Genomic DNA, 55,490 nt, shown 5'->3' with positions numbered 1-55,490 from the left:
ACGATCCCCCTCCCCCGCGAGTCGGCTCAGGCCACCGCCCGCACCGCCCGGCCCGCCCGCGCGGCCACGGCGGTGCCCTCGGCGGCGAGCACCGGCATCGCCGAGCTGCTGCGCGGGCCGGTCCGGCCCGCCCGCGTGCTCATGAGCCTGCCGGCCGCCGTGTACGTCCACGTCCCGAACGACCGCGGCGGCGACGTCGTCGGCGTGATGACCAGCGACGCCGCGCGCCTGCCGCTGGGCTGCGTGCTGTTCCGGCCGAGCAACGGCCGCCCGCTCGTCGCACTGCCCGCCGGGGCGCCGGCCGAGGTCGGCGGCGGCCGGATCGTCGTCGGCGACCTCGCCGTCAGCGCCGCCGCGTGGTGGAACCCGCGCCCGAAGCTGCCGAGCCTGCGCCCCGCGCTGCTCCCGGAGGGCGTGCGCCAGCTGCGCAACGCGCTCTACGGCGAGGGCGTCCCGCACAGCGCGTTCACCCTGCCCGGCCTGCCCGTCGGGCCCGGCGGGCCGCTCGCCGCCCTCCGGGGCGCGGTCCGGCGTGCCGACCTCGACGCGGCGCTGCGCACGGCCACCCGCCTGATCGGCCTCGGCCCCGGCCTCACCCCCGCCGGCGACGACGTCATGGCCGGCACGATCGCCGGCCTGGTGCTGCTGGGTCACCCGTCGGCGGAGCGCTTCGCCGCGGGCGTCTACGCCCTGGCGGCCGGGCGGACGACGGAGCTGTCCCGGGCCCTCCTGCGGCACGCCGCGTCCGGTCGGGTCAGCGCCGAGTACGCCGCGGTGCTCTACGGCCTGGTGGGCGAGCGCCCGCTGGCGCCGGCGATGGCGGGGCTGCTCGCCACCGGTGCCACCAGCGGCCGCGCGCTGGCCCTGGGCCTGTCGACCGCGATCGACCTCGTGGAGCGGACCGCCCGCCCCCGCTGACCGTCAGTCGAGGTCGAAGGCCAGCAACGGGCCGAGGGCGTCCCACTGGGCGATCCGGCAGCCGTCGGACCGCGACAGCTCGAGGTCGACCGGTTCGCCGTCCCAGCGGCCGATCACCCGTGCCGTCTCCGGCCCGCCGTACTGCTCCGTGCAGACCGCGTCGGCGACGAGCGGCGCGAACGGGTCCCGCATGCCGCTCAGGTGCTCGCAGGCCGCGCCCGCGTCGGGATGGCTGCCCTCGGGGGTGTCACGGCAGCTGAGCGTCCACTCCTGGACCGGCGAGCCGTCGCCCGGGTCGAGGGTGACCTGCAGGTCGTCGTCGGCCTGCGCGATGTCGCCGGCCGCCGTCGAGTCGGCCGGGTCGCCGCCGGCCGCGTCGTCCCCGGGGCCCGTGGCGCAGGCCGACAGGACGGCGACGGAGGCCAGCGCGAGCACGACCGAGCGGCGCACGGTGCCCCTCCTCAGATGCGCGAAGCGTGGATGCTCGTGACCAGGATGGCGCGGGCGCCGAGCTCCCACAGCTCGTCCATCACCCGGTTGGTCTCGGCCTTGGCGACCATGGCGCGGACCGCCGACCAGCCGGGCGTCTGCAGCGGGCTGACCGTCGGCCCCTCGATCCCGGGCGTGACGGCGGTGGCCCGCTCGAGGATGTCGTTGGGGCAGTCGTAGTCGAGCATCACGTACTGGCGGGCCACCAGGACCCCGCGCAGCCGGCGGCGGAGCTGGGCGACGGCCGGGATCTCCTCGGCGCCCTCCCGGCGGACCAGGATCGCCTCGCTGGCGAGGACCGGCTCCCCGATGATCTGCAGCCCGGCGGCCCGCAGCGTCGTCCCCGTCTCCACGACGTCGCAGACGGCGTCCGCGACGCCGAGACGGCAGGCGGTCTCCACCGCGCCGTCGAGCTTCACGACGTCGGCCTTGATCCCCGACTCCTCGAGGTAGCGCTGGAGCAGCACCGGGTACGCGGTGGCGATCCGCTTGCCGGCCAGCTGGTCGATCGCCTCGATGCCCGACTCCACCGGGGCGGCGAAGCGGAAGGAGGACCGGCCGAAGCCCAGCGGCATGACCTCGACGGCGGCGGCGCCCTCGCCGTCGGCGGGCGCGGTCTCGAGCAGCATGTCGCGGCCGGTGATGCCGACGTCGAGCGTGCCGGCCGCGACGTAGACCGCGATGTCGCGAGGGCGCAGGTAGAAGAACTCGGTGTCGTTGTCCGGGTCGTAGACCGCGAGGTCCTTGGTGCTGCGCCGCTGCCGGTAGCCGCTCTCGGCGAGCATCTCGGCCGCGGGCTCGCTCAGGACACCCTTGTTGGGCACGGCGATGCGCAGCACTCGAGGTCTCCTCGGACGTGAGATGACAGGGCGGCCCTCGAGCAGGGACCCGCGGCGCGCGGAGCGTGTCGTGGGGGGCTCGAGGGCCCTTTTTTCAGAGGTGAGCGTAGACGTCCTCGAGCGTCAGACCCCGGGTCAGCATGAGGACCTGCACCCGATAGAGGAGCTGGCTGATCTCCTCCGCCGTCCGCTCGTTGGTCTCGTGCTCGGCGGCCATCCACGACTCGGACGCCTCCTCGACGACCTTCTTGCCCGCGGCGTGCACGCCGTCGCGGACCGCCTGGACCGTCCCCGACGCCGGGTCGGCGGCCGCCACCTTCGCCTGCAGCTCGGCGAACAGCTCGTCGAAGGTCTTCACAGCGCTCCGTCCCGCATGACCCCGGTCGGCGACGCGCTGAAACCGGTCGCGCGTGCCGGCGTGCGGAGCCCGCGCAGCGTCAGCGCGGTGGCGAGCGCGGCGATGGCGGCCTCCCAGCCCTTGTCCTCGGCGGAGCCGGGCAGCCCCGCCCGGTCGCGCGCCTGCTCCTCGGTGTCGCAGGTGAGCACCCCGTTGCCGACCGGCTTGCCGGCGTCCAGGGCGACCCGGGTGAGCCCCGCGGTCACCGCGTCGCAGACGTACTCGAAGTGCGGTGTCCCGCCCCGGACGACCACCCCGAGGGCGACGACGGCGTCGTGCCGCTCGGTCAGCGCCTGGGCGACCACCGGCAGCTCGACCGCACCGGGTGCCCGCACGACGGTGGGGTCGGCGATGCCGCTGGCCTTCGCCGCCTCGACGGCGCGGGCGAGCAGCTGGTCGGTGATCTCGGCGTGCCAGGTGGTGGCCACGATGCCGAGGGTCAGCCCCGCGGCGTCGACCGGCTCGACGACGGGCGCTCCGCTGCCGCTCACGAGGGCTGCTCGTCGACGCGCAGGGGCACGCCGGCCGGGATCGGGTCGGCGGACACCGGCTCGGCGCGGGTGTCCGCCGGACCGGCCTCGGTCTCGGGTTCGATGATGTCGAGCAGGTGGCCCATCCGGTCGCGCTTGGTGCGCAGGTAGGACAGGTTCTCGGCGGTGACCGTGCTGGGCAGCGGCACGCGGCCGAGGACGCGCAGCCCGTAGCCCTCCAGCCCGGCCCGCTTGGCCGGGTTGTTGGTCAGCAGCCGCATCGTGTGCACGCCGAGGTCGACGAGGATCTGCGCGCCGGTGCCGTAGTCGCGGGCGTCGGCGGGCAGGCCGAGGTCGAGGTTGGCGTCGACGGTGTCCACGCCGAGGTCCTGCAGCTGGTAGGCCTGCAGCTTGTGCAGCAGGCCGATCCCGCGGCCCTCGTGCCCGCGGATGTAGAGCACGATGCCGCGCCCCTCCTGGGCGACGGCCGCCAGGGCGGCCTGCAGCTGGGGGCCGCAGTCGCAGCGCAGCGAGCCGAAGACGTCGCCGGTGAGGCACTCGGAGTGCACCCGGACGAGGACGTCCTCGCCGTCGCCGATGTCGCCGTAGACGAAGGCGACGTGCTCGCGCTCGTCGTAGGAGCTGCGGTAGCCGACGGCGGTGAACACGCCGGGGGCCAGCGGGACGGTGGCCTCGGCGACCCGCTCGACCAGCTTGTCGAAGCGCTTCCGGTAGGCGATCAGGTCGGCGATCGAGACCATGACCAGGTCGTGCCCGTCGGCGAAGACGCGCAGTTCCTCGCCGCGGGCCATGCCGGTGGGGTCCTTCTCGCTCACGATCTCGCACAGCACGCCCGAGGGGCGCAGCCCGGCGAGGACGGCTAGGTCGACGGCCGCCTCGGTGTGGCCGGGCCGGCGCAGCACACCGCCGTCCTTGGCGCGCAGCGGCACGATGTGACCGGGCCGGCTCAGGTCCTGCGCCGTGGTGTCGGCGGCGGCGAGCGTCCGGATGGTGGTCGCCCGGTCGGCGGCGGAGATGCCGGTCGTGACGCCCTCGCGGGCGTCGACGGTGACCGTGTAGGCGGTGCCGTGGCGGTCCTGGTTGACCCGGAACATCGGCGGGAGGTCGAGCCGGTCGGCGTCCTCCTCGGTGACGGCCACGCAGATGTAGCCCGAGGTGTACCGGACCATGAACGCGACGAGCTCCGGGGTGGCGAGCTCGGAGGCGAAGATCAGGTCGCCCTCGTTCTCGCGGTCCTCGTCGTCGATGACGACGACGGGACGGCCGCTCTTGATCGCGGCGATCGCGGTCTCGATGGTGTCGAGCCGACCGAGGGGGCCGCTCATCGCGCGCCTCCCAGGAGTCGCTCCACGTACTTGGCGATCACGTCGACCTCCAGGTTGACGGGCTCCCCCGGGGCGCGGGTGCCCAGCGTGGTCTCGCGGAGGGTGGTGGGGATGAGGCTGACCTCGAACCAGGGCTCGGGGACGTCGGCCGCGCTGACCGCGCTCACGGTGAGCGAGACGCCGTCCACGGCGATCGAGCCCTTCTCGACGACGTAGCGGGCCAGCTCCGGGGGCAGGGCGATGCGCACGACCTCCCAGTGCTCCCCCGGCGTGCGGCCCAGGATGCGGCCGACGCCGTCGACGTGGCCCTGCATCATGTGGCCGCCCAGGCGGGTGTGGGCGGTGACGGCCCGCTCGAGGTTCACCGGCTGGCCGGCGAGAGCGGCGCCGAGGCTGCTGCGCGTGAGCGTCTCGGCCATGACGTCGGTGCTCCAGACGTCCCCGTCGACGCCGGTCACGGTCAGGCACACCCCGTTGACGGCGATGGAGTCGCCGAGCTTCACGTCCTCGAGCACCCGGGCGGCCCGGATGCGGAGCACTGCCGCGTCCGACTGCTCCTCGCGGACGACGACGGTGCCCACCTCTTCGACGATCCCGGTGAACACCTCAGCTCCTCCCGTCCGCGGCCTGCCGGTCACCAGTGTGCCGGGTCGGGCGCAGCCTGACCTCCACGTCCCCGCCCAAGCGGGTGACGTCGACGACCGTGAGTTCCAGCGCATCGCCGATCCCGCGAATTCCCAGGTCGCTGACCAGGGCAGCCCCGTCACCGAGGAGCTTGGGTGCGAGATGGATCACCATCTCGTCCACGACCCCCGCGCGGAGGAACGCGGCGGCCAGCGTGGGCCCGCCCTCGAGCAGCACCCGGCGCACGTCGCGGCCGTACAGCTCGGCCAGCAGCTCGTCCGGCGAGCCCGCCTTGCTGACGAAGGTCGCGGCTGCCGCGTCGAAGACCCGGGCGGTCTGGGGAACCCGTCCGCGGCGGTCGACGACGACGCGCAACGGCTGCCGGTCGACGTTCCGCCCGTCGGCGTCGCGCACGGTGAGCTGCGGGTCGTCGGCCAGCGCGGTCCCCGAGCCGACGACGACGGCGTCGCACCCGGCCCGGAGCCGGTGGACCGCGGCGCGGGCCTCCTCGCCGGTGATCCAGCGGCTGCTCCCGTCGGCCGCGGCGACCCGGCCGTCGAGGGTGGCGGCGACCTTCCACACCACGAACGGCCGCTGCTCCCGGACGGCGGTCAGCCACCCGGCCAGGGCGCCGGCCTCGGCGGCCTCGCGCTCGACGCCGACCTCCACCTCGATGCCCGCGGCCCGCAGCCGGTCGGCCCCGCCGCCGGCCAGCTCGGTGGGCTCGGGGACGGCGACGACGACCCGCGCCACCCCGGCCTCGATCAACGCGTCGGCGCAGGGTCCGGTGCGGCCGGTGTGCGCGCACGGCTCGAGGGTGACGACGGCGGTCCCGCCGACCGCCCGCGGCCCGGCCTGCGCCAGGGCGGCGATCTCGGCGTGGGGTCCGCCGGGCGGAGCGGTGGCGCCCTCCCCCACCGGTGCGCCGTCCGCGTCGAGGATCACGGCACCGACGGCCGGGTTGGGGCTCGTGGTGCCGAGGACGGACGCGCCCAGCTCCCGCGCGCGCCCCATCGCTGCGCGCTCGGCGTCGCTGACGGTCACCCGCGCATCGCCGCGGCGGCCTGCTGGCGCAGGGCGGCGATCGCCTTGGCGGGGTCGTCGGCGCCGTAGACGGCGGAGCCGGCCACGAACATGTCCACGCCGGCCTCGGCCGCCTGCTCGATGGTGTCGGCGTTGATGCCACCGTCGATCTCGACGAGCAACGTCAGTTCGCCGGCGTCCACGAGCCGCCGCGCCGTCCGGACCTTGGCCAGGACGTCGGCGATGAACGACTGGCCGCCGAAGCCCGGCTCGACGCTCATGACCAGCAGGGTGTCGAAGTCGCGGAGGACGTCGAGGTGGTCCTCGAGCGGCGTGCCCGGCTTGATGGCCAGGCCGGCGAGCGCTCCGGCGGCGCGGATGTCGCGGGCCACCGCGCGGGGGTCGTCGGTCGCCTCTGCGTGGATGGTCACGTTGCGCGCACCGGCCTCGGCGTAGCCGGGAGCCCAGCGCTCGGGGTTCTCGATCATCAGGTGGCAGTCCAGCGGCACCGGGCTCACCTTCTGGAGCGCCGCCATCACCGGGAGGCCGAACGTCAGGTTCGGCACGAAGTGCGCGTCCATCACGTCGAAGTGCAGCCAGTCCGCGTCGGCGACCCGCTGCGCCTCCTCCCCGAGGCGCGCGAAGTCCGCCGACAGGAGGCTGGGCGCGATCAACGGTTCCCGGGGCACGTCCGCCGAGTCTAGGTGCGCCGGGGACGAGCGCTTTCGCCCGTGCGGTGGACGCCGCGGAACCGGGCGGAGCCCTAACCTGCCGGCGTGGACGACGTGCGCGCCGACCTGCGCGAGGACCAGGGCTGGGAACCGGCCGACTGGGCCCCGCTGCTGCGCCGGCGCCGGCGGCTCGAGGAGCTGCTCGCCGCCGGCCTGGTCCTCTGGGTGGTCGCCGCGCCCGTGATCCGCGTGGTGGTCTACGAGCAGCCGCCGTTCCGCTGGGTCTGGTGGCCGTGGCTGTTCGTGACCGTGGTGTACGTGGGCGAGGTGGTGAGGTGCAGCGTCACCGACCGCGGCCGTGGCGAGTGGGAGCAGAAGACCAGGCGATCGGTGCGGTTGCGCCACGCGCTGCGCCACCACGTGAGCATCGGGCCGGACGAACGCGATCGGGTCGGCGAGCACGCTTACCGCACCGCGTTCTGGTCGTGGGCCACCTACCTGGGCCTGACCGCGGTGGCTGTTCTCGCGGTGACCGAGGGTGCGACCGACGGCCTGCCCTGGATCGCTGCGGCGATGCTCGGTTCCGCCGGCGCGGGCGTCCTGGTCTGGACGGTAGTGCGGCACGGCCGCGCCCGCCGCTGGCTCGCCGACCCCCTTCCCAGAGAGGACTGACGTGGACCTGAGCGAGGGTGTGGCCGTCCGGCTGGCCGCGATCTGCCTGACCGACGACGGACGGCTGCGGGAGTTCGACATATGGGACACCGCCGCCCGCGGCGCCCTCCTCGTCGACCTGACCCGTGCCGGCCGGCTCGCCGACGAGCACGACAGCATCTCCACCGACCTCACCCCCACCGGTTTCCCCCCCGCCGACCGGCTGCTGGCGGCGATCGAGGTGGAGCCAGAGCGCCCGCTGGCCTGGTGGCTCGACCACGGCGGCGTCCGCATGGAGGACGTGGCCGACGCCGCGGTCACGGCCGGCCGCTGGGCCGTGCGGCGCACGCTGCTGGGCCGCCGGTACGAAGACCTGCACCCCCTGGACACCGACGAACCCACCGAGGGGTGGCGTCCGGACGAGGGGCTCCAGCCCGAGGCCGCGGCGGTCACCGCCCTGGCCACCGCGTGCGGCGCTTGGGGACGCCGTCCGGAGGAGGTGGCGGAGGAGGACCTGGCCGCCACGGGCGCGCTGCGCTGGATCTGCGAGACGGTCACCGGCCACCTGCACGAGGCGCAGCGCCGGAACCTCCGCGCTGCGGGCGCCGCCGACGGCACGGGTTCGCCGTACTACTGAGGCGTGTCCGTCGCGCGCCACCGGGTAGGGCCCCGCCCATGTCTCCCGACGACGCCCCCGCCCGCTACGACGGCCTCGACCGCATGCCCATAGCCGGCACCTGGCGGCCCGGCAGCTCCAAACGCACCGCGACCGACACCGATCCCTACACCGGCGAGACCCTCACCGAGCTCCGCCTGGCCGACGCCGACGACCTCGACCAGGCGTACACGGCGGCCCGCGAGGCGCAGCGGGACTGGGCCGGGCGGCTGCCCGGCGAACGCGCTGCGGTCATGCGGAAGGCCGCCGACGTCATGGACGCCCGCAAGGACGAGATCGTCGACTGGCTGATCCGCGAGACCGGGTGCGCGGCGCCGGTGGCCGACTTCCAGTTCGCCATCACCCAGCGCGACTTCCACGAGGCGGCGTCCTACCCCTACCGCGTCGAGGGACGGATCCTCCCCGCCGACATCGAGGGCAAGGAGAGCCGCGTCTACAAGCGGCCGGTGGGCGTGGTCGCCGTCATCAGCCCGTGGAACGTCCCGATGCACCTGTCGAACCGCTCCGTTGCGCCGGCCCTCGCGGTCGGCAACGGCGTCGTCCTCAAGCCGGCCGGTGACACCCCGGTCACCGGTGGCCTGCTGCTGGCCAAGGTCCTCGAGGAGGCCGGGCTGCCCGACGGGCTCCTCTCGGTCGTGATCGGGTCGGGCAGCGAGATCGGTGACGCGATCGTCTCCCACCCGGTCCCCCGCGTCGTCTCGTTCACCGGGTCCACCCCGGTCGGCAAGGGCATCGCCGAGAAGGCCGGGCTGAAGAAGCTGTCCCTCGAGCTGGGCGGCAACGGCCCGCTGGTCGTCCTCGACGACGCCGACCTCGACTACGCCGTCGACGCGGCCGTGTGGGGCAAGTTCTTCCACCAGGGCCAGGTCTGCATGATCACGAACCGGGTGGTCGTCGACGCCTCCGTGCACGACGAGTTCGTCGACCGGTTCGTCGCCAAGGTGGGGCGACTGGGGACCGGCGACCCGCGCGACCCGGGGACGGTGATCGGGCCGATCATCAACGCCAAGCAGCTCGAGGGCATCCAGGACAAGGTGGCCCGGGCCAAGGACGACGGTGCGCGACAGCTCCTCGGCGGCGACCCGTCCGGCCCGATCGGCTCCGTCCTGCCGGCGCACGTCCTGCTGGGCACCAACGACGTCACCACCGCGCGCGAGGAGGTCTTCGGTCCGGTGGCCACGATCATCCGGGCGCGCGACGAGGACGACGCCCTGCGGATCGCCAACGACACCGAGTACGGCCTCTCCAGCGCCGTCTTCACCGAGGACACCGAGCGCGGCGTGCGGTTCGCGCTGCGCGTGGAGGCCGGGATGACCCACGTCAACGACTCCCCGCTCAACGACGAGAACAACACCGCGTTCGGCGGCGAGAAGGAGTCGGGACTGGGCCGGTTCGGCGGCGAGTGGGCGATCGACGAGTTCACCACCGACCACTGGGTCAGCGTCCAGCACACCAAGCGGCAGTTCCCCTTCTGAGCTCAGCCGTCGTCGAACTCCTCGCGGTAGCCCTCGTTCAGCAGCCGCTCCACCCGCTCGAGCCCGAGGGGCAGCTCCAGCCGCCGCAGGGTGACCGAGACGCGGATGCTCCCGATCGTCGCGGCATCGGGTGACGCCGGGCGGCCGAGCGGAGGCAGGGGTGCCGGTCGCACGGGGATCGCCCACATCCGCAGCGGTGGCCGGACCGGCGGGATCAGCGGGCCGCCGGGCGGCCGGCCCGGCGGCCGCGGTTCGGGCTGGGGCGGCTCCGGCGGCGCCTCGGTAGCCACGATGCGCAGGTCCATCTGGACGTCGGCGGCGTCGATGGCGAGCGACGGGAGGCTCACGATGCTGAGCAGGGGCAGCGAGGCGGTGACCCGGCGGGTGACCAGCTCGTCGCCCTCGCCCACCTCGGTGCGCTCGAAAGCGAAGCTGAAGGTGCGCGCCCGCAGCGGCGCGCCGTCGTCGTCCTCGGGCGGCTCGAAGCCGACCCGCTCGATGAACTCGGCCAGCTGGCTCGACAGCAGCCCCTGCGCCTTGACCAGCGACCCGAGGGTCGACCCGAGGTAGTCCTCGATCAGCCGCGCGGTCCCACTGACCGGTTCGGCCACGGCCTCCCCCTCAGTCCGGGACGACGACGGGCTCGCCGCCGACGTCGACCATGGCCTTGGGCACGTCCCGGAAGGTCAGGGACGCGCGCTGGATCTGCTCCGGCGGAACCCCCGACAGCGAGTCCGCGTCCAGCCGGATGAAGACCCGTTGCGTGGGCCGGCTCTTCTGCGCCGCGTCCTGCAGCAGCTTGTGCAGCTCCTGCGCGTCGCGGATGACCGCGGTGAGCTGCTCCCTGGCCGGACCGCTCGCCGACGCCCGCAGGGCGGCGAGGTCGGCGCGGGACAGCCGGACGAGCTCGGGCACCGGCTCGTCGCGCAGCGACTCCGGGTCGTCGCGGGCGCGGTCGTAGAGGTCGCGCAGCCGGGCGTGCTGCTCGACGAACTGCTCCAGCCGCGCCCCGACGTCGGCGGGGGCCCCGCGCAGGAGCGAGGCCATCTCCCGCTCCCCGATGGCGACGACCGGCCGTCGGGGCAGCTCCAGACGGGGCGGGCCCACCTCCTCCACCGAGTCGACCACGTACGGGACGTCGAAGCGGGCCTCGGCCAGGGAGAAGGCGGGCACGGGCAGCGAGCGCAGGCGTTCGTCGGCCGCGTAGGCCGCGGACAGCTCGGCCGTGGCCGCGTCCAGGGCGCGGCGGGCGGCGACCAGCGAGGACGCCAGCGCCGACACCGCGTCTCCGAACTCGACGCTCACGCGGGCTCTTCCACGCCGTCGTCGATCGCCGTCTGCAGGATCGTCAGGACGCGGTCCAGGCCGGCGGGGATCTCGTCCTGCACGGCGTAGACGTGCACCTTCAGCGTCGAGGACCTGTTGACCTGGTCGGAGGACTTGGTGTTGCGCGTGTAGCTGGCCTTGACGGTGAACTTCACGCCCCAGAAGCCGCCCGATGCCTCGGCGCTGATCCCGAAGGTCGAGTCGGTGGTGTTCAGGGTGCTGCTGCTGACCTGGGCCTCGAAGTCGACGGTCGCCTCCTTGACGCGGATGAACGGCACCGGGACGACGGTCAGCAGCGGGACGGTGAGCGCGACGGTCTCCGTGGTGAGCACGTCGCTGGGGCCGTTGTCGTCCTCGCGGGCGGGCACCCGGCGCTGGAACGAGAAGTCCACCGTCCGCGCGGTCTGCGCCCCGCCGCCGCCGGGAGCCGGGTTCAGCCCCACCTGCTGGATGAAGTCGACGGTGCTGGACGCCGCCAGCGCCTGCGCCTTGACCACCGCCTGCAGGGGGCCGCCGATGATCTGCTCCATGGGCAGGGCCATCTCCTGCCCGATGTTGATCGGCATGACGGTGCTCCTTCGCGCTCGGGGTCAGGACCTCTTCTTCGCCGTCCGCTGTGCGGGTGCTGGTGGGGTGGACGAGGGCCGCCGGCGCGACGGGGCGCGGGCAGCGGTGGGTGCGGGCATGGTCGCCAGCAGCCGGGCGGCGCCGAGGAGGGGCTCCAGGAGGTCGAGCGCACGCTGGGCGGCTCGGGACAGCTCCGCCCAGCGCTCGTCCGCCGGCGTACCGGCGAGCACCTGCGCGGTCCGCTGCTGGACCAGGAGCGCGCTGAGCTTGGCGTACTCGGTGCCGGCCTCGGCGTAGCGCGCCGACTCCAGACCGGTGACGACCGACGTCCACACCTCGGTGGCCGCCGTCAGCGCGTCGGGAGGGGGCGCCGCCTTGTCGCGGCGCGGGCGACCGACCGCGCGCGACGACCGGCCGGTGCTCGCCATCGTGCCTCCCCCACGAGCCTGCCGGCGAGTATGGGGACCGCCGTGGGACGCGGACAAGGCGCTCCGCCACGGCGGAGCGGACGGCCTCGTTCCGGTCAGTCCCGGTCGGGCAGGGCGATCCACTCGGCCCAGGACAGGTCGCGGCCGACGTACCGGGGTCGCCGCAGCGGCCACTCCCCCGCCAGCCACGCGGGCACGAACGCGTCGAGCGCCTGCTCGACCTCGCTGCCCACCAGCCGGTCGACCACCCACCAGGACACCTCGGCGTCGGCGTCCCCGGCCTTGTCCGGCGGGTCGATGTAGACGCAGCCGAGCAGCTCGGTCCCGGCCTCGTCGAGGAGGGCGTAGTTGAAGCTCTCGTGCGCCTCGATCTCGCGCTCGTGGCGGGCGAGGTCGTCCCGGTCCTCCTCGGGCGTCATCGTCGCGGGCGGCCAGCCCCACGCCTCGCCGTAGATCGCCCACAGCCGCTCGCGCGAGCCCATGACCGCCGGGAAGTCGATGTCCACGTCATCGGCGCGGATGGGCCGCAGGTGCTGCCCGGTCGGCAGCTCGGCCCGGAGCGGGTGCGCGAAGTCCCCGGGGAGCCAGCTCACGTCAGCGCACCCTACGGAGCAGGGCCATGAACATCGCGTCGGTGCCGTGCCGGTGCGGCCACAGCTGCCCGTAGCTCCCGCGCGCGAGGTCGGGCACCTCCGGGAACAGCGGCGCCACGGGCAGCACCTCGACGTCCTCTCGCGCCGCGGCGATGTCCACGACGCCCGCCGTCTCCTCGGTGTGCGGTGAGCAGGTCACGTAGGCGACCACCCCGCCGGGCCGGACCGACGCCAGCGCGCTCGCCAGGAGCTCCAGCTGCAGCTCGACGAGCGGGACGACGTCCTCCTCCGTGCGGCGCCAGCGCACCTCGGGGCGGCGGCGCAGGGCCCCCAGGCCCGTGCAGGGGGCGTCGAGCAGCACGCGGTCGAACGAGCCGGCGGCCCAGGGTGGCTCGCGGCCGTCCGCAGCAAGCACCTCGACGTCGGGTTCGCCGGCCAGCGCCTTGCGCACGAGCTCGGCGCGGTGCGGCGCCCGGTCGGCGGCGGTCAGCCGGACGCCCTCGGGCCTGACCGCGGCCAGCAGCCCGGCCTTGCCGCCCGGTCCGGCGCACATGTCCAGCCAGGCCTCGTCGCGGCCCTCGAGCGGTGCGCGGGCGAGCAGCAGACCGGCCAGCTGGCTGCCCTCGTCCTGCACCGCGGCCACGCCTGACCGCACCGACGCGAGCTTGCCGGGATCACCACCACCGGGAAGGCGCACCGCGAACGGCGACCACGGCCCCGGCTCGCCGCCCGACTCCTCCACCAGCGCGGCGCGGTCGGTGCGCCGCGCGACGAGGTGGACCTCGGGTGCGGCGTCGTCGGCGCGCAGGGCCGGCTCCAGCTCGTCGTCCCCGCCCAGCGCGTCCCGCCAGGCGTCGACGATCCAGCGCGGGTGGTTGGTGGCCAGGGCCAGCCGCTGCTCCGCGTTCCCGCCGAGGGCCGCGAGCCACTGCTCGCGGTCCCCGCCCGCGGCGACCTTGCGCAGGACCGCGTTGACGAGCCCGGCGGCGCCCGGGCCCACGATCGCGCGGGTCAGGTCGACGGTGGTGTCGACGGCGGCGTGCGACGGCACCCGCAGGTCGATCAGCTGGTGGGTGCCCAGCCGGAGCAGGTCGAGCACCCGCGGGTCCAGCTCGGCGAGCGGGCGCGACACCAGGCCGGCCAGGATCGCGTCGAGGGTGCCCTGGGCGCGCAGGGTGCCGTAGGCCAGCTGGGTGGCGAAGGCGGCGTCGCGCGCGTCGAGCTCGGGACGTTCCCGCAGCAGCTGGGGCAGCAGCAGGTTGGCGAAGGCGCCGCGCGACGAGACGCCGTCCAGGACGTCGTAGGCGGTGAGCCGGGCGCCGTCCAGCCGGGGGCGCCGGGTGGCGGGGTGTCGGCGGCCGGCAGGTCGGGGGCTCACGCGCCCACCCGCTCCCCCGGCTCGAAGCGGGCGCCCCGCGCCCAGTCGGTGGCGGGGAACATCCGCTTCCCGGCCGGCTGGACGTCCCCGAGCCGGACGGCGCCCCGCCCGGTGCCGACCAGGACGCCCGACGTGCCGGCGGAGACCTCGCCGGGCTCGAGCCCGAGCGAGGTGGGGAGCGGCTCGACCGGGCCGAGGCGGAGGCGGTCGCCGCGCCACGTCGTCCAGGCGCCGGGCGCCGGGGTGACCCCGCGGACCCGCCGGTCGACCACGTGCGCCGGCAGCGACCAGTCGACCCGCGCGTCGGCCGGCTCCACCTTCGGCGCGAGGCTCACGCCCTCGGCCGGCTGCGGCTCCGCGACCAGCGTTCCGCCGGCGATGCCGTCGAGCGTGGCCACCAGCAGTCCGGCCCCGCTGACCGCGAGCCGGCCCAGCAGGTCACCCGCGGTGTCCCTCGGCCCGATGGCCTCGGTGACCGTGCCGAAGACGGGCCCGGTGTCGAGCCCGGCCTCCAGGCGGAAGGTCGACGCCCCGGTGATCTCGTCGCCGGCCATGATCGCGTGCTGCACGGGGGCGGCGCCGCGCCAGGCGGGCAGCAGCGAGAAGTGCAGGTTGACCCAGCCGTGGGCGGGCAGGTCCAGCGCCGCCTGCGGGACGAGCGCGCCGTACGCGACGACCGGGGCGCAGTCGACCGCCAGCCCGGCCAGCTGCTCGAGGAACTCCGGCTCCCGCGGCGACCGCGGCTGGAGGACCGGCAGCCCCGCCTCGTCGGCGCGCTCGGCGACCGGCGAGCGGCTGACCTTCCGGCCACGGCCGGAGCGGGCGTCGGGCCGGGTGAGGACGGCGACGACCTCGTGCCCGGACGCCAGCAACGCGTCGAGCGAGGGGACGGCGGGTGCCGGCGTGCCGGCGAACAGGAGCCTCAGTGGGGGCTCACCTTGACGACGGGCGGCGGCGAGGGCAGCCACGCGGCCATGCCCGCCCACTCGGCGGCCTCGAGCTCGGCCAGCGCGGCCGTCCGGGCGTCGGGGTCGAGCCGGTCGACGAACAGGACGCCGTCGAGGTGGTCGGTCTCGTGCTGGATGGCCCGGGCGAGCAGCTCCGAGCCCTCGATGCGGACCGGGTCGCCGTGCATGTTCCAGCCGCTGGCGACGACGTGCAGGTGGCGGCGGCAGTCCCAGCGGTAGCCCGGGATCGAGAGGCAGCCCTCCGCGTCGATCTGCTCCTCGTCGCCGACCGGGACGACGTCCGGGTTGACCAGGTGCCCGACCTCGCCGTCGACGTACCAGGTGAAGACGCGCAGGCCCACGCCGATCTGGGGCGCGGCCAGACCCGCTCCCCCGGCGGCGAACATCGTCTCGGTCAGGTCGCCGACGAGCTGACGCAGCTCCTTGTCGAAGTCGGCCACGGGGGCGGCCGGCGTCCGCAGGACGGGGTCGCCCATCAGCCGGATGGGGGTGACGCTCACCCGACGATCGTATGCGGGACCACCGGTCCGTCCTCCGCCAGCGCGGCGCGGACGACGGCGGCGACGTGCAGGGCGGTCGTCGGGAACGTCGGGACGTCGACGTCGTCCGGGCCGATCAGCAGCTCGATCTCGGTGCAGCCGAGCACCACGCCCTGCGCCCCGCGGGCCACCAGCCGGTCGACGACCCCCTGGTAGGCCCGCCGCGACTCCTCGCGGACGACGCCCAGCACGAGCTCCTCGTAGATGACCCGGTGCACCAGGTCGCGGTCGGCGTCGTCCGGGACGAGGACCTCCAGCCCGGCGGCCGCCAGCCGGTCGGCCATGAACGGCTGCTCCATCGTGTACCGGGTCCCGAGCAGGCCGATCCGTGCCAGTCCCGCGGCGGTGACCGCCTCGGCGGTGCTGTCGCCGATGTGCAGGAACGGGACGTCGATCGCGCCGGTGACCGCGTCGGCGACGGTGTGCATGGTGTTGGTGCACAGGACGACGAGATCGGCCCCGGCCGCCTGCAGCGACCGGGCGTCGGCGGACAGGAGCTCACCGGCACGGGTCCAGTCGCCGGCCGCCTGCAGCCGCTCGATCTCGGCGAAGTCGACCGACAGCAGGACGCACCGCGCCGAGTGCAGCCCGCCGAGCCGCTCGCGCACGGCCTCGTTCAGGAGCCGGTAGTAGAGCGCGCTGCTCTCCCAGCTCATCCCGCCCAGCAGCCCGATCGTCCGCACGCCCGCATCCTGGCAGTCGCGCCGCGCGATGAGTTCCGTCCGCGAGGCGGGTCTGCCCCGGTGTCGGACGACGGAGCGGACGGGAGACGCCATGACGACCACACCCAGCACGCCGACCACCGCGCTCGCGGGCAGGCCGCCGGTCGTCGACCTCGCCACCTGGCAGGCCGCCCGGAGCGAGCTCCTGGTCCGGGAGAAGGCCCACACCCGCGAGGGCGACGCGATCGCCGCGGCCCGTCGCCGGCTGCCGATGGTGGAGGTCGACGGGGCCGTCGAGGTCGTCGGGTCCGCCGGCCCGGTGCCGTTCCTGGACCTCTTCGCAGGGCGCGATGAGCTCGTGGTCTACCACTCGATGTGGTACGACGGCGCCCCGCACCAAGGGCAGTGCGAGGGCTGCACCTTCAACCTCTGGCACATGCGGGACGCCGTCTACCTCAACGCCCGGGGCGTCTCGTTCGCCGTCCTGACCTCGGGCGCGTGGGACGAAGTGGCTCCCTACGTGGAGTTCATGGGGTACACCCAGCCCTGGTACTCGGTGCGCGGTGTGGAGGCGCCGATCGCCACCCAGGAAGGGCACATCGTGTGCTACCTGCGCGACGGTGACCGCGCGTTCCTCACCTACTCGACGACGGGGCGGGGCAACGAGCCGGCCGACGGGTCCCTCGGCCTGCTGGACATGACCCCCTACGGCCGTCGCGAGGCGTGGGAGGACGTTCCCGAGGGCTGGCCCGAGGCCCCCGACGTCGGGGCGCCGGTCGGTGGCCACGGCGAGCCGATCTGCTGGTACTGGCGCGCGGGTCCCGACGGGACCGGCGCCTGGGGTCCGGCCAGCCGACCCACCCCGCAGTGGACCCGCCCAGGCGTGACGCCTGAGCAGACCCTCGGCAGGCAGGGCTCCCACCACTGACGCCTCAGACGAGGTCGAGCGGGTCCAGCTGGACCCGGACGTGCTCGGGCGTCTTCTTCGCGCTGCGCACGCCCTGCACCTCGGCGAGCGCGTGGGCCAGCGCGCCGCCCTCGCTCCGCGGCACGCGCACCAGGTAGCGCTCCCGCTCCCCCTCCTGGCCGGGCCGCGGCCGCTCGGGCACGGGGCCGAGCAGGTCGGCGTCGTCGGGAAGCCGCAGCGCTTCCAGGAACTCGGCCAGCGCGGCCGGCGACCCGGTGAGCGAGGCCATGCGCGTGGCCGGCGGGAAGCCGAGCTCGCGGCGGTCCTCCAGCTCCCGGGCGGCCAGCCAGGCGGGGTCCCAGCGCACCAGCGCCTGGACGACGGGGTGCGCCGCGTCGGCCGCGACGACCACGAGGCCGCCCGCCGACGCGGGCCGCACCAGCGCCGCCGCGTTCATCCAGCGGCGCAGCGTCTCCTCGCCGGCGCGCAGGTCGGCGCGGCCGAGCAGCGCCCAGGAGTCGAGCAGCAGCGCGGCGCCGTAGCCGCCCTCGGTCACCGGCTCGGCTCCGGGCGTCGCCACCACGAGCGCGGGACCGCCGGGAACCGTCGCGAGCACGCCCGACGTGCTTCCCGACGTCCGCACGGCCGCGCCCGGGAACGCCCGGGCCAGCTCCTCGGCCGTCCGCGACTCCCCGACCACCGAGGCCCGCAGCTTCGTGCCGTGGCAGTGCGGGCAGTCGAAGGTGGCGGCCGGTCGCGCGCACCACCGGCAGGCCGGGATCCGGGTGCCGCCGGGGCCGGGGCGCGGCGAGATGCCCAGCGGTCCGGCGCAGTGGGCGCAGCGCGCGGGCGCCCGGCACCGCGCGCACGCGAGCGAGGGCACGTATCCGCGACGCGGCACCTGCACCAGGACCGGCGCCCCCGCGGCGAGCGCCTTGCGGGCGGCCTCGTGCGCGAGCGACGGCAGCCGTGCCGAGCGGGCGGCCGGGTCGCGGGCCAGCTCGAAGTCCTCGCCGAGCGCCTGCACCCGCGGGGCGGCCGACCGGAGGACGGCGCGGTCGGCGACCAGCTCGTGCGCCCAGCCGGACTCCACCAGCAGCGCCGCCTCCGCGGTCCGCGAGGTCGCGGCGACCACGGCGGCGCAGTTGTCGAGGTAGGCCCGCTGGGCCAGCACGTCGCGCGCGTGCGGGTAGGGCGCGTGCTCGTCGGAGTGCAGGTCGTCGCCGTCGTCCCACACGACCACCAGGCCGAGGTCGCGGACGGGGGCGAACATCGCCGCCCGGGTGCCGAGCACCACCTGGGCCGCACCCCGCGAGGCGGCGAGGAACCGCCGGTAGCGCTTCTCGGGCGAGTCGTCGGCCCGCAGCACCGTGTACGCGTGCTCGGGCAGGAGCCGGGCGGCGGCGGCCTCGAGCCGGTCGAGGTCCTTGCCGTCGGGGACGACGACCAGCGCGCCGCGCCGCCCCGACAGGGTCGCCCGGCACAGCTCGACCAGCCGGGCGGGCCAGTCCTCGCCCGGCAGCGCCGTCCACACCGCCCGCGCCGGGCGGCCCTCCGCCAGGGCGTCGAGGAGCGCGGGCCCGGCCGCGTAGCGCGCGAAGCCCGCGGGGTCGGGCGGAGCGGGCAGCGACTCCGGCGTCGGCGTCGGCTTCTTCTCCGCCGCCGCCCGGCGCGGGGGCACCGCCAGGCGCAGGACGTCGCTCATCGTGCCCGCGTAGCGGTCGGCGATCACCCGGAGCAGCCGGGCGACCTGCGGCGTGAGCACGGGCTCCCCCGAGGGGACGTGCGCGAGCGGCATGAGCCGGCCGGTGAACTCGGTGGAGTCCCCCAGCTCGAGCACGAAGCCGTCGACCAGCTGGCCGCTGAACCGCACCCGCACCCGGCAGCCCGCCTGGACGGTGTCCGCCAGCTTCTCCGGGACGGCGTAGTCGAACGGCCGGTCCAGGTGTGCCAGCGGCACGTCGACGACAACCCGGGCCACCTGCGGTGTGCGCGGTGGGCCCGGGTCGTCGGGTGGTTCCGAGGTGTCCAGTTAGGCGCCCACTGCCGCGCGCAGTGCGTCGACGCGGTCGAGGCGCTCCCACGGCAGGTCGACGTCGGTGCGGCCGAAGTGGCCGTAGGCGGCCGTCGGCGCGTAGATCGGCCGCAGCAGGTCGAGGTCGCGCACGATCGCGCCCGGCCGGAGGTCGAAGACGGTGCTGATGGCCTTCTCCAGGACGTCGGCCGGCACCGTGCCCGTGCCGAACGTCTCGACGAAGAGACCCACCGGGTGGGCGGCGCCGATCGCGTAGGCGACCTGCACCTCGCACCGCTTCGCCAGCCCGGCGGCCACGACGTTCTTGGCCACCCAGCGCATCGCGTAGGCGCCCGAGCGGTCGACCTTCGACGGGTCCTTGCCCGAGAAGGCGCCGCCGCCGTGGCGCGCCATGCCGCCGTAGGTGTCGACGATGATCTTCCGGCCGGTGAGCCCGGCGTCGCCCATCGGGCCGCCGATCACGAACTTGCCGGTCGGGTTCACCAGCAGCCGGTAGCCGGTCGTCGGCAGCCCGAGGGCGGCCAGCTCCGGCTCGACGACGAGCTCCTGGATGTCGGGGGCGAGCAGCTGCTCGATCGAGATGTCCTCGGCGTGCTGCGAGGAGACGACGACCGTGTCGACGGCGACCGGCTGGTCGTCCTCGTAGACCACGGTGACCTGCGTCTTGCCGTCGGGCCGCAGGTAGGGCACCGACCCGTCCTTGCGGACGGCCGAGAGCCGGCGGGCGAGGCGGTGGGCCAACGCGATCGGCAGGGGCATGAGCTCGGGGGTCTCGTCGGTCGCGTACCCGAACATCAGGCCCTGGTCGCCGGCGCCCTGGCGCTCGATCTCGTCCTCGGCCGAGCCCGAGGTGCGGGCCTCGTAGGCGGTGTCGACGCCCTGCGCGATGTCGGGCGACTGGGCGCCGATGGAGACGCTGACGCCGCAGGAGGCGCCGTCGAAGCCCTTGCGGGAGGAGTCGTAGCCGATCCGCAGCACGGTGTCGCGGACGATGGAGGCGATGTCGACGTAGCCGGCGGTGGTCACCTCACCGGCGATGTGCACCTGCCCCGTGGTGATCATGGTCTCCACGGCCACCCGGCTGCGCGGGTCCTGCGCGAGCATGGCGTCCAGGATCGAGTCGCTGATCTGGTCGGCGATCTTGTCCGGGTGGCCCTCGGTGACCGACTCGGAGGTGAAGAGACGGCGTGGCACTCGGTACTCCCTGAGGACGGGGTGGACGGGGAACTCGGTGCGAACGTTACCGGCGCGGGCTGTCAGGCTCGGTCGCGGTCCGCGAGGCGCGGCCCCACGGCGTCCCAGATGCCGACGGCGACGGCGTCCTTGCTGCCGCGCGGCACTTCCGTGGCCGACCCGTCGGCCGCGAGGACGACGACGCTGTTGTCCGACCGGCCGAACACCTGGCCCGCCGACACGTCGTTGACCACGAGCAGGTCGCAGCCCTTGCGCGCCAGCTTGGCGCGGGCGTGGGTGAGCACGTCGGCGTCGGCGTCACCGGTCTCGGCGGCGAACCCGACGACCAGCTGGCCGGCGGGGCGCTCGGCCACCAGCTCGGCGAGGACGTCGGGGTTGCGGACGAGGGCGACGGAGTCCGGCTCGCTCGCCGAGTCCTTCTTCAGCTTGGCGGCGGCGACGCTGGCGGGGCGGAAGTCGGCGACCGCCGCGCTCATGACGACGACGTCGGCCTCCTTGGCCTCGGTGCGCATGGCCGTGCGGAGCTCCTCGGCCGTGCCGACCGGCACCACGCGGACGCCGAACGGGGCGGGGAGCTCGACGTTGGCGGCGACGAGGACCACGTCCGCGCCCCGGGCGGCGGCGACGCGGGCCAGCGCCCAGCCCTGCTTGCCCGAGGAGCGGTTGCCGAGGTAGCGGACCGGGTCCAGCGGCTCGCGGGTGCCACCCGCGCTGATGACCACCCGTCGGCCGGTCAGGTCCTGGGCGAGTGCGGCGGCGCCGTGCTCGAGCACGACGGTGGCCAGGGCCGCGATGTCGGCGGGCTCGGGCAGCCGGCCGGGGCCCGAGTCGGGACCGGTGAGCCGGCCGACGGCCGGCGGCAGCACGACCGCCCCGCGGCGGCGCAGCGTGGCCACGTTGTCCTGCGTGGCCGGGTGCAGCCACATCTCGGTGTGCATGGCGGGGACGAAGACGACCGGGCAGGAGGCCGTGAGCAGCGTGGCGGTGAGCAGGTCGTCGGCGCGGCCCGCGGCGGCGCGGGCGAGCAGGTCGGCGGTCGCCGGCGCGACCACGACCAGGTCGGCGTTCTGCCCGATGCGGACGTGCGCGACCTCGGGCACGTCCGACCACACGTCGGTGGTGACGGGGTTCCCCGACAGCGCCTCGAAGGTGGCGGCGCCGACGAAGTGCAGGGCCCCGGGCGTCGGGACCACGCGCACGTCGTGCCCTGCCTCGGTGAACGCGCGCAGCACGAACGCGGCCTTGTAGGCCGCCACTCCCCCGCTGACACCCAGCACGATCGAGCTCACGGCGTCCATCCTCCCCCACACGCGAAAACGCCCCCGGTAGGAACCGGGGGCGTCATCACAAAGGGTTGTCGGCTCAGTTCTCGCCGGCGGTGTGGGTCAGCAGACCCTCGTTGATCTCGCGCAGCGCGATCGACAGCGGCTTCTCCTGCGGGGCGGTGTCGACCAGCGGGCCGACGTACTCCAGCAGGCCCTCGGAGAGCTGGCTGTAGTAGGCGTTGATCTGACGCGCGCGCTTGGCGGCGAAGATGACCAGGCCGTACTTGCTGCTGGTGCGCTCGAGCAGCTCGTCGATCGGCGGGTTGGTGATGCCCTCGGGGGCAGGTGCGACTCCGGACACGGGCGGGCGTGCTCCTCATTCGATGGCGGGAGGAAGCGGCCGGCGGGACGACCGGCGACGCTCTTCCTCGTGGGCGCTACTCCCCTGGCACGAGGCCGGGCGAGGGCGCAGTCAGCAATCCTACCAATTCGTCAGCGGCCCGGGCCACGTCGTCGTTGACCACGACGACGTCGAACTCCCCGGCGGCGTCCAGCTCGGCCTGGGCGAGGGCCAGCCGGCGCTCCTGCACGGCCGGCGGCTCCGAGCCGCGGCCGGCCAGCCGGCTGACCAGCTCGGCCCAGGACGGCGGGGCCAGGAACACCAGCTGCGCGAGCGGGTCGCGGGCCCGGACCTGGCGGGCGCCCTGCAGCTCGATCTCCAGCAGTGCCGGGGCGCCGGTCGCCAGCCGCTCGCGGAGCGGCGCGACAGGCGTGCCGTAGCGGTTGCCGGCGTACTCGGCCCACTCGAGCAGGCCGTCGGTCGCGATGAGGCGGTCGAACTCCGCGTCGTCGACGAAGTGGTAGTGCACGCCGTCGACCTCGCCCGGACGGGGACGGCGGGTGGTCACCGACACCGACAGCCAGACGTCGGGATGCCGACGCCGGACCTCGGCGACCACCGTGCCCTTGCCGACCCCCGAGGGGCCGGACAGCACGGTCAGCCGTGCCGCAGTGCCTGAAACCACTCGCCGTCCTCGTCCGATCCAGCTACCCGGGGCGCCTCAGGGCTCGACCTTCTCGTTCGCGAACTCGGCCTCCAGCGCCTTGCGCTGGTTGGCGCCGAGCCCGCGCACCCGACGGGTCGGGGAGATCTCGAGGCGCTCCATGATCTTCGCAGCCCGCGCCTTGCCGACTCCGGGCAGGGACTCGAGGACGGCCGAGACGCGCATCTTGCCGATCACCTCGTCGGTCTCGCCCTGCTTGAGGACGTCGCCGACAGTGGCGCCCTTGCTCTTGAGCCGCTCGCGCAGCTCGGCGCGGGCCTTGCGCGCCGCGGCGGCCTTCTCGAGGGCTGCTGCGCGTTGTTCGGGGGAAAGGTCAGGCAAAGGCATGGCGACCCAATCGTGTCGGTGCCGGCGCTGGTTCGGCCGGTCAGTCGTCGTCAGGGAGTCGTAGGAAGCGGCTCGCCTCTGAGCCTCACGACCAACCTAGTTCCCGGCAAATCCGCTGGTCACGCGCACCCCCGCGCGGAATCGCGCTCTTCGCGTGTCGTAGCCGTTCGCACGGCGTTCACCTACGCGGTGACGATCGGTGATCGGTGCAGGTAGGGACCGGAACCGTTCGGTCTCGTTCCGCATGTGCCGGACTGCCGCCACCGGACGCATCCCGCGCTGCACCCGCCGCGACACGCCGGGAGACGACACGCCGGTCAGGCGGCCGGAGAGCTCCCCCTGCGCGACCGCCGGCCGAGCAGCCACCCACCCGTCGCGGCGAGGACCAGCAGGCCGACCACGAGGAGCAGCGCGCCGGCGAGGTGGCCGCCGGTCCAGAGCACCGTCCAGGGCCGGTCGAAGGAGAGCGTCAGCTCGCTCTCGTACGCCGACCCGGGCTCGAGCGGCGCATAGCTCCCGCCGTACTCCACCCAGCCGACCGTGTTCGCCCGCCAGAAGACCGCCACACCCGCTGCGACCAGCAGGGCACCCAGCGCACCGAGGAGCGCCGGCAGCGCCCGCCTCACCCCGCGAGCTCCGCCGTCCACCGGTCGGCCGCGGCCCGCAGCGCGGCGAGGTCCGGGCCAGCCGTCAGCACGTCCCGCGAGACGGTGGGGACGACGGCGACGCCGCTGCCGAACAACCGCCGGAGATCGGCCACGGAGCCGCCCTGCGCGCCCAGGCCCGGCGCGAGCACCGGCCCGCGCAACGCGTCGAGGTCGACGTCCAGCTCCGGCAGCGTGGCGCCGACGACGACGCCGAACGAGCCGGGGCCGCCGTCCTCGGCGTTCCAGCCGCCCACGGTGTCCACGACCGCCTGGGCCACCGTGCGGTCGCCGAGGAGCGCGTGCTGGAAGGTGCCGGCGTCGGGGTTCGACGTGCGGGCGAGCACGAAGAGCCCGCCACCGTGCGCACGGGCGGTGTCCACGGCCGGCTGGAGCGAGCCGGGCCCCAGGTAGGGGCTCACCGTCATCGCGTCGACGTGCAGCGGGTGCTCGGGGCGCAGGTAGTCGCCGTAGGCGTCCATCGTGGAGCCGATGTCTCCCCGCTTGGCGTCCAGCAGGACCAGCGCGCCGGCCGCCCGCGCACGGGCGACGGCGTCCTCGAGCACCGCGATGCCCCGCGAGCCGTGCCGCTCGTAGAACGCCAGCTGCGGCTTCAGGACGGCCACCGACCCGGCCAGGGCGTCGACCACCGCGTCGGTGAAGCGGGCGAGACCCTCCGGCGAGTCCGGCAGGCCCCACTTCGCGAGCAGCGGCGCGTGCGGGTCGATCCCGACGCACAGCGGCCCGCGGGCGGCCACGGCATCGGACAGCCGCCGCCCGAACGACGCGCTCACCGGTGCGCGTACCCGACGGCCTCGCGCAGTGAGGCGAACCCTCGCTGCTGCAGCGCCGCGGCCAGCTCGGTGTGCACCCGCGCGCACGCCGAGGGGTCGTTGAAGACCGCCGTCCCCACCGAGACCGCCGAGGCCCCGGCGAGGACGAACTGGAGGGCGTCCAGGCCGTTGCGGATGCCACCCATGCCGAGGATCGGCACGTCCGGAAGGGCCTGGTGCACCTGCCACACGCAGCGCAGCGCGACGGGGCGGATCGCCGGGCCGGAGAGCCCTCCGGTCACCCCGCCGAGGACGGGCTTCATCGTGTCGGGGTCGATGACCAGCCCGAGCAGCGTGTTGATCATCGAGAGGCCGTCGGCGCCGGCCTCGGTGACCGCGCGGGCCACGCTGACGATGTCGGTGACGTCGGGGCTGAGCTTGGCGTAGACCGGCTGAGCCGGGTCGGCGGCGGCGCGGACCGCGGCGATCACGTCGGAGGCCGCCACCGGGTCGCAGGCGAACACCTCGCCGCGGCTCTCGACGTTCGGGCAGCTGATGTTGACCTCGAGCCCCAGCACGCCGGGGACGCCGCGCAGGCGCTGCGCGAGCTCGGCGAAGTCCTCGACGCGCGTGCCGGCGATCGAGACGAACGCGCGGGCGCCGCGCTCGGCGAGCCACGGCAGGTCGTCGGCGAGCAGGCCGTCGATGCCCGGACCCTGCAGGCCGATGGAGTTCAGCATCCCGCTCGGCGTCTCGGCCATGCGCGGCGTGGGCCGGCCCGACCGCGGCCGGAGCTGGACCGACTTGGTGACCACCGCGCCGATCGCCGTCAGGTCGATGAACGGCTCCAGCTCCCGGCCGAACGCCGAGCAACCCGAGGCGGTGAGCACCGGGCTCGGGACCGGCACGGCGCCCAGCGCGGTCGACATGTCCACGGCCGTCTCGACGTCCTGCGAAGGGCCGAAGTGGCCACTTTGGCCCTTCTGGACGGCGGTCACGGCGCCACCACCCCCATCGCGTCGGCGCCCACGACGTCCCAGGGCAGCGTCCCGACGTCGGCGAAGCGCACCCGGTCTCCGCCGAAGACGGGTCCCTCGGTGCAGGAGCGGGAGAAGCGGGTCCGCCCGTCCTCCCCCACGACCGGCAGCACGCAGGTCATGCACACGCCGACCCCGCAGGCCATCGACTCCTCCACGGCCACGTAGGACGGCAGCCCGGCGGAGGTGGCGGCGTCGGCCACCGCCCGCAGCATCCCCATCGGCCCGCAGGCGTAGACGACACCCACCCGACCCACGAGCTCGGCCATGGCGTCGGTGACCCAGCCCTGCCGCCCGGCGCTGCCGTCGTCGGTGGTGACGAGCACCTGGCCCAGCTCGCCGAGCTCGTCCACCGACGACAGCCGGTCGGCCGAGGCGGCGCCGCACACGGCGACGACCTCCGATCCCGATCCGCGGAGGCGACGGGCGAGCCCGACCAGCGCGGCAGCTCCGTACCCGCCGCCCACCAGCAGCGCTGCCGTCCCCGGCTCCGGCAGCGGGTACGGCCGGCCCAGCGGCCCGACGACGTCGACGGTGTCGCCCAGCTGCAGGCCGGCCAGCCAGGTGGAGCCGGGCCCGTGCGGGGCGACCACGACGGTGACCTCGCCGTCCCCTGCCCCGGCGATCGCGATCGAGCGGCGCAGCAGGTGGGCGGAGGTGTCGCCGCCGACGGCGAAGGCGACGAACTGCCCCGGCTCCGTCCGCTCGGCGATCTCGGGGGCGGCGAGGGTCAGCTCGACGTAGGCCCCGACCGGACGCCGGCGCGCCACCTCGACCACCCGCTGCACCGGCGGGTGCGCGGCCCGGGGAGCCGGCGCGGTCAGCGACGTCACCGCCGGGCCCCCAGCGCCGAGTGGACCTCCTGCAGGCTGCGGACGCCGATGTCGCCGCCGCGCAGCGCCTCGATGCCCTGCACGGCCGCGGCCATCCCGGGGACCGTGGTGATGCACGGGATCCCGGCCGCCACGGCCGCGGTGCGGATCTCGTAGCCGTCCAGGCGCGGTCCGCTGTTCCCCGGCGACCCGAAGGGCGTGTTGACCACGATGTCGACCTCGCCGGAGAGGATCCGCTCCACGACGTTGCCCGGGCCCTCGCTGAACTTGCCGACGACCTCGGCGCTGACGCCGTTGCGGCGCAGCACCTGCGCGGTGCCCGTCGTGGCGAGGACGCGGAAGCCGAGGTCGGCCAGCCGCTTGATCGGGAAGATCGCCGAGCGCTTGTCCCGGTTGGCCAGCGAGACGAACACCGTCCCGGCGGTGGGCAGCGAGCCGTAGGCGGCCGCCTGCGACTTGGCGAACGACGTCCCGAACTGGGTGTCGAGGCCCATCACCTCACCGGTGGACTTCATCTCCGGCGAGAGGACGGTGTCGACGCCGTGGCCCTCGACGGTCCGGAACCGGTGGAAGGGCAGCACGGCCTCCTTGACCGCGATGGGCGCGTCGTCCGGGAGGTCGGTGCCGTCCCCGGTCGCCGGCAGCACCCCGGCGGTGCGCAGCCCGGCGATGGTCTCCCCCACCGCGATCCGGGCGGCGGCCTTGGCCAGCTGGACGGCGGTCGCCTTGGACACGAACGGCACCGTGCGGCTGGCCCGCGGGTTGGCCTCGATGACGTAGAGGATGTCGTCCTTGATCGCGTACTGGACGTTGATCAGCCCGCGCACGCCGATGCGGGCGGCGAGCTTCTCCGTGGCCGCCCGGATCTTCAGCAGGTCCGCCGAGCCCAGGGTGATCGGCGGCAGGGCGCACGCCGAGTCACCGGAGTGGATGCCGGCCTCCTCGATGTGCTCCATGACCCCGCCCAGGTACAGGTCGGTGCCGTCGTAGAGGGCGTCGACGTCGATCTCGACGGCGTCCTCCAGGAACCTGTCGACCAGCACCGGGTGGGCGGCGCTGACGTCGGTGGCCTTGGCGATGTAGGCCTCGAGCGTGGCGTCGTCGTAGACGATCTCCATGCCGCGGCCGCCGAGGACGTAGGACGGGCGGACCAGCACCGGGTAACCGATGCGGGCCGCGATCTCCCGGGCCTCGGGGAAGGTCGTGGCGGTGCCGTGCTTGGGTGCGAGCAGGCCGGTGTCGGCCAGCACCCGCGAGAACGCGCCGCGGTGCTCGGCGTCGTCGATCGCCTCGGGGGACGTGCCCAGCACGGGCACCCCGGCGTCCTTGAGCCGCTGGGCCAGGCCGAGCGGCGTCTGGCCGCCGAGCGTGCAGATCACGCCTGCGACCGGGCCGGCCGCCCGCTCTGCCTCGACGACCTCCAGGACGTCCTCGAAGGTCAGCGGCTCGAAGTACAGCCGGTCGGCGGTGTCGTAGTCGGTCGAGACGGTCTCGGGGTTGCAGTTGACCATCACGGCCTCGTAGCCGGCGTCCTGCAGCGCCATGACCGCGTGCACGCAGGAGTAGTCGAACTCGATGCCCTGCCCGATCCGGTTCGGCCCCGAGCCGAGGATCAGCACCGCCGGCTTCTCGCGCGGCTCGACCTCGGTCTCCTCGTCGTAGGACGAGTAGTGGTACGGCGTGCGGGCGGCGAACTCCCCGGCGCAGGTGTCGACGGTCTTGTAGACCGGCCGGATCCCCATGCGCCACCGCAGCCGCCGGACGCCGTCCTCACCGGCGAGCTCCGGGCGCAGGGCCGCGATCTGCCGGTCGGACAGGCCGTACCGCTTGGCCCGGCGCAGCAGGTCCGGCGTCAGGGCCGGGGCCTCCCGGACGGCGACGCCGACCTCGCGGACGAGGGCGATCTGGTCCACGAACCACGGGTCGAACCCGCTGGCCTCGGCGATCTGCTCGACGGTGGCGCCGGCGGCCAGGGCCGCCTCCGCCACGTACAGCCGGCCGTCGACCGGGGTGCCCAGCACCTCGAGCAGCTCCTCGGCGGACCGGTCTGCCGTTCCCCCGCCCGCACCGCCCATGCCGGTCCAGAAGCCGGCGGCCTTGGTCTCGGTCGAGCGCATGGCCTTGCCGAGCGCCTCGGGGAAGTTGCGGCCCATCGCCATGACCTCGCCGACGCTCTTCATCGTCGTGGTCAGGCGGGGGTCGGCACCGGGGAACTTCTCGAAGGCGAAGCGCGGGATCTTGACGACGACGTAGTCCAGCGACGGCTCGAACGACGCCGGCGTGACCCCGGTGATGTCGTTGGTGATCTCGTCGAGGGTGTAGCCGATGGCCAGCTTCGCCGCGATCTTGGCGATCGGAAAGCCGGTGGCCTTCGACGCCAGGGCCGACGACCGGGAGACGCGCGGGTTCATCTCGATGACGACCATCCGGCCGTCGGCCGGATTGACCGCGAACTGGATGTTGCAGCCGCCGGTGTCGACGCCGACCTCGCGCAGCACCGCGATGCCGACGTCGCGCATCCGCTGGTACTCGACGTCGGTGAGCGTCATCGCCGGCGCGACGGTGACCGAGTCACCGGTGTGCACGCCCATCGCGTCGATGTTCTCGATCGAGCAGATGACGACCACGTTGTCGCTGCGGTCGCGCATCAGCTCGAGCTCGTACTCCTTCCAGCCCAGCACCGACTCCTCGATGAGGACGGTGTGCACCGGGGAGTCGGCGAGGCCGTGCGTCGCCATGCGCCTCAGCATCGCCTCGTCGGTGGCGAAGCCGGACCCGAGCCCGCCCATGGTGAAGCTCGGCCGGATGACGACGGGGTAGCCGACCTCCTCGGCGGTGGCCAGGGCCTCCTCGACGGTGCCGCAGACCCGGGACCGCGGGGCGTCGGCGCCGATGGACCGGACGATGTCCTTGAACAGCTGCCGGTCCTCGCCGCGGTTGATCGCGTCGACGTCGGCGCCGATGAGCTGGACGCCGTACTTCTCCAGCACGCCGTTCTCGTACAGGCCGATGGCGATGTTGAGCGCCGTCTGCCCGCCGAGGGTGGCCAGCAGCGCGTCGGGGCGCTCCTTCGCGATAACCTTCTCGACGAACTCCGGCGTCAGCGGCTCGACGTAGGTGGCGTCGGCGACCTCGGGGTCGGTCATGATCGTCGCCGGGTTGCTGTTCACCAGGCTGACCCGCAGCCCCTCGGAACGCAGCACGCGGCAGGCCTGCGTGCCGGAGTAGTCGAACTCCGCGGCCTGGCCGATCAGGATCGGCCCCGAGCCGATCACCAGGACGTGCTGGATGTCTGTCCGCTTCGGCATCAGGCCTTCTCCCCCGTGGTGTGCTCGACCTGCGGCGCCGGGCCGCCGGCGGTCGCCTCGCCGGTGCGCGCGGACTCCATCAGGTCGACGAAGCGCTGGAACAGCGGTGCCGCGTCGTGCGGTCCGGCCGCCGACTCGGGGTGGAACTGGACGCTGAAGGCCGGGACCTCCAGGCAGCGCAGGCCCTCGACGACGTCGTCGTTGAGGCCGACGTGGCTGACCTCCACCTGCCCGTAGGGGGTGTCGGTGGGCCGGTCGAGCGGCGCGTCCACGGCGAAGCCGTGGTTGTGGCTGGTCACGCGGACCGTGCCGCTGACCCGGTCGAGCACCGGCTGGTTGAGCCCGCGGTGGCCGAAGCGCAGCTTGTAGGTGCCCAGGCCCAGCGCGCGGCCGAGGATCTGGTTGCCGAAGCAGATGCCGAACAGCGGCCGTCGGGCGTCGAGCACCCCGCGCACCGCCTCGACCGCGTAGTCGGCGGCGGCCGGGTCACCGGGGCCGTTGGAGAGGAAGACCCCGTCCGGGCCGGCGGCCAGCAGCTCGTCGGCGGTCGCCGTCGACGGGAGGACGTGCGTCTCGACGCCCAGCTCGGCGAGGTGGCGCGGCGTCGCGGTCTTGATGCCGAGGTCGAGCGCGGCGATCGTGAACCGCTTCTCCCCCACCGCCGGGACGACGTAGGGCTCGTCGGTGCTCACCTGCGGGGCGAGGTCGGCGCCGGTCATGCTCTCGGCCGCCTGCACCTTCTCGAGCAGCTGGCCCTGGTCGAGCTCGGTGGAGATGCCCACGCGCATGGCGCCGCGGTCGCGCAGGTGCCGAGTGAGCGCGCGGGTGTCGATGCCGCTGATGCCGACGATCCCCTGGGCGACCAGCTCGTCGTCCAGCGTGCCGGTGGCCCGCCAGTTCGCCGGGCGGCGGGCGGGGTCCCGGACCACGAAGCCGGCGACCCACATCCGCCGGCTCTCGTCGTCCTCGCCGTTCACCCCGGTGTTGCCGATGTGCGGGGCGGTCATCACCACGACCTGGCGGTGGTAGCTGGGGTCGGTCAGCGTCTCCTGGTAGCCGGTCATGCCGGTGGCGAAGACCGCCTCGCCCACCGTCGTCCCGGTCGCCCCGTAGGCCTCGCCCCGGAACGTCCTGCCGTCCTCGAGGACGAGCAGCGCCTCTGTCACTTCTGTGCCTTTCCGTCGAGCACCGTCGGCACGCCCCGCAGGAACGTGGCGACGACCCGGCCGGGGAGCTCCCGGCCGGCATACGGGCTGTTGCGGCTGCGGCTGGCCAGCGCGGCGGGGTCGACGGTGACCCGGCTCGCGGGATCCAGCAGCAGCAGGTTGGCGGGTTCGCCGGGGGCGAGCGGCCGGCCGTGGCCGGACAGGCGGCCGATGGCCGCCGGGCGGACCGACATGCGGTCGGCGACGCCGGCCCAGTCGAGCAGGCCGGACTCGACCATCGTCTCGACGACGACCGACAGCGCCTGCTCCAGCCCCAGCATCCCGGGCCGGGCCTGCGCCCACTCGCTCTCCTTGTCCTCGACCGCGTGCGGCGCGTGGTCGGTGGCGACGGCGTCGATCACGCCCTCGGCCAGCGCCTGCCGGAGGGCCTGGACGTCGTCGTCGGTGCGCAGCGGCGGGTTGACCTTGAACACCGGGTCGTAGCTCTCCGCGCAGGCGTCGGTGAGCAGCAGGTGGTGCGGGGTCACCTCGGCGGTCACCTGGACGCCGCGGCCCTTGGCCCAGCGCAGGATCTCGACCGAGCCGGCCGTCGACACGTGGCAGACGTGCAGCCGGGCGCCGACGTGGCCGGCCAGCAGCACGTCGCGGGCGATGATCGCCTCCTCGGCCGCGGCCGGCCAGCCGGTCAGGCCGAGGCGGGCGGAGCGGTCGCCTTCGTGCATCTGCGCGCCGACGGTGAGCCGGGGCTCCTCGGCGTGCTGGGCGACGACGCCGTCGAACGCCTTCACGTACTCCAGCGCCCGGCGCATCAGGGCCGGGTCGCTGACGCAGTGCCCGTCGTCGGAGAACACCCGCACCCGGGCGGCGGAGTCGGCCATCGCGCCGAGCTCGGCCAGCCGCTCGCCCTTGAGCCCCACGGTGACGGCCCCGACCGGGACGACGTCGACCAGGCCGGCCTGCTCGCCCAGCCGCCAGACCTGCTCGACGACGCCGGCGGTGTCGGCGACCGGGTCGGTGTTGGCCATGGCGTGCACGGCGGTGAACCCGCCGAGCGCGGCGGCGCGGCTGCCGGTCTCGACCGTCTCGGCGTCCTCGCGGCCGGGCTCTCGCAGGTGCGTGTGCAGGTCGACCAGACCGGGCAGGGCGATCAGCCCGGCGGCGTCGACGACCTCGGCGCCGGTGGCCTGCAGCGAGTCGCCGATCGCGGCGATCCGGCCGTCCTTCACCAGGATGTCGGCGGCCGCGCCGCCGAGGGGCTGCGCGCCCTTGATCAGGTAGGTCACTGGGGCGAGCCTCCGAGCAGCAGGTAGAGCACGGCCATGCGGACGGAGACCCCGTTGCCGACCTGCTCGACGATCGTGGAGCGGACGGAGTCGGCCACCTCGGCGGCGATCTCCATGCCGCGGTTCATCGGCCCCGGGTGCATGACGATCGCGTCGTCGGGCAGCGCGGCCATCCGGCGGGCGTCGAGGCCGTAGCGGCGGCTGTACTCGCGGGCGCTCGGGAAGTAGCTGGCGTTCATCCGCTCGGCCTGGACCCGCAGCATCATCACGACGTCGCTCTTCGGCAGCACGGCGTCCAGGTCGTAGCTCACCTCCGCCGGCCAGCTGCCGACCCCGACCGGCAGCAGCGTGGGCGGGGCCACGAGGGTGACCTCCGCGCCGAGGGTGTGCAGCAGCCCGACGTTGGACCGGGCGACCCGGCTGTGCAGGACGTCGCCGACGATCGCCACCCGCACGCCCTCGAGCCGGCCGAGCCGCTGCCGGATCGTGTAGGCGTCGAGCAGCGCCTGGGTGGGGTGCTCGTGGGTGCCGTCGCCGGCGTTGACCACGCTGCCGCGGACCCAGTTGGCCAGCCGGTGCGGGGCACCGGAGGCGCCGTGCCGGACGACGATGGCGTCGCTGCCCATGGCCTCGAGGGTCAGCGCGGTGTCCTTGAGGCTCTCGCCCTTGGAGACGCTGCTGCCCTTCGCGGAGAAGTTGATGACGTCGGCGGAGAGGCGCTTGGCCGCCAGCTCGAAGGAGATGCGGGTGCGCGTGGAGTCCTCGTAGAAGAGGTTCACCACCGTGCGGCCGCGCAGCGTCGGAAGCTTCTTGACCTCGCGGCCGGCCAGCGCCTGGTCGATCTGCGCCGCGGTGTCGAGCACCAGCGTCGCGTCGTCCCGGTCGAGGTCGGCCGCCTCCAGCAGGTGCCGCTTCACTTGCCCTCCCCCTCCGTGAGCAGGACCTCGTCGGTGCCGTCGACCTCCTGCAGGTGGACCTTCACCTGCTGGCTGCGCGACGTGGGCACGTTCTTGCCGACGAAGTCGGCCCGGATCGGCAGCTCCCGGTGGCCGCGGTCGACGAGCACCGCCAGCTGCACGCTGCGCGGGCGGCCGAGGTCGCGGAGGGCGTCGAGCGCCGCCCGGACCGACCGGCCGGAGAACAGGACGTCGTCCACCAGGACGACGAGCCGGCCGTCGATGCCGGCGTCGGGCAGCACGGTCGGCTCCAGCGCGCGGACGCCGCGCAGCCGCAGGTCGTCCCGGTAGAGGGTGATGTCGGCGGTGCCGACGTCGACCGGCGTGCCGGTGAACGCCTCGATGCGCGCGGCGAGCCGGCGCGCGAGCGGGGCGCCGCGGGTGGGGATGCCCACCAGCACGAGGTCGGAGAGACCCCCGTCGGACGAGCCGGGGTCGATCGTCGCGGCCCGCTCGATGAGCTGGTGGGCCATGCGGTCGACGACGCGGGCGACGTCGGCGGAGGAGAGCAGTGCGCCGGGCGCCTGTTCGCGGGCACGCTCGGGAGAGCCGGCCATGTGGCCTCCTTCCCCGCCTCACTGGACGGGTCGTTAAAGGAGTGGGTGGACCGGCGACGACGGTACTGCACGCCCCGCCGCGGCCCTCGGGCGACCGTTCCGTGCCGCACCGGCGCCGCAACCGCTCACGGAGCGTGTCGGACACATGACTGACACACCAGTGGACTGCTGCTGTTGCAGAAACCCCACGACCAGTACGCTCAGTCACCAACTTGACCTATCCGAGACGACGGACAGTGAGCAGACAGCGATGAGCACCGACTACTCACGGGCCCTCGGCGCCCGGCTCCGCGCCATCCGCAACCAGCAGGGCCTGTCCCTGCAGGGGGTGGAGGACAAGTCGCACGGCCGCTGGAAGGCAGTCGTCGTCGGCTCCTACGAGCGCGGCGACCGCGCGGTCACCGTCCAGCGCCTGTCGGAGCTGGCAGTGTTCTACGGCGTGCCGGTCTCCGAGCTGCTGCCCGACCCGCGCCCGAGCTCCGCGGTCACCTCGAGCACCAAGATCGTGCTGAACCTCGAGTCACTGGGCTCGCTGCCCGCCGACGAGGCCGGCCCCCTCGCCCGCTACGCCTCGACCATCCAGGCGCAGCGGCACGACTACAACGGCAAGGTCCTCTCGATCCGCGCCGAGGACCTGAAGTCGCTGGCGATCATCTACGACATGAGCCCCGACGAGCTGACCTCGCGGCTGATCGAGTGGGGCGTGCTCAACCCCGGCATGGAGAGCGTCGTCGGCTTCGGTGGCCCCGAGGACGACGACGAGGAGCTCGACCCGAACTGGGAGCGCCGCCGCTCCCCGCGCTGACGGTTCCGCGGCGTTGTACCGGAGAGGCCCAGAACCAGTGCGGTTCTGGGCCTCTCCGGTTCAACGCTCGGTGAGTCAGGCCGTGGGGACCTCGGCGGCGAGGATCGCGCCCAGGACGCCGTTGACGTAGGCCGGCGAGTCGTCGGTCGACAGGGCCTTGGCCAGCTCGACCGCCTCGTCGATGACCACGAGGTCGGGGACGTCGTCGGCCCAGAGCAGCTCGAACACCGCCATGCGCAGGATCGCGCGGTCGACGTCGGGCAGCCGGTCCAGGGACCAGTTGTTGGCGTGCGCGGCGATGAGCTCGTCGATGCGGGCGGCGTGCTCGGCGACGCCCTCGACCAGCCGGACCGTGTGCTCGGGCACCGGGGGGTTCGCCGTCTCGATCCGGTCGCGCAGGACGACCAGCCGGTCGTTCCCCCGCACGTCGGCCTCGTAGAGGACGTCGACGGCGCGCTTGCGCGCCTTGGAGCGGGCAGCCATGACTGGCGCCGGGCTCAGTTGACGCGGCCGAGGTACCGGCCGTCGCGGGTGTCGACCTTCAGCTTCTCGCCGGTGGTGATGAACAGCGGGACCTGGATCTGGGCGCCGGTCTCCAGCGTGGCGGGCTTGGTGCCGCCGGTGGAGCGGTCGCCCTGCAGACCCGGGTCGGTGTGCTCGACGACGAGCTCCATGGTCACCGGGAGCTCGACGTACAGCGGGGTGCCGTCGTGCACGGCGACGGTGACCTCGGTGTTCTCGAGCAGGTAGTTCGCGCCGTCGCCGACGGTCTCGCCGGGGACGTGGATCTGGTCGTAGGTGTCGCCGTCCATGAAGACGAAGTCGGCGCCGTCCTTGTACAGGTACGTCATGCCGCGCTTGTCGACGTTGGCGGTCTCGACCTTGGTGCCGGCGTTGAAGGTCTTGTCGACGACCTTGCCCGAGAGCACGTTCTTCAGCGTCGTCCGGACGAACGCGCCGCCCTTGCCGGGCTTGACGTGCTGGAACTCGGTGACGGTCCAGAGCTGGCCGTCGAGGTTGAGGACCATGCCGTTCTTGAGGTCGTTGGTGGTAGCCATCTAGAGGACCAGCAGTTCCTTGCTCGTGAGGGTCAACAACTCGGGCGCGTCGTCGGTGACGACCAGGGTGTCCTCGATCCGGACACCGCCGTGGCCGGGCAGGTAGACGCCCGGCTCCACGGTGACGGCCATGCCGGCGGCCAGCGTACCCGCGCCCAGCGGGCCGATGCCCGGCGCCTCGTGGATCTCCAGCCCCACGCCGTGTCCCAGTCCGTGGGAGAAGTGCTCCCCGTGGCCGGCGGCGACGATGACGTCGCGGGACGCCGCGTCGACGGCGACGACGTCGGCACCGACCGCCAGCGCCGCCCGCCCCGCCGCCTGGGACGCGGCGACGAGCTCGTAGATCTCCCGCTGCCAGTCGGCCGCGTGCCCGAGGACGACGGTGCGCGTCATGTCGGAGTGGTAGCCGTCGACGGTCGCGCCGAAGTCGAGCTTGAGGAAGTCGCCGTCGCGCAGCACGGTCGCGTCGGGCCGGTGGTGCGGGATCGCCGAGTTCGCCCCGGCCGCCACGATCGTCTCGAACGACGGCGCCTCGGCACCCAGCGCGAGCATCCGGGCGTCGAGCTCCCGGCCCACCTGCAGCTCGGTCCGCCCCGGGCGCAGCGCCCCCTCGGCGGCCAGCTCGGCCAGCGCCTGGTCGGCGACGGCGCACGCACGGCGGAGCGACTCGACCTCGTCCTCGTCCTTGATGGCCCGCTGGGACTCCACGGCTCGCCGCACCGAGGCCAGCTCGGGCACCGTGCCGCCGTCCGCGGCGTCGGCGAGCACCTTCTCCAGCTGGGCCAGCCCGTCGACGGTCAGGTCGTGGGACTCGTAGCCGAGCCGCCCGGCGCCACGGCGCACCGCCTCGCGGGCGATGCCGGAGACCGTGGCCCGGTCGACCAGCACCTCGACGTCGGGGACCTGCGCCGCCGCCTGCGTCGTGTACCGGCCGTCGGTGCCGAAGAGGTCTGCGCCGTCGGCGCGGACGAGCAGCACGCCGTTGGACCCGGTGAACCCGGTCAGGTAGCGGACGTTGAGCAGGTTGGTGACGAGGACGGCGTCCAGTCCGCGCTCACCCGCGAGTCGCCGAAGCGCGTCCCGCCGGTCCGCCGTCCTGCTCACTGCACGCCCTGCTGGGCCAGCCAGCCCAGGGCCAGGATGTAGCCGCTGATTCCGAGCCCGGCGATCACGCCGTCGGCCACCCCGGAGACGTAGGAGTGGTGCCGGAACTCCTCGCGGGCGTGGATGTTGGTGATGTGCACCTCGACCAGCGGCGCGTTCAGCCCGGCGAGGGCGTCGCGCAGCGCGACGGAGGTGTGCGACCAGGCCCCCGGGTTGATCAGCACCGGGTCGCCCGCGTCAGAGGCGGTGTGGATCCAGCGCAGCATCTCGGCCTCGTCGTCGGTCTGGCGCACCTGCACCTCGACGCCCATCTCCCGCCCGGTCGACTCCACCAGGTCGACCAGCTCGGCGAAGGTGGTGGTGCCGTACTTCTCGGGCTCCCGGAGGCCGAGCCGGCCGAGGTTGGGACCGTTGAGCACCTGAATGGTCACGCAGTTCCTCCAGAGACGGCCGCCCAGGCGGCGTCGAGCCAGGCCTGGTCGGGGTCGGTCAGGATCATGGGGTTGCCCAGGCCGTCGAGGACGACGAACCGCAGCGACGCGCCGCGGGCCTTCTTGTCGAGGCGCATGACCGACTGGATGGTGGCCCAGTCGCCGGCGTACCGGGTGGGCAGGCCCATGCGGTCGACCAGCGAGCGGTGGAGGTCGACGTCCGCGCGGGTCAGCAGCCCGGCCTGGCCGGCCAGCTCGGCGGCGAAGACCAGGCCGACGGCCACCGCCTCGCCGTGCCGCCAGCCGAAGTCCTCGACCCGCTCGATCGCGTGGCCCAGCGTGTGCCCGTAGTTGAGGAACTCCCGGCGACCGGTGTCGTAGAGGTCCTCCCCCACCGCCTCCGCCTTGACCCGCACGGCCCGCTCGATGAGCTCCTCGGTGTCGCGTCGGCCGGTCGGGTCGTCGCTCAGCAGCCGCAGGATCTCGCCGTCGGCGATGAACCCGCACTTGACCACCTCGGCCAGGCCCGACCGGAACTCCGCATCGGGCAGCCCGGCCAGGACGTCGGTGTCGGCCAGGACGGCGATCGGCGGGTGGAAGGCGCCGACGAGGTTCTTGCCCGCCGCGGTGTTGATGCCCGTCTTCCCGCCGACGGCCGCGTCGACCATGCCCAGGATGCTCGTGGGCACCGTGACGAAGCGGACGCCGCGGGTCCAGGTGGCGGCGACGAAGCCGGCCAGGTCGGTCACGGCTCCCCCGCCCACGCCGACGACGGCGTCGGACCGGGTCATGCCCAGCCGGCCGAACTCCTCCCAGAGCCCGGCCGCGACCTCCGCCGTCTTGGCCGCCTCCCCGTCGGGGACGACGAGCGCCTCGGCGGCCACGCCCGCGGTCTGCAGCGTCTCCACGGCGGCGCCGGCCAGCGCGGCCAGCGGCGGCGTGTGCACGACGGCGGCCTTCGCCGTCCCGGCCAGGACGACGCCCAGCTCCGCCTGCGCGCCCGGGCCGACGACCACCTCGTAGGGCCGCTCGCCCGGGACGGGAACCCGCCTCATCGCGCGTCCTGCGCGGCCCGGACCAGGGCCGCCACGTCCGCGATCACGTCGCCGGGCTCGCGGCCGCCGGTCTGCACGGTCGCCGTCGCAACCTCGGCGTAGAGGGGGGCGCGCTCCTCGAGCATCGTGCGCAGCATCGCGCGGGGGTTGACCGCCAACAGCGGGCGGTCGCGGGACAGCCCGACCCGCTTGGCGGCCGACGGCACGTCGACGTCCAGCCACACCACCACGCCACCGGCGTCGCCGTGGGCCACGAGCAGCTCCCGGGTCGCGGCGCTGGTGACCGCTCCCCCGCCGAGGGCGAGCACGCCGTCGTGCTCGGCGAGCGCCCGAGCCACCGCCTGCTCCTCGAGGGCCCGGAAGTGCGGCTCGCCGTGCTGCACGAACAGGTCGGCCACGGTGGCACCCGCGACGGCCTCGACGTCGGCGTCGGTGTCGCGGAACGGCAGGTCCAGGAGCTCGGCCACCGCCGTGCCCACCGTCGTCTTGCCCGACGCCGGCGGGCCGACGAGCACGAGGCGAGGGGTCATCGGATCGGGAGGGCGGCGAGGTAGGCCTCGGCGTTCCGCCGCGTCTCGGCCACCGAGTCGCCGCCGAACTTCTCGAGGACGGCGTCGGCGAGCACCAGCGCGACCATCGCCTCCATGACGACGCTGCCGCGCGGCACCGCGCAGGCGTCGCTGCGCTGGTTGATGGCGACCGCGGGCTCTCCGGTCGCCGTGTCGATCGTGGCCAGCGCCCGCGGCACGGTGGAGATCGGCTTCATCGCCGCCCGCACGCGCAGCACCTCGCCGTTGGTCATGCCGCCCTCGATGCCGCCGGCCCGGTCGGTGCGCCGGGTGGCGCGGCCCTCGGCGAGGTCGATCTCGTCGTGCGCCACCGAGCCGCGGCGGCGCGCGGTCTCCAGCCCGTCGCCGACCTCGACGGCCTTCACCGACTGCACGCCCATGAGCGCGCCGGCCAGCCGGGAGTCGAGCCGGCGGTCCCAGTGCACGTGGCTGCCCAGGCCCGGCGGGAGCCCGTGGACGACGACCTCGATGACGCCGCCGAGGGTGTCCCCGTTCTTCCGGACGTCGTCGATCTCGGCGACCATGCGCTCGCTGGTGGCCGGGTCGGCGCAGCGGACCGGGTCCTCGTCGATGCGCGCGTTGTCGTGCGGCCCCGGCAGGACGCCGTCGGGCACGACCACGGGGCCGATGGCGACGACGTGGCTGACCACCTCGACGCCGAGCGCCTGGCGGAGGAAGGCCTGGGCGACCGCGCCGAGCGCCACGCGGGCCGCGGTCTCCCGGGCGCTGGCCCGCTCCAGGACCGGCCGGGCGTCGTCGAACCCGTACTTCTGCATGCCGGCGAGGTCGGCGTGGCCGGGCCGCGGGCGGGTCAGGGGCGCGTTGCGCGCCTGCCCGGCCAGCACCTCCGGGTCGACCGGGTCGGCGGACATGACCGTCGACCACTTCGGCCACTCGGTGTTGCCGACCTGGATGGCGATGGGCCCACCCTGCGTGCGGCCGTGCCGCACGCCGCCGGTGAGCGTGACCTCGTCCTGCTCGAACGACATGCGGGCCCCGCGGCCGTGGCCCAGCCGGCGGCGGGCCAGCTGCAGGTCGATGTCGGAGGTCTGCAGCTCCACGCCGGCGGGCAGCCCCTCGAGGATGCCGGTGAGCTGCTGACCGTGCGATTCACCTGCGGTCAGCCAGCGCAACATGGGCTCGATTCTGCCAGTCGGGGGGAACGACGCCGTCGCTCAGGTGAGGGAGACCGCACCCAGCGAGAGCACGAGGACGGCGCCGGCCAGCAGCGGCGGGCCGAACGGGATCGCGGTCCGCCAGCCCGCCCGGCGGGTCGCCAGCAGCACCAGCGAGACGAGCGCGCCGGTCAGCAGCCCGAAGAAGACGCCGGTCATGAGCACGCCCCAGCCGAACCAGCCGAGCACCAGCCCCAGGAGCCCGAGCAGCTTGACGTCGCCGAACCCGAACCCGTCCGGGGACAGCACGGCGGCGACGACGCCCACCGCGAACGAGACCGCGGCGGCGGCGAGCGCCCGCACGAACGCGGCCCAGGTGCCCAGCACGGCGGCGTCCACGAGCAGCGCCGCCGCGCAGACGACGACGGCCGGGTAGGTGACCCGGTCGGGCAGCCGGTGGCAGAGCAGGTCGACCGCGCCCAGGACGACGGCGGCCCCTGCTGCCCAGGCCAGCGCCGCGGTGGCCGGCCGCAGCCCGAGGAGCTCGACGGCCCCGGCCAGCAGACCGGCGAGCAGGGCGGTCATGACCCCCACGCGGGTCGCGGACGGGACGGCGGCCCGGTCGCGGCTCGCCAGGCGCACGGCGACGCGCGCCAGCCACGGCCCCACGGCCACCGCCACCAGCAGGACGACGCCGAGCAGCACCAGCCGGGAGACCTCCACGCGGGTCAGCGGGAGGCGACGGCGGCGTCGAGGGCCGTGCGCATGGCCTCGATGGGCGCGGGCAGGCCGGTCATCAGCTCGACCTGGACCGTCGCCTGCCAGAAGAGCACGTCCAGGCCACCGGCGACCGTGCCACCGAGGTCGGCGACCCGCTCGGCCACGACCGTCGGCCAGGGCGCGTAGAGGACGTCGAGCAGCGTGTGGTCGCCGCGCCACGGCAGCGCCAGGAGCGCGGGCTGCGCCTCGATCGGCACGGTGCTCACGACCAGCGGCGCGTCCAGCGTCGCCTCCGCGAGCGGCGTGACCGAGCGCGGAACCCCGAGCGTGTCCAGGACGCCGAGGACGTCACCGGCCCGCGACGGGTCCCGGACGACCACCTCCACGTGCTCGGCACCGAGGGACGCCAGCGCCACGGCCGCGGCCGCCGCCGTCCCGCCTCCGCCGATCACCACCGCCGCGCCGGCCTGCTCGACCCCCGCCAGCTGCAGGGCCATGCCGATGCCGGTGACGTCGGTGTTCTCCGCCCGCCAGCCCTCCGGCGTCCGGACCAGGGTGTTGGCCGCGTGCAGCAGCCGCGGCAGCGGCTCCACGACGTCGGCGACGTCCACGGCCGCCTGCTTGCACGGCATCGTGACCGAGAACCCGCGCCACTCCTCGCCCAGCCCGGCGAGGAGCACCGGCAGGTCCTCGGCCCCGATGTCCAGGGCGTCGTAGGTCCAGTCGGTGAGCCCGAGCGCCGCGTAGGCCGCCCGGTGCAGGGCCGGGGAGAGCGAGTGGCCCACCGGACGCCCGAGGACCGCCGCTCTCATGCCTGCCCGCTCATCCCTCGGGGTTCTCCCGCAGCCACTGCCGGAACAGCTCCACGTTCGCGTCGTGCTCGGCCTTGGTGGCCGCGAACCGCGTGTCACCGGTGTCCGGGTCGACGACCACGAAGAAGCGCCAGTCGCCCGGGGTCGGGTTGAGCACCGCGCGCAGCGCGTCCTCGCCCGGGTTGTTGATGGCGCCCGGCGGCAGCCCGGGGTGGAGGTAGGTGTTGTACAGCGAGGGGTTGGCCCGGTCCTCCGGCGTGGTCGTGATGCCGCCCTTGCCGTTGGCGTAGTTGACGGTCGTGTCCAGCTGGAGGGCCATGCCGTCGGCGATCCGGTTCTCGAGCACCCGGGCGACCTTGCCCATGTCCTCGACCGAGCCGGCCTCCGCCTGCACCAGGCTGGCCTTGGTGACCACGGCGAGCCGGTCGGCCTCGGCGATGCCGAGCCCGGAGAGCACCTCGGTGCCGCGGGCCACCATCTGGCGCAGCACGTCGGCCGCCGTGGTGTCGGGCTCGATGTCGTAGGTCGCCGGGAAGAGGAAGCCCTCGAGCTTGCCGTTGGCGTACGCCGGCAGGCCGAGCGACACCGTGTCGGCGGCGGCCGCCTGGAACTCCTCGAGGGGGCGCCCCGTCTCCTCGGCGATGCGGGCCAGGGTGCGCTCGACGGTCAGGCCCTCGGGGAGGGTCACGCGGGACAGCAGGCGCGCCGCGGGATCGAGCAGCTGGTCCAGCGCCGCCCGGCCGCTCATCTGGAGCCGCATGGAGTAGACGCCGGGCTGGATGCCCACCGACGCGGCGTTCTCCTCGGCCGCGTCGACGAACGGGCCGACGGAGGCGATGACGTCGGCGTCGACCAGCGTGCGGCCGATGTCGCTGAGCGTGTCGCCGTTCTGGACGCGGATGGAGATCTCGCCGGAGCCCTGGCCGGTGTAGTCCTTGGCCATCGGGTTGACCAGGTCGATCAGCTTCTGGCCGCCCAGCACGATGCCGACCACCAGGCCGCCGAGCACGAGCAGCGACAGGACGACCGCGACCGGGCTGCGGCGCCGGCGGGCGCGGCCGGTCCGGCGGTCGTAGGGCTTGACGGGGATGACCTCGCCGGACTCCTCGTCGTGGACCAGGGAGTCCTCGTCCAGGTCGGACGGGTCGACCCCGGAGTGGGCCTCGTGCCGGCCCGAGCGGCGACGGCGCCCGCGACGTCCGCGGGGCTCGTCCTCCTCGACGTGGGCACCGATGACCTCGAGGCCACCCGTGCGGTCCTCCCAGGACGAGTCGTCCAGGGGGTGCGCGTCGGTCGCCGCGTCGTCGTGCCGGTCGTCGTCCTCGTCGTCGGACGAGTGGGAACCGCCCACGGGGCGTGAAGTCTGCTCCCGATGCGCCGCCGTGTCGAGGGGCGCCCCGGGGAGCAGGGGCTGGGCGACGGTCCGGTCGTCGTCGCCGTCCACGTCCTGGCGGGCGTGCAGCTTGTCCCAGACGCCCGCGGGGCGGGGCGGGAGCGGGGCGGAGGGGTGGGCCGACGGGAGGTCGGCGTCGTCACCCCACCCGCCGCTGTGACGGGCGCTGAGCGGGTGGTCGGGGTGGTCGCTGGAGCCGTAGGACCACCAGTCCGGCTCCACCAGCGGACCGGTCTGGTCGTCGTACCGGTCGAGGACGCGGGGCGCGGGGCGGGCGGAGCCGGTGGCGTCCCGGCCGACCGCCTCGAACCCGCCCGTGACGTACGGGGGGACCTCGTAGCGGGACGGCTCGTAGCGGGGGACGCCGAAGCCGAGGTCGCCGCGGGGCGGGAACGGGCCCTCGGGAGAGGAGTGCCGCCCGCCGGCGTCGGTCACGTGCGGGGCCGCCGGCTGTCGAGGAACTGTTGCAGGATGACCACGGCTGCCGCCTGGTCGATCACCGCTCGCTGCTTGCGGCTGTCGATGCCGCCCTCGCGCAGGTGACTGGCTGCGGTCACGGTGGAGAGCCTTTCGTCGATCAGGATCACCGGCACATCCGGAATGCGGTCGGCTAGTTCCTGAGCGTAATCGGCGGCATCTTGGGCGGACGCGCCCGACGCACCCGACAGGTGCACCGGCTCCCCCACGACCACCTCCGTCACCTCGTGTTCCACGACGAGGGCGGCGAGGCGGTCCAGATCGGCCCCGTCCTTGGCCCGGCGGAGCGTCTCCAGCGGGCTGGCGAGGGTGCCGGTCGGGTCCGACATGGCCAGCCCGACGCGCACCGTGCCGACGTCCACGCCGAGCACGCGGCCGGCCGCCCGCTGCGCCGCGGGGCGGCGCGGGGGCACCTTGAGGTGCTCGGGCCAGCCGCCGGACAGGTCGATCTCGCTGGTCTCGTTCGAGACCGGCGGGAAGCCGCGGCCGAGGTCCAGCTCGGTGGTCGGGTGGTAGACGGGCTGGGCCGGCCGCGGCGGGGACGGGGGCACGGGCGGCAGCGACCGCCGTGGCCCACCGACAGGGCCGGTGTCCTCGGGGTTGTACTCGGTGTCGGACACGTTGGTCACCTTCCCGTGGCGGTCACGACCGCCTGCTCGCCGGCCTGCAGTGCCGCGGGGATACCCGCGGGATCGGTGCCGCCGCCCTGGGCGACGTCCGCCTTGCCCCCGCCGCGACCACCGACCGGTGCGGCGGCTGCCCGGAGCACGTCGTTGGCCGACAGCCCACGCTCGAGGGCCGCCGGGTTCAGCGCGGCCACGAGTGCCACCTTGCCATCGGACTCCGACGCCAGCAGGACCACAGCGGGCCGGTCGGCGAGTCGCCCGCGGATGTCGAGCGCCAGCGTGCGGAGGTCTCCCCCGCCCAGACCGGCCGGCGACCCGGTGACGACGGCGACACCCGCGACGTCCTTCGCGGCGGCGGCCAGCTGCCCGGCCGCGGCGACCGACTGCTGGGCGCGCAGCTCGGCGAGCTCCTTGTCGGCGTCGCGCAGCCGCGTCAGCATCCCCGAGACCCGCTCGGTCAGGCCGTCGGCCGGGGTCTTGAGCAGGTCGGCGAGCTGGCGGACCAGGTCGCGCTCGCGGGCGAGGTAGCGGAACCCCTCCAGCCCGACGGCCGCCTCGACGCGGCGGGCGCCCGAGCCGACCGAGGACTCGCCGGTGAGGGCGAGCGTGCCGATCTGGGCGCTGCCGCGCACGTGCGTGCCACCGCAGAGTTCGCGGGACCACGGGCCGCCGATCTCGACCACGCGCACCTGCTCGCCGTAGGTCTCCCCGAACAGGGCCAGCGCACCGAAGGCCTGGGCCTCGGGCAGCGTCATGTACTGCGCGGTGACCTTGTGGTCGGCGCGGACCGCCGCGTTGGCGACGTCCTCGATGTCGGTGCGCTGCTGCTGGGTGAGCGCGCCCTGCCAGGCGAAGTCCAGCCGCAGGTAGCCCGGCCGGTTGTAGGAGCCGGACTGGAGCGCCTGCGGGCCGAGCACCTGGCGCAGCGCCGCGTGCACGACGTGGGTGCCCGAGTGCGCCTGGCAGGCCGAGAGCCGCCACTCGTAGTCGACCTCGGCGGTCAGCTCCGCGCCGCCGCGCAGCTCGCCCTCGAGCACGCGGACCTGGTGGGCGACCAGGCCCTTGACCGGCCGCTGCACGTCGATCACCTCGGCGCGGCCGCCGTCCCAGGTCAGCGCGCCGGCGTCGGCGATCTGACCGCCGGACTCGGCGTAGAACGGCGTCCGGTCGAGGACGACCCGCACGATCTCGCCGGGGCCGGCCACCTCCGGGCCCTCCTCGTCCCGCACCACGGCGAGCACGCGGGAGTCGGTGCGGAGGGTGTCGTAGGCCTGCCAGTCGGTCGGGCCGTGCTCGGCGAGCAGCTGGCGGTAGGCCAGGACGTCGACCGAGCCGGTGCGCTTGGCGCGCGCGTCGGCACGCGCGCGGTCCCGCTGCTCCTTCATGAGGGCGCGGAAGCCCTCCTCGTCGACGGTCACGCCCTGCTCGGCGGCCATCTCGAGGGTGACGTCGATCGGGAACCCGTACGTGTCGTGCAGGGAGAACGCCTGGTCACCCGACAGCGCCGGCGTCCCCGCCGCCTTGGCCTGCTTCACCGCGGTGTCGAACAGGGTCGTCCCGGCCGACAGCGTGCGGCGGAACGCCTCCTCCTCGGCGTAGGCGACGGCGGAGATCCGGTCGAAGTCGGTGGCCAGCTCCGGGTAGCTGGCGCTCATCGCGTCGCGGGACACGGGGAGGAGCTCGGGCAGCGTGGCCTCGTCGATGCCCAGGAGCTTCATCGAGCGGACGGCGCGGCGCAGCAGCCGGCGCAGGATGTAGCCGCCGCCCTCGTTGCCGGGCGTGACGCCGTCGCCGATGAGCATCAGGCCGCTGCGCACGTGGTCGGCCACCACGCGCAGCCGGACGTCGGCCTCGTGGTCGCGGCCGTACGTGACGCCGGCGAGCTCGGCGGCCCGGCGCAGCACCGGGGCGACCTCGTCGATCTCGTACATGTTGTCGACGCCCTGCAGCAGGTAGGCCACCCGCTCGAGGCCCATGCCGGTGTCGATGTTCTTCTTCGGCAGCTCGCCGAGGACCCGGAAGTCCTCCTTGCTCTTCACCTCGTCGAGCTCGTACTGCATGAAGACGAGGTTCCAGATCTCCAGGAACCGGTCGCCGGCGGTGTCGACCGCCGGGCCGCCGTCGGGGCCGAACTCGGCACCGCGGTCGATGTAGATCTCCGAGCAGGGGCCGCCGGGGCCGGGCGCGCCGGTGTGCCAGTAGTTGTCCTTCTTGCCCAGGCGCTGGATGCGGTCCTTGGGCAGGCCGGCGATGCGGTGCCAGGCGTCGGCGCCCTCGTCGTCGTCCAGGTAGACCGTGGCCCAGATCTTCTCGGGGTCGAAGCCCAGCCCGCCGTCCTCGACCGACCCGGTGATCAGCTCCCAGGCGTACTGGATCGCCCCCTCCTTGAAGTAGTCACCGAAGGAGAAGTTGCCGTTCATCTGGAAGAACGTGCCGTGCCGGGTGGTCTTGCCCACCTCCTCGATGTCGAGGGTGCGGACGCACTTCTGGACGCTGGTGGCGCGCGGGAACGGCGCCGGCTCCCGACCGGTCAGGTACGGGATGAACGGCACCATGCCGGCCACGGTGAACAGCAGCGACGGGTCCGGCGAGACCAGCGAGGCGCTGGGGACGACGGTGTGGTCGCGCTGGGCGAAGTGCTCCAGGAAGCGGCGGCGGATCTCGGCGGTCTGCATCAGGCCCTACTCGGTTCTGGGGGTCCGGCCCGGGCCGGACGTGGGATCAGCTGTCGGCGGCGTGGGCGCCGCGGCGCAGCGCGGCCGCGTCACCGGCGGCGGGCAGCGGCGCGTCGAGGCCGGTGCCGGCGCGCAGCTCCTGCTCGCGCTCGGCCATCGCGGCCCGGACGTCGGCGCCGAAGTCGCCGATGGCCTCGGCGAGCTCGCGCAGGCCTTCGGCGATCGACCCGCCGATGCCCGCCGGGGTCATCTTCTCGGCGGCGCGGGACAGCTTGCGGACGACGAGGGCGCCGATGGTGATGCCCATCGCGAGCCAGAACAGCCGGCGCATCAGGCGGCCCGCCGGGCGGCACGGCGCTCGCGGCGCGCGGCCTTGTCACGGGCGGCGGCGTCGGCGATCGCCTGGCCCTCGCGCTTCTTCCTGGCCGCGCTGCGCACGCCGTAGCTGAACGCGGCGACCTTGATCAGCGGGCTGCCGAGGGTGGCGGCGACGACGCTGGTCAGGGCGGCGACGTTGCTGGAGACGTTCGCGGCGTTGCCGGTGATGTCGTCCACGCGCTCGAGGTTGCTGTTGACGTGGGTGACCGTCGTGCTCGCCTGGGTCAGGATCGGGGCGCTCTGCTCGCGGACCTGCCGGATGGTCAGCGTGGTCTCGTCGAGCGTGCGGCCGAGCTTGAGCAGCGGGACGGCGACCAGCACCACCAGCAGCACCAGGGCGCCGGCTGCGATCAGCCCGGCGATCTCTCCTACGGACACGCGCACTCCTGTTTGTCGGTCTGGGGTCGGTACCGGCTCGTGGAACGGCTTCGGCCCGGCGTGGTCACAGTAGTCGCGCCGTCGTGGGCTCCCGGAGCTGTATCGGCAGCCTCGTCAGCGGGTGCGCCGGACGATCGCCCGCAGCCTGGCCAGCCGCTCGGCCAGCCGCCCCTCGACCCCGCGGGTGGTGGGCCGGTAGTAGTCCTTGCCCACCAGCGCGTCGGGCGGGTACTGCTGCGGCACCACGCCGTCCGGGTGGTTGTGCGGGTAGACGTAGGTCTGCGCGTGCCCGAGCTTCTTGGCACCGGCGTAGTGGCCGTCGCGCAGGCCCGGGGGGACGGGGCCGGCCAGCCCCTTGCGCACGTCGGCCACCGACTCCCCCATGGCGACCGTGACGGCGTTCGACTTCGGCGCCGTCGCCAGGTGCACGACGGCCTGCGCGAGCGGGAAGTGGCCCTCCGGCATGCCGATGAAGGCGACCGCCTCGGCCGCGGCCACGGCGGTGAGCAGGGCGGTGGGGTCGGCCATGCCGATGTCCTCGCTGGCCGAGATGACCAGCCGGCGGGCGATGAACCGGGGGTCCTCCCCCGCCTCGACCATCCGGGCCAGGTAGTGCATGGCGGCGTCGACGTCGCTGCCGCGGATGCTCTTGATCAGCGCGCTGGCGACGTCGTAGTGCTGGTCGCCCTGGCGGTCGTAGCGCACGGCCGCCTGGGCCACCGCGGTCTCGAGGGTGGCGAGGTCGATCTCGGTCGCCCCCACGGCCTGGGCCGCCCCCGCGCCCGACTCCAGCGCTGTGAGCGCCTTGCGCCCGTCCCCGCCGGCGATGCGGACGAGGTGCTCCTCCGCCTCCTCGCTGAGGGTGACGGCCCCGTCGAGGCCGCGGTCGCTGGTGAGCGCGCGGTGCAGCAGCGTCCGCACGTCGTCGTCGGACAGCGGCTGCAGCGCCAGAACCAGGCTCCGGCTCAGGAGGGGGCTGACGACGGAGAAGAACGGGTTCTCCGTCGTCGCGGCGATGAGGCTGACGATCCGGTCCTCCACCGCGGACAGCAGCGAGTCCTGCTGGGTCTTGGAGAAGCGGTGGACCTCGTCGATGAAGAGCACGGTGCGGCGGCCGGAGAAGGTCAGCTCGCGCTTGGCGCTCTGGATGACCGCCCGCACCTCCTTGACCCCGGAGTCGAGGGCGGAGAGCTGCACGAACTGCCGCTTGGTGGCCAGGGATATGACGTGCGCCAGCGTCGTCTTGCCGGTGCCCGGCGGGCCGTAGAGCACCAGCGACATGGGCTCGTCGGACTCGACCAGCCGGCGCAGCGGGGCGCGGGGCCCGAGCAGGTGCTGCTGGCCGACCACCTCGTCGAGCGAGCGCGGGCGCATGCGCACGGCCAGCGGCGCGCCCGGGTCGACGGGCGCCGGCCCGTCGTCGGCGGGCTGGTCGAACAGGCTGCTCACGGTTCCCGACGCTACCCGCGGGGCACGACACCCCTGTGCAGAAGCGACGCATCGGAGACCTGACCGTCAGCGCCATCGGGCTGGGCGCCATGCCCCTGTCCACCAAGTCCCAGCGCCCGTCGCGGGAGGAGGCCGTCGGCGTGGTGCACGCCGCGCTGGACGCCGGCGTGACGCTGGTCGACACCGCCGACGCCTACTCGCTGGACGAGGCGGAGTTCGGGCACAACGAGGAGCTGGTGGCCGAGGCGCTGCGCTCCTACGGGTCCGGCGCCGACGACGTCCTGGTGGCGACGAAGGGCGGGCACACCCGCGAGGGGACCGACTGGGGGCTGGACGGGTCGCCGGCCTACCTCCGCCGGGCGTGCGAGGCCTCGCTGCGCCGGCTCGGGGTCGACGCGATCGGGCTGTACCAGTACCACCGGCCGGACCCCGCGACGCCGTGGGAGGACTCGATGGGTGCGCTCAGGGCGCTGGTCGACGACGGCCTCGCGCGCATGGTGGGGGTGTCGAACGCCGACATCGCGCAGATCGACGTCGCCCGCTCCGTCATCGGCGACGCGTTCGTGAGCGTGCAGAACCAGTTCTCGCCCGGCTGGCGGTTCTCGGCGGACGAGCTGGCGCACTGCGCGGCGCACGGGATCGCGTTCATCCCGTGGAGCCCGTTCGGTGGGGTGTCGGCCGCCGGGTCCCTCGACGCGACCGCACCCGCCTTCGCGGAGGTGGCCGACGAGCTCGGCGTCTCGGTCTACCAGGTGACGCTGGCCTGGCACCTGGCGCAGGCCGAGGTCGTCATCCCGATCCCGGGAGCGTCGCGAGCGTCGTCCATCCAGGACAGCGCAGCGGCGGCGGACCTGCAGCTGACCCAGGAACAGCTCACCCGGCTGGCTGCGGGCTGACGGCGCGGTCGCGGCGTCGGCGCGCGAGCACCAGGGCCACCGCCACGGCCAGCACGACGGCGACCACCCAGGGGAGCACCGGGCGGTGAGCCGGCAGAGCCGACTGGCCGAAGACCTGCCACGTCGCGGCCAGCGCGTCCGGCAGCGAACCCGGTAGCCCGCCGCCGGGCCGCACGTACACCTCGAGGTAACCGGCCGCGGTCAGGACGGGGGCGACGAACCAGGCCGGCAGGACCACCAACGGCCACCAGGCGGCCCGCGCCGGCGGCTGCAGGCCCACGGTCACCAGGGCGACCGCCAGCACGGCCGCGCCCGCCCAGGAGGTCGCCGTCGTCCATCCGGGCCCGAAGAGGAACGTCTCCCTCGTCGCGAGGGCGGCGGCGCTCACGAGAGCCAGGAGCCAGCTGGGCACGAGCGCCGAGAGCACGCCGAGCGCGACCCCGAGGCCGGGCCGGCCGAACGCCGGGCACGCGCCGAGGAACCACCCGACGAGGGCGGCGAGCACGGTGGCGGCGGACAGCCCAGCGACGACCCGCGGATCCCCGTCGAACCCGTCGCCGCCGACGGTCCTGGACGCCAGCAGGACGACGACGACGAGCGCGAGCGCCACGCCACCCAGGGCGAACGCCGCGGCCGTCCACCGGCGGCCGGGAGGCGCGACGAGGCAGAGCAGCCCGGCGGCCACCCCCCCGGTCAGCGCCCCGAACGCCAGGGTGCCCAGCGGCGCACCGGCGGACGGGACGCCGGCGCCGGGGGCGCTCCACCCGGGCATCAGCGCGTTCTCGACGATCCACGGGAGGAAGCCGACGAGCCACCAGGTGAGCGCGGCCACCGGGACGAGCCCCCACAGCGGGAACCGGCGCGGTGCGCGGGTCTCGGTGGACGTCGGCGGAACGCTCTGGTCCAGCATGCGGGCAGTGTGCCGCGCCGACCCGTCACCATCACCGCGCCCGCCCACGCGACACGCAGACGGGGACGGCCGGCGGTCAGCGGCCGAGGACGTCCTTCAGCGCAGCGAGCACGAGGGCGACCTTGTCCGGCGCCGCGTTGGGGCCCATGAGCCCGATCCGCCACACGGTCGCGGCGTAGGCGCCCACTCCCCCGCCGATCTCCAGGTCGTAGCGCTCGAGCAGCTCCTTGCGCACCGCGGCGCTGTCGACGCCCTCGGGCACCCGCACCGTGGTCAGCTCCGGCAGGCGGTGCCCCTCGGCCGCGAACAGCTGCAGGCCCAGCTCCTGCAGGCCCTCGTGCAGCAGCCGGCCGGCCTCCGCGTGCCGGGCGTGCACCGCGTCGAGGCCCTCGTCGAGGATCCGGCCGAGCCCCGCGTGCAGCGAGACGACCATGCCGGTGGGAGCGGTGTGGTGGTAGGTCCGGCCCGAGCCCGCCGCCTCGCCGGCGTAGCCGCCGAGCAGGCCGAGGTCGAGGTACCAGCTCTGCGGCTTCTCGATCCGCCGCTCCCAGGCCCGGTCGCTGATGGTGAAGGGCGCGAGCCCAGGGGCCACCCCCAGGCACTTCTGCGAACCGGAGTAGGCGAGGTCGACGCCCCAGTCGTCCAGGCGCACGGGGATGCCGCCCAGCGAGGTCACGCAGTCGGCGAGCAGCAGCGCGTCGCCCTTGCCGGCGGCCAGCGGCTCGAGGTCCGAGCGCACGCCGGTCGAGGTCTCGGCGTGGACGGCGGCGACGAGCTTCGGCGACGGGTGCGCGGCCAGCACCCGCTCGGCGTCCACCGGCTGCCCCCACTCGTGCTCGACGGCGACGACCTCGGCGCCGCAGCGCGAGGCGACCTCGACCATCCGCTGGCCGAAGAGCCCGTTGACGGCGACCACGACGACGTCGCCGGGGCCAACCGTGTTGACGAAGGCCGCCTCCATGCCCGCCGACCCGGTGGCCGAGAGCGGCAGCGTGCGCCGGTTCGCCGTCCCGAAGACCTGTCGCAGCCGCTCGGAGGTCTCGTCGAGGATGCCGAGGAAGACCGGGTCGAGGTGTCCCAGCAGCGGCTGGGCCAGGGCGACCTGCGCCTCCGGGTAGGGGTTCGACGGGCCGGGTCCGAGCAGGGTGCGGGCGCGCAGCGGCATGGGCGCGACGCTACCTGCGCGCCGCGCCGTCAGCCGACCACGGCCCGGATCCCGTGAGCGCGCCCAGCCAGGCCCCGCCCACCGTCGCCAGCACCAGCGCGAGCGCGACGAGGAGCGGGCCGGGCTGCGATCCGGAGGGTTGCACGGCCAGGACCTCGACCCCGACGACGGCGAGCCAGGTGGCGGTCGTGGTCGTGGCCGCCAGGCCGGCCGTCCGCTGGGCCGAGGTCAGCCGCAGGACCGCGACGGCGAGGCACACCGCCGCGAGGAGCAGGCCGGCGACCGGCAGGTACAGCCACCAGCCGAAGTCGACGCTCACCGGGGGCGCCAGGACCCAGCCGACGCCGGCGGCCACGGTCACCGCCGCACCCAGGGCGGCGGTCCGGTCGCGGCGCACCGCGACCCGGGTGCGGAGACCGGTCCCGCGCAGGGCGGCCACCACCCCGACGGTGAGCACGCCTGCGGCGACGAGGACCAGCCACCAGGCCGGACCGAGGGCGTAGCTGACGTCCGGATCGGTGGTGACCAGGGCGGACATGACGAGCTGATCGACCAGGCCGAGGACGACGCCGCCCGCCAGCCCGACCGCCAGCGCCGGGGCGGTGCCCGCACCCGCGGGCAGGAGCAGGAGCACGAGCGCGGCCACGAGCGGCAGCAGCGCCTGCACGACCCACCCCAGCGTGGACCACCCCAGGTCCACGGCGTGGTAGCCGTTGGTGGGTTCGAAGACGAGGAAGCGCGACACGGTGAGCAGGGCCCCGGCGACGATCAGGGCGGCCGGCAGGAGCGGCCCGCGGGGGGCCGGGGACGGCGCGGACGGGGGCTGTCGCTCCTGCGCCGCCGGTCGCTCCCGTGTGGTGTCCGGGGGGACGGACGGCGCCGGATCGGTGGCCGGCGCGGGTGCGGGTCGGGCAGCCGGCGGGATGCTCGCGGCGGAGCGCGAGCCGCCGTCGCGGAGCTCGGCCAGCTGCTGGGCCGCGGCCGTCGAGACCGAGCGGCTGTCGTCGGCGGCCAGGCCCGCGAGCCGCTCCTCGACCGCGGTCCGGACCGACGCGTTGCCGGTGCGGTGCAGGTGCACCAGCCCCTCGACGGCGCCGAACCGCTGCGCGGCGATCGGGCTCTCGATCGCGTACCGGAGGTGCGCCGGCAGCGACCAGTGCACGTTGCGCGCGATCACGATCCGCCCGTCGACGTCCTCCTGCTTCTTCGGGCGCATCTGCGGCATCTCGGCGACCACCCGCTCGCGCACGTAGCTGTAGAGCTCGTCGAGCGCGATGTCGCCGTCCTCGTCCAGGTCCGCGGCCCCGGTGCGGATCGCGTCGACGAGGTGCCGGGTGAAGACCGAGGACGGCGCCGAACCGGTCAACGCGTCACCCTCGAAGGCGTACTGCGTGGCGTCGGAGGCGGTGAGCACCGCTCGGCCCTTCCCCTGGAACCGCTCGAGGGTCTGCACGCCCTCGTCCGCCTTCGCCGTCCGACCCGCCGGGAACGCACCGCTGTAGCAGCAGTCCAGGACGAGGACCTTGCGCCGTGACGTGCAGGCGTCCATCGCGTCGTCGAGCTGGGCCGCCGAGATGGCGGTGAACAGCAGCGCGTCACGCCGCGTGTTGGTCATCGCCAGGTGCAGCCGGCCCTCGTCGTCCTTGAGCCCGTGCCCGGAGAAGTACAGCAGCGCCAGGTCGTCGCGGCGGCAGCCGGAGTAGAAGTCGGCTATCGCCTCGCCGACCACGTGGTGCGGCTGGTTGACCAGGGTCGTGACGTCGAAGCCCGCGATCTCCTCGTCGGCCAGGACCGCAGCGAGGGACTCGGCGTCGTGCTGCGGCGCCGTCAGCCGGCGGAGCCCGGTATCGGCGTACTCGTACGTCGCGACGACGAGCGCCCTGCGTCCGGCGGCCACGACGTCATCCCGGCTGGTGGCGGCGGACGAAGGTGGCGACGAGCTCGTCCCGCTCGGCCTGCGTCGCACCGTCGAGCTCGAGGGTGTCCCCGTCGATGGTCACCTTGACCGTGTGCCCGGCGCTCCGGCGGGAGAGCCAGTCCCTGATGGTGGCCAGCACGGTCACGAAGACCCCGCCGCCGGCGCTCATGGTCACGAGCAGTTCGGGCAGGGCCGCCGCCACGCCCTTGGCGCCGTCGGGCGGTGGAGCCCCCCGGCCCTGCACCACCTCGTCGACGTCGAGGGCGCGCAGCTCGTTGCGCAGCTGAAGACCGAGGCGCTCCCGGTCCTCCGGGTCCGTGTCCGGATCCGGCTCGAGCACCACTGTCAGCTCCACGGCCGGATGGTCCGCCGCCGCGCGAGCACCGGCAAGAGCCCGGTGCGCCCCCGGACGAGGGCCCGGGACACTGGTGGCGACCGCACGGAGGAGCGCACCGATGCCGACCGACCCACCCGGCCCGCTGCGCCGGGACCAGGCCCTGGCGATGTGGCGCGAGTACGCGGCCACCTCCGGTGTCGCACCCGGTGAGCAGCCCGCCGTCGAGCGCTTCGGCGACAGCGCCGGGCTCGCCGACGAACTGCTCGGCCTGGTCCTCGCCGGCACGAAGCGGGCCACCGCCGGGCTGGTGGCCGACTTCGCCGCCGACGGCGAACCGCTCCCCCGCATCGGCGGGCACTGGATCGCCTGCGACGGCACCGGCGTCCCGCGCTGCGTCCTGCGGTCGACCGAGCTGCGCCTGGGTCCCCTCGCCAGCGTCGACGACGCCTTCGCGTGGGACGAGGGCGAGGGGGACCGCACCCGCGCGAGCTGGCTCGAGGGGCACGAACGCTACTTCCGCCGGACGCAGGCCGCACGCGGCGAGGAGTGGTCCGACGACCTGGAGGTCGTGTTCGAGCGATTCCGCGTGGTGTGGCCGGCCGACGTCGCCGACTGAGCTGACCTCGTTGTCGTACCCGCGTGCGACCGTCCGCGCATGACGACTCCAGGAGCCGACGGGTTCGACTTCGTGTTCGGCCGGTGGCACGTGCACAACCGGAAGCTGCGCGACAACACCGACCCCGCGTGCGACGAGTGGGTGGAGTTCGACGCGACCAGCGAGGCGTTCCCCGTGCTGGACGGCCTCGGGCACGTCGACCGGATCACCGTGCCCGATCCGCCCGACGGTCCGCCGTTCGAGGGCATGACGCTCCGGCTGTTCGACCCCGCCACCGGCACCTGGTCGATCCACTGGAGCTCGACCCGGGTGCCCGGGCGGCTCGACCCGCCCGTGGTCGGCCGGTTCGACGGGGCCGTCGGCACCTTCGAGGGCGAGGACGTGCTGGCCGGCCGGCCGGTGCGGCTGCGCTTCGAGTGGCGCGTCGGCACCGACCGGCCCAGCTGGCACCAGTCGTTCTCCTGGGACGGCGGGGCCACCTGGCGGGAGAACTGGACGATGACCCTCAGCCGCGAGGGGTGAGCGTCAGTGCGCCGGGTTCGTGGGCCCGGGAGCCCCGGGCTCGCCCGGCAGCGCCGGCTCCTCCGGCTTCGCGTCGATGCCAGCCTCCTTGCGCTGCGCCTCCGTGATCGGGGTCGGTGCGCCCGTCAGCGGGTCGTAGCCGGCGCCGGTCTTCGGGAAGGCGATGACCTCGCGGATCGACTCGACGCCTGAGAGCAGCGCCGAGAGCCGGTCCCACCCCAAGGCGGCACCGGCGTGCGGCGGCGGACCGTACGCGAACGCCTCGAGGAAGAAGCCGAACCGCTCGCGGGCCTCCTCGCGCGACATGCCGAGCGTCTCGAACACCCGCTCCTGCAGGCCGGCGTCGTGGATACGCACCGACCCGCTCATCACCTCGTTGCCGTTGATGACCATGTCGTAGGCGTCGGACAGCGCCGCGCCCTTGTCCTCGGCGAAGTTCTCCCGCCACTCGGGCGTGGGCGAGGTGAAGGGGTGGTGCATGAAGGTCCAGGAGCCGTCCTCGGTCTCCTCGAACATCGGGAAGTCGACGACGAACAGGAACGACCAGGAACCGGGCTCGATGAGCTCCAGCCGCTTGGCGATCTCGTTGCGCGCGGCGCCGAGCAGCTCCTGCGACGACCGCCGCTGACCGGCGGCGAAGAAGACGCAGTCACCAGGCTTCGCGCCGACGGCCTCGACCAGCCCCGCCCGCT

At 74.5% G+C, this 55,490-nt stretch carries 61 protein-coding genes (2 of these 61 only partly in view); 9 read left to right on the top strand and 52 right to left on the bottom strand.

Features of this window, described 5'->3' with window-relative positions; all coding sequences use genetic code 11:
* Positions 1–918, top strand: the 3' portion of a protein-coding gene (locus tag ACI78T_RS12435; RefSeq protein WP_456558408.1) for a DUF2877 domain-containing protein. 90 nt of this gene lie to the left of the window's left edge; only the last 918 of its 1,008 coding nucleotides appear in the window; its start codon lies off the left edge, out of view; the stop codon is at positions 916–918.
* Between the two features lie 3 nt (positions 919–921).
* Here the strand turns inward: ACI78T_RS12435 and ACI78T_RS12430 are convergent, their stop codons facing one another.
* The 8 genes from ACI78T_RS12430 to rpe all read right to left on the bottom strand — a co-directional run bounded on the left by ACI78T_RS12430 (position 922) and on the right by rpe (position 6,795).
* Complete coding sequence (locus ACI78T_RS12430; RefSeq protein ID WP_456558407.1) at positions 922–1,368, bottom strand: SSI family serine proteinase inhibitor; 447 nt, start codon at positions 1,366–1,368, stop codon at positions 922–924.
* A gap of 11 nt (positions 1,369–1,379) precedes the next feature.
* Entirely contained in the window at positions 1,380–2,246 is an 867-nt protein-coding gene (hisG, locus tag ACI78T_RS12425; protein ID WP_456558406.1) for an ATP phosphoribosyltransferase, read from the bottom strand.
* Between the two features lie 94 nt (positions 2,247–2,340).
* Positions 2,341–2,604: a phosphoribosyl-ATP diphosphatase gene (locus tag ACI78T_RS12420; RefSeq protein ID WP_456558405.1), complete on the bottom strand. Its 264-nt coding sequence runs from the start codon at positions 2,602–2,604 to the stop codon at positions 2,341–2,343.
* Entirely contained in the window at positions 2,601–3,134 is a 534-nt protein-coding gene (gene ribH / locus ACI78T_RS12415; protein WP_456558404.1) for a 6,7-dimethyl-8-ribityllumazine synthase, read from the bottom strand. The genes ACI78T_RS12420 and ribH overlap by 4 nt, the downstream gene beginning before the upstream one ends.
* The gene (locus ACI78T_RS12410; protein ID WP_456558403.1) at positions 3,131–4,459 is read right to left on the bottom strand and encodes a bifunctional 3,4-dihydroxy-2-butanone-4-phosphate synthase/GTP cyclohydrolase II; all 1,329 of its coding nucleotides are present in this window, start codon (positions 4,457–4,459) and stop codon (positions 3,131–3,133) included. The genes ribH and ACI78T_RS12410 overlap by 4 nt, the downstream gene beginning before the upstream one ends.
* Positions 4,456–5,064, bottom strand: a complete 609-nt coding sequence (locus ACI78T_RS12405) for a riboflavin synthase (protein WP_456558402.1) — start codon at positions 5,062–5,064, stop codon at positions 4,456–4,458. The genes ACI78T_RS12410 and ACI78T_RS12405 overlap by 4 nt, the downstream gene beginning before the upstream one ends.
* A gap of 1 nt (position 5,065) precedes the next feature.
* Positions 5,066–6,127, bottom strand: a complete 1,062-nt coding sequence (gene ribD / locus ACI78T_RS12400) for a bifunctional diaminohydroxyphosphoribosylaminopyrimidine deaminase/5-amino-6-(5-phosphoribosylamino)uracil reductase RibD (RefSeq protein ID WP_456558401.1) — start codon at positions 6,125–6,127, stop codon at positions 5,066–5,068.
* A complete protein-coding gene (gene rpe, locus ACI78T_RS12395; protein ID WP_456558400.1) occupies positions 6,124–6,795 on the bottom strand; it encodes a ribulose-phosphate 3-epimerase in 672 nt (223 codons plus the stop codon). Before rpe ends, ribD begins: the two co-directional genes overlap by 4 nt.
* 87 nt (positions 6,796–6,882) lie before the next feature.
* On the opposite strand from rpe, the gene ACI78T_RS12390 reads away from it, so the two are divergent.
* The 3 genes from ACI78T_RS12390 to ACI78T_RS12380 are packed head-to-tail and all read left to right on the top strand — an operon-like array spanning position 6,883 to position 9,579.
* Positions 6,883–7,449, top strand: coding sequence for a hypothetical protein (locus ACI78T_RS12390; protein WP_456558399.1), 567 nt, complete (start codon positions 6,883–6,885; stop codon positions 7,447–7,449).
* 1 nt (position 7,450) lies between these two features.
* Complete coding sequence (locus ACI78T_RS12385) at positions 7,451–8,065, top strand: GPP34 family phosphoprotein (RefSeq protein WP_456558398.1); 615 nt, start codon at positions 7,451–7,453, stop codon at positions 8,063–8,065.
* Positions 8,066–8,103: 38 nt separating this feature from the next.
* A complete protein-coding gene (locus tag ACI78T_RS12380) occupies positions 8,104–9,579 on the top strand; it encodes an aldehyde dehydrogenase family protein (protein ID WP_456558397.1) in 1,476 nt (491 codons plus the stop codon).
* Between the two features lie 2 nt (positions 9,580–9,581).
* Here the strand turns inward: ACI78T_RS12380 and ACI78T_RS12375 are convergent, their stop codons facing one another.
* The 9 genes from ACI78T_RS12375 to ACI78T_RS12335 all read right to left on the bottom strand — a co-directional run bounded on the left by ACI78T_RS12375 (position 9,582) and on the right by ACI78T_RS12335 (position 16,061).
* On the bottom strand, positions 9,582–10,190 hold the full coding sequence (locus ACI78T_RS12375) for a DUF2589 domain-containing protein (RefSeq protein WP_456558396.1): 609 nt from the start codon (positions 10,188–10,190) through the stop codon (positions 9,582–9,584).
* Positions 10,191–10,200: 10 nt separating this feature from the next.
* Positions 10,201–10,884, bottom strand: coding sequence for a hypothetical protein (locus ACI78T_RS12370; protein WP_456558395.1), 684 nt, complete (start codon positions 10,882–10,884; stop codon positions 10,201–10,203).
* Positions 10,881–11,471, bottom strand: a complete 591-nt coding sequence (locus tag ACI78T_RS12365; RefSeq protein ID WP_456558394.1) for a DUF2589 domain-containing protein — start codon at positions 11,469–11,471, stop codon at positions 10,881–10,883. Before ACI78T_RS12365 ends, ACI78T_RS12370 begins: the two co-directional genes overlap by 4 nt.
* Before the next feature lie 24 nt (positions 11,472–11,495).
* Positions 11,496–11,900 (bottom strand): hypothetical protein, encoded by a 405-nt coding sequence (locus ACI78T_RS12360; RefSeq protein WP_456558393.1) that lies wholly within the window; start codon positions 11,898–11,900, stop codon positions 11,496–11,498.
* A gap of 95 nt (positions 11,901–11,995) precedes the next feature.
* A complete protein-coding gene (locus ACI78T_RS12355) occupies positions 11,996–12,493 on the bottom strand; it encodes a GNAT family N-acetyltransferase (protein WP_456558392.1) in 498 nt (165 codons plus the stop codon).
* Position 12,494: 1 nt separating this feature from the next.
* Complete coding sequence (locus tag ACI78T_RS12350) at positions 12,495–13,871, bottom strand: RsmB/NOP family class I SAM-dependent RNA methyltransferase (RefSeq protein WP_456558391.1); 1,377 nt, start codon at positions 13,869–13,871, stop codon at positions 12,495–12,497.
* Positions 13,868–14,839 (bottom strand): methionyl-tRNA formyltransferase, encoded by a 972-nt coding sequence (fmt, locus tag ACI78T_RS12345; protein WP_456558390.1) that lies wholly within the window; start codon positions 14,837–14,839, stop codon positions 13,868–13,870. The genes ACI78T_RS12350 and fmt overlap by 4 nt, the downstream gene beginning before the upstream one ends.
* A complete protein-coding gene (gene def, locus ACI78T_RS12340) occupies positions 14,794–15,339 on the bottom strand; it encodes a peptide deformylase (RefSeq protein WP_456558389.1) in 546 nt (181 codons plus the stop codon). Before def ends, fmt begins: the two co-directional genes overlap by 46 nt.
* Entirely contained in the window at positions 15,336–16,061 is a 726-nt protein-coding gene (locus ACI78T_RS12335; protein ID WP_456558388.1) for an aspartate/glutamate racemase family protein, read from the bottom strand. The genes def and ACI78T_RS12335 overlap by 4 nt, the downstream gene beginning before the upstream one ends.
* A 91-nt stretch (positions 16,062–16,152) precedes the next feature.
* Here ACI78T_RS12335 and ACI78T_RS12330 point away from each other — a divergent pair, with 91 nt between their 5' ends.
* Positions 16,153–16,968 (top strand): DUF899 family protein, encoded by an 816-nt coding sequence (locus ACI78T_RS12330; protein ID WP_456558387.1) that lies wholly within the window; start codon positions 16,153–16,155, stop codon positions 16,966–16,968.
* A gap of 4 nt (positions 16,969–16,972) precedes the next feature.
* Here ACI78T_RS12330 and ACI78T_RS12325 read toward each other — a convergent pair whose 3' ends face one another.
* From ACI78T_RS12325 to pyrR, 15 genes are all read right to left on the bottom strand, one after another.
* Positions 16,973–18,928, bottom strand: a complete 1,956-nt coding sequence (locus ACI78T_RS12325; RefSeq protein WP_456558386.1) for a primosomal protein N' — start codon at positions 18,926–18,928, stop codon at positions 16,973–16,975.
* Positions 18,929–18,979: 51 nt separating this feature from the next.
* Positions 18,980–20,176 carry a methionine adenosyltransferase gene (gene metK / locus ACI78T_RS12320; protein ID WP_456558385.1) on the bottom strand — a complete coding sequence of 399 codons (1,197 nt, stop codon included), beginning with the start codon at positions 20,174–20,176 and terminating at the stop codon, positions 18,980–18,982.
* Positions 20,177–20,238: 62 nt separating this feature from the next.
* Positions 20,239–21,474 (bottom strand): bifunctional phosphopantothenoylcysteine decarboxylase/phosphopantothenate--cysteine ligase CoaBC, encoded by a 1,236-nt coding sequence (gene coaBC / locus ACI78T_RS12315; RefSeq protein ID WP_456558384.1) that lies wholly within the window; start codon positions 21,472–21,474, stop codon positions 20,239–20,241.
* A gap of 64 nt (positions 21,475–21,538) precedes the next feature.
* Entirely contained in the window at positions 21,539–21,802 is a 264-nt protein-coding gene (rpoZ, locus tag ACI78T_RS12310; protein ID WP_012949163.1) for a DNA-directed RNA polymerase subunit omega, read from the bottom strand.
* 76 nt (positions 21,803–21,878) lie between these two features.
* Entirely contained in the window at positions 21,879–22,466 is a 588-nt protein-coding gene (gene gmk, locus ACI78T_RS12305; RefSeq protein WP_456558383.1) for a guanylate kinase, read from the bottom strand.
* Between the two features lie 36 nt (positions 22,467–22,502).
* Positions 22,503–22,832: an integration host factor, actinobacterial type gene (mihF, locus tag ACI78T_RS12300; protein WP_456558382.1), complete on the bottom strand. Its 330-nt coding sequence runs from the start codon at positions 22,830–22,832 to the stop codon at positions 22,503–22,505.
* Positions 22,833–23,149: 317 nt separating this feature from the next.
* Positions 23,150–23,458 carry a hypothetical protein gene (locus tag ACI78T_RS12295; RefSeq protein ID WP_456558381.1) on the bottom strand — a complete coding sequence of 103 codons (309 nt, stop codon included), beginning with the start codon at positions 23,456–23,458 and terminating at the stop codon, positions 23,150–23,152.
* Complete coding sequence (pyrF, locus tag ACI78T_RS12290) at positions 23,455–24,270, bottom strand: orotidine-5'-phosphate decarboxylase (protein ID WP_456558380.1); 816 nt, start codon at positions 24,268–24,270, stop codon at positions 23,455–23,457. Before pyrF ends, ACI78T_RS12295 begins: the two co-directional genes overlap by 4 nt.
* Positions 24,267–25,247: a dihydroorotate dehydrogenase gene (locus ACI78T_RS12285; protein ID WP_456558379.1), complete on the bottom strand. Its 981-nt coding sequence runs from the start codon at positions 25,245–25,247 to the stop codon at positions 24,267–24,269. Before ACI78T_RS12285 ends, pyrF begins: the two co-directional genes overlap by 4 nt.
* Complete coding sequence (locus ACI78T_RS12280; RefSeq protein ID WP_456558378.1) at positions 25,244–26,119, bottom strand: dihydroorotate dehydrogenase electron transfer subunit; 876 nt, start codon at positions 26,117–26,119, stop codon at positions 25,244–25,246. The genes ACI78T_RS12285 and ACI78T_RS12280 overlap by 4 nt, the downstream gene beginning before the upstream one ends.
* The gene (gene carB, locus ACI78T_RS12275) at positions 26,116–29,427 is read right to left on the bottom strand and encodes a carbamoyl-phosphate synthase large subunit (protein ID WP_456558377.1); all 3,312 of its coding nucleotides are present in this window, start codon (positions 29,425–29,427) and stop codon (positions 26,116–26,118) included. The genes ACI78T_RS12280 and carB overlap by 4 nt, the downstream gene beginning before the upstream one ends.
* Complete coding sequence (gene carA, locus ACI78T_RS12270) at positions 29,427–30,593, bottom strand: glutamine-hydrolyzing carbamoyl-phosphate synthase small subunit (protein ID WP_456558376.1); 1,167 nt, start codon at positions 30,591–30,593, stop codon at positions 29,427–29,429. The genes carB and carA overlap by 1 nt, the downstream gene beginning before the upstream one ends.
* Complete coding sequence (locus ACI78T_RS12265; RefSeq protein ID WP_456558375.1) at positions 30,590–31,876, bottom strand: dihydroorotase; 1,287 nt, start codon at positions 31,874–31,876, stop codon at positions 30,590–30,592. The genes carA and ACI78T_RS12265 overlap by 4 nt, the downstream gene beginning before the upstream one ends.
* Positions 31,873–32,793 (bottom strand): aspartate carbamoyltransferase catalytic subunit, encoded by a 921-nt coding sequence (locus ACI78T_RS12260; protein ID WP_456558374.1) that lies wholly within the window; start codon positions 32,791–32,793, stop codon positions 31,873–31,875. The genes ACI78T_RS12265 and ACI78T_RS12260 overlap by 4 nt, the downstream gene beginning before the upstream one ends.
* Positions 32,790–33,389 (bottom strand): bifunctional pyr operon transcriptional regulator/uracil phosphoribosyltransferase PyrR, encoded by a 600-nt coding sequence (gene pyrR / locus ACI78T_RS12255; RefSeq protein WP_456558373.1) that lies wholly within the window; start codon positions 33,387–33,389, stop codon positions 32,790–32,792. Before pyrR ends, ACI78T_RS12260 begins: the two co-directional genes overlap by 4 nt.
* 250 nt (positions 33,390–33,639) lie before the next feature.
* On the opposite strand from pyrR, the gene bldD reads away from it, so the two are divergent.
* A complete protein-coding gene (gene bldD / locus ACI78T_RS12250; protein ID WP_456558372.1) occupies positions 33,640–34,194 on the top strand; it encodes a transcriptional regulator BldD in 555 nt (184 codons plus the stop codon).
* A 75-nt stretch (positions 34,195–34,269) separates the two neighbouring features.
* Here the strand turns inward: bldD and nusB are convergent, their stop codons facing one another.
* From nusB to ACI78T_RS12175, 15 genes are all read right to left on the bottom strand, one after another.
* Complete coding sequence (gene nusB, locus ACI78T_RS12245; RefSeq protein WP_456558371.1) at positions 34,270–34,677, bottom strand: transcription antitermination factor NusB; 408 nt, start codon at positions 34,675–34,677, stop codon at positions 34,270–34,272.
* A gap of 14 nt (positions 34,678–34,691) precedes the next feature.
* Entirely contained in the window at positions 34,692–35,252 is a 561-nt protein-coding gene (gene efp, locus ACI78T_RS12240; protein ID WP_456558370.1) for an elongation factor P, read from the bottom strand.
* The gene (locus ACI78T_RS12235; RefSeq protein ID WP_456558369.1) at positions 35,253–36,356 is read right to left on the bottom strand and encodes a M24 family metallopeptidase; all 1,104 of its coding nucleotides are present in this window, start codon (positions 36,354–36,356) and stop codon (positions 35,253–35,255) included.
* Positions 36,353–36,787 (bottom strand): type II 3-dehydroquinate dehydratase, encoded by a 435-nt coding sequence (gene aroQ / locus ACI78T_RS12230; RefSeq protein WP_456558368.1) that lies wholly within the window; start codon positions 36,785–36,787, stop codon positions 36,353–36,355. The genes ACI78T_RS12235 and aroQ overlap by 4 nt, the downstream gene beginning before the upstream one ends.
* Complete coding sequence (aroB, locus tag ACI78T_RS12225; RefSeq protein ID WP_456558367.1) at positions 36,784–37,842, bottom strand: 3-dehydroquinate synthase; 1,059 nt, start codon at positions 37,840–37,842, stop codon at positions 36,784–36,786. Before aroB ends, aroQ begins: the two co-directional genes overlap by 4 nt.
* Positions 37,839–38,372 (bottom strand): shikimate kinase, encoded by a 534-nt coding sequence (locus ACI78T_RS12220; protein WP_456558366.1) that lies wholly within the window; start codon positions 38,370–38,372, stop codon positions 37,839–37,841. The genes aroB and ACI78T_RS12220 overlap by 4 nt, the downstream gene beginning before the upstream one ends.
* Positions 38,369–39,547 carry a chorismate synthase gene (gene aroC, locus ACI78T_RS12215; protein WP_456558365.1) on the bottom strand — a complete coding sequence of 393 codons (1,179 nt, stop codon included), beginning with the start codon at positions 39,545–39,547 and terminating at the stop codon, positions 38,369–38,371. The genes ACI78T_RS12220 and aroC overlap by 4 nt, the downstream gene beginning before the upstream one ends.
* A gap of 39 nt (positions 39,548–39,586) precedes the next feature.
* Positions 39,587–40,249, bottom strand: a complete 663-nt coding sequence (locus ACI78T_RS12210) for a prepilin peptidase (protein ID WP_456558364.1) — start codon at positions 40,247–40,249, stop codon at positions 39,587–39,589.
* Positions 40,250–40,254: 5 nt separating this feature from the next.
* The gene (locus ACI78T_RS12205) at positions 40,255–41,058 is read right to left on the bottom strand and encodes a shikimate dehydrogenase (protein WP_456558363.1); all 804 of its coding nucleotides are present in this window, start codon (positions 41,056–41,058) and stop codon (positions 40,255–40,257) included.
* 10 nt (positions 41,059–41,068) lie between these two features.
* Positions 41,069–42,886, bottom strand: coding sequence for an endolytic transglycosylase MltG (gene mltG / locus ACI78T_RS12200; RefSeq protein ID WP_456558362.1), 1,818 nt, complete (start codon positions 42,884–42,886; stop codon positions 41,069–41,071).
* Entirely contained in the window at positions 42,883–43,548 is a 666-nt protein-coding gene (ruvX, locus tag ACI78T_RS12195; protein WP_456558361.1) for a Holliday junction resolvase RuvX, read from the bottom strand. Before ruvX ends, mltG begins: the two co-directional genes overlap by 4 nt.
* Positions 43,549–43,553: 5 nt before the next feature.
* Positions 43,554–46,229, bottom strand: a complete 2,676-nt coding sequence (alaS, locus tag ACI78T_RS12190) for an alanine--tRNA ligase (protein WP_456558360.1) — start codon at positions 46,227–46,229, stop codon at positions 43,554–43,556.
* A 46-nt stretch (positions 46,230–46,275) separates the two neighbouring features.
* A complete protein-coding gene (locus ACI78T_RS12185) occupies positions 46,276–46,560 on the bottom strand; it encodes a hypothetical protein (protein ID WP_456558359.1) in 285 nt (94 codons plus the stop codon).
* Positions 46,560–46,985 carry a DUF948 domain-containing protein gene (locus tag ACI78T_RS12180; protein ID WP_456558358.1) on the bottom strand — a complete coding sequence of 142 codons (426 nt, stop codon included), beginning with the start codon at positions 46,983–46,985 and terminating at the stop codon, positions 46,560–46,562. Before ACI78T_RS12180 ends, ACI78T_RS12185 begins: the two co-directional genes overlap by 1 nt.
* A 114-nt stretch (positions 46,986–47,099) precedes the next feature.
* Complete coding sequence (locus ACI78T_RS12175; RefSeq protein WP_456558357.1) at positions 47,100–48,434, bottom strand: replication-associated recombination protein A; 1,335 nt, start codon at positions 48,432–48,434, stop codon at positions 47,100–47,102.
* Positions 48,435–48,469: 35 nt separating this feature from the next.
* On the opposite strand from ACI78T_RS12175, the gene ACI78T_RS12170 reads away from it, so the two are divergent.
* Complete coding sequence (locus ACI78T_RS12170) at positions 48,470–49,330, top strand: aldo/keto reductase (protein ID WP_456558356.1); 861 nt, start codon at positions 48,470–48,472, stop codon at positions 49,328–49,330.
* Here the strand turns inward: ACI78T_RS12170 and ACI78T_RS12165 are convergent.
* The 4 genes from ACI78T_RS12165 to ACI78T_RS12150 form a co-directional block, all read right to left on the bottom strand.
* The gene (locus ACI78T_RS12165; RefSeq protein WP_456558355.1) at positions 49,308–50,240 is read right to left on the bottom strand and encodes a hypothetical protein; all 933 of its coding nucleotides are present in this window, start codon (positions 50,238–50,240) and stop codon (positions 49,308–49,310) included. The genes ACI78T_RS12170 and ACI78T_RS12165 overlap by 23 nt on opposite strands.
* A 76-nt stretch (positions 50,241–50,316) precedes the next feature.
* Complete coding sequence (locus ACI78T_RS12160) at positions 50,317–51,405, bottom strand: pyridoxal-phosphate-dependent aminotransferase family protein (protein WP_456558354.1); 1,089 nt, start codon at positions 51,403–51,405, stop codon at positions 50,317–50,319.
* A gap of 10 nt (positions 51,406–51,415) precedes the next feature.
* Positions 51,416–53,302, bottom strand: coding sequence for a caspase, EACC1-associated type (locus tag ACI78T_RS12155; protein WP_456558353.1), 1,887 nt, complete (start codon positions 53,300–53,302; stop codon positions 51,416–51,418).
* A 4-nt stretch (positions 53,303–53,306) separates the two neighbouring features.
* Positions 53,307–53,678, bottom strand: a complete 372-nt coding sequence (locus ACI78T_RS12150) for an effector-associated constant component EACC1 (RefSeq protein WP_456558352.1) — start codon at positions 53,676–53,678, stop codon at positions 53,307–53,309.
* 100 nt (positions 53,679–53,778) lie between these two features.
* Between ACI78T_RS12150 and ACI78T_RS12145 the strand changes: the two genes are divergently transcribed.
* Together ACI78T_RS12145 and ACI78T_RS12140 are read left to right on the top strand one after the other, a co-directional pair.
* Positions 53,779–54,276, top strand: coding sequence for an ASCH domain-containing protein (locus ACI78T_RS12145; protein WP_456558351.1), 498 nt, complete (start codon positions 53,779–53,781; stop codon positions 54,274–54,276).
* A 39-nt stretch (positions 54,277–54,315) separates the two neighbouring features.
* Positions 54,316–54,798, top strand: coding sequence for a hypothetical protein (locus ACI78T_RS12140; protein WP_456558350.1), 483 nt, complete (start codon positions 54,316–54,318; stop codon positions 54,796–54,798).
* A gap of 3 nt (positions 54,799–54,801) precedes the next feature.
* Here the strand turns inward: ACI78T_RS12140 and aspS are convergent, their stop codons facing one another.
* Positions 54,802–55,490, bottom strand: the 3' portion of a protein-coding gene (gene aspS / locus ACI78T_RS12135) for an aspartate--tRNA ligase (protein ID WP_456558349.1). 1,087 nt of this gene lie beyond the right edge of the window; the window shows 689 of its 1,776 coding nt (coding positions 1,088–1,776); the start codon falls outside the window, past its right edge; it ends in the stop codon at positions 54,802–54,804.

The sequence above is a fragment of the Blastococcus sp. SYSU D00922 genome (genome assembly GCF_054050495.1).
The sequence above is the reverse complement of the archived record's forward strand: the minus strand, read 5'-3'. Positions and strand labels throughout refer to the sequence as shown.

Excerpts from the sequence above, each read along its gene's own strand:
- ACI78T_RS12185 (WP_456558359.1), bottom strand. The coding sequence starts at position 46,560 with ATGCGCCGGCTGTTCTGGCTCGCGATGGGCATCACCATCGGCGCCCTC.
- pyrR (WP_456558373.1), bottom strand. The coding sequence starts at position 33,389 with ATGGCCGGCTCTCCCGAGCGTGCCCGCGAACAGGCGCCCGGCGCACTG.
- ACI78T_RS12160 (WP_456558354.1), bottom strand. The coding sequence starts at position 51,405 with ATGCCGCTGCGCGCCCGCACCCTGCTCGGACCCGGCCCGTCGAACCCC.
- coaBC (WP_456558384.1), bottom strand. The coding sequence starts at position 21,474 with ATGGACGCCGTGAGCTCGATCGTGCTGGGTGTCAGCGGGGGAGTGGCG.
- ACI78T_RS12365 (WP_456558394.1), bottom strand. The coding sequence starts at position 11,471 with ATGCCGATCAACATCGGGCAGGAGATGGCCCTGCCCATGGAGCAGATC.
- aroC (WP_456558365.1), bottom strand. The coding sequence starts at position 39,547 with ATGTTGCGCTGGCTGACCGCAGGTGAATCGCACGGTCAGCAGCTCACC.
- ACI78T_RS12145 (WP_456558351.1), top strand. The coding sequence starts at position 53,779 with ATGCCGACCGACCCACCCGGCCCGCTGCGCCGGGACCAGGCCCTGGCG.
- ACI78T_RS12205 (WP_456558363.1), bottom strand. The coding sequence starts at position 41,058 with ATGAGAGCGGCGGTCCTCGGGCGTCCGGTGGGCCACTCGCTCTCCCCG.
- carB (WP_456558377.1), bottom strand. The coding sequence starts at position 29,427 with ATGCCGAAGCGGACAGACATCCAGCACGTCCTGGTGATCGGCTCGGGG.
- ACI78T_RS12360 (WP_456558393.1), bottom strand. The coding sequence starts at position 11,900 with ATGGCGAGCACCGGCCGGTCGTCGCGCGCGGTCGGTCGCCCGCGCCGC.
- aroB (WP_456558367.1), bottom strand. The coding sequence starts at position 37,842 with ATGAGGCGGGTTCCCGTCCCGGGCGAGCGGCCCTACGAGGTGGTCGTC.
- alaS (WP_456558360.1), bottom strand. The coding sequence starts at position 46,229 with ATGCAGACCGCCGAGATCCGCCGCCGCTTCCTGGAGCACTTCGCCCAG.
- efp (WP_456558370.1), bottom strand. The coding sequence starts at position 35,252 with ATGGCTACCACCAACGACCTCAAGAACGGCATGGTCCTCAACCTCGAC.
- bldD (WP_456558372.1), top strand. The coding sequence starts at position 33,640 with ATGAGCACCGACTACTCACGGGCCCTCGGCGCCCGGCTCCGCGCCATC.
- nusB (WP_456558371.1), bottom strand. The coding sequence starts at position 34,677 with ATGGCTGCCCGCTCCAAGGCGCGCAAGCGCGCCGTCGACGTCCTCTAC.
- mihF (WP_456558382.1), bottom strand. The coding sequence starts at position 22,832 with ATGCCTTTGCCTGACCTTTCCCCCGAACAACGCGCAGCAGCCCTCGAG.
- ACI78T_RS12410 (WP_456558403.1), bottom strand. The coding sequence starts at position 4,459 with ATGAGCGGCCCCCTCGGTCGGCTCGACACCATCGAGACCGCGATCGCC.
- ACI78T_RS12380 (WP_456558397.1), top strand. The coding sequence starts at position 8,104 with ATGTCTCCCGACGACGCCCCCGCCCGCTACGACGGCCTCGACCGCATG.
- ACI78T_RS12140 (WP_456558350.1), top strand. The coding sequence starts at position 54,316 with ATGACGACTCCAGGAGCCGACGGGTTCGACTTCGTGTTCGGCCGGTGG.
- ACI78T_RS12330 (WP_456558387.1), top strand. The coding sequence starts at position 16,153 with ATGACGACCACACCCAGCACGCCGACCACCGCGCTCGCGGGCAGGCCG.
- ACI78T_RS12165 (WP_456558355.1), bottom strand. The coding sequence starts at position 50,240 with ATGCTGGACCAGAGCGTTCCGCCGACGTCCACCGAGACCCGCGCACCG.
- ACI78T_RS12220 (WP_456558366.1), bottom strand. The coding sequence starts at position 38,372 with ATGACCCCTCGCCTCGTGCTCGTCGGCCCGCCGGCGTCGGGCAAGACG.